Origin of the sequence: Algoriphagus aurantiacus, assembly GCF_035156405.1 — a bacterium.
Classification (GTDB): domain Bacteria; phylum Bacteroidota; class Bacteroidia; order Cytophagales; family Cyclobacteriaceae; genus Algoriphagus; species Algoriphagus aurantiacus.
This window is the reverse complement of sequence record NZ_JAXRUT010000032.1, coordinates 1-57,671: the sequence shown is the minus strand read 5'-3', so window position 1 is coordinate 57,671 and position 57,671 is coordinate 1. Positions and strand designations below refer to the sequence as shown.

Below are 57,671 nucleotides of genomic sequence, written 5' to 3'. Positions count from 1 at the left end.
CATAGGCAAAGGTACGATGATCGGTATCGATGGAGGGATGGTGGTTTCAAATTTCCAAGTGAAACCGGATCAGGTGGAAGATCTACCTGCTATTCCCGCACCGGATCTCACCGAGTACGATGCCAATTATACCAGGCAATGGAGGGCAACCAATCCAATCGACTTCGCACAGGGCAATGAGCCTCTTGCCTCCAATTTGCCTAAAAGTGAAGAATTCACTGAGATACTTTTGGCTGAAAATGCAGGACTAATCAATCTCACCAGAAAATTTGGAGCTAATGAATCCCGCAAACTACTCTTTCTAAAAGCCACAATCAGAAGCCAGGAAGCATCAAACCCAAGTATGCAGCTTGGATTCAGTGATGAGGTTTGGGTATTTGTGAATGGACAGTTAGCATTTCTGGACAAGAACCTGTACCTCCAGCCAGCCATGCGAAAGTACCCGGAGGGTAGGATTTCCATTCAGAACGCTAAATTCTCCCTGCCCCTCAAGCAAGGCGAAAATGAGCTCATCATCGCAGTGGCCAATGACTTCTATGGTTGGGGTGTTATTGCAAGATTGGAAACAATGGTTGGTTTGGAATTCCTGAAATAAAAAGGTGAAAGACTCAAAAACCGGCAGTTTGAAGTCTATGGCTTTGCGCTGCCGGTGATTGAGTACTTGCCACACCTAGGCATATTTGCACTTTGACCAATTGGTTGGGAATCGGCACAAGCCTGAGCGTAGGTTCAAACTTTGAAAGCAAGATGGTTTTAAACAATGGCACCTTCTCCCAGTGTCTGTGTTAGAGGGGTAGTAATTATAGCTAGGTATCCTTATTCACCTTACTGGTAATCAAGTGGATAAATTTATGGATTGCTTTTTCGCACTGTGATTTAAAAACAGGAATTGATATTTTTTTTTGACCGCTGTCGGTCAATTCTGTCCGTAAATTCCAGTCTTAAATTTTAAAAACTTCCCTTTCCAGCAAATTGGTGTAGTTTTTCTTTTCGGTATAGATCTGGGTGTATAAAAACGTTTGGTTCTTATCCCGAAAACTCCTTTTGATAAACACTATGTTTCAAAACTATCTCACCTCCCTCTGGAGACATGTTTCCAAAAACAAGGTTTTTACTTTTATCAATATCGCAGGGCTCGCCATCGGGATGTTGGCTTGCATTCTGATTACTCAATTTGTAATGCATGAATTGAGCTATGATAATTTTCTCGATAAAAAGGACAGAATTTTCAGGATACAACAAGACCGATATGACAAAGGGGAACTCTCTACCCAATGGGCTGCCGGGGCTGCAGGTATTGGGCCTGACTTAAAGGCAAATTTTCCAGAGGTTAAAGCTTATACCCGGCTGACCAACAGGGGAGCTACGCTTTCTACTGGAGATACTTTCTTCAAAGAAGAGAACTTGTATTTCGCATCGGAAGACTTCTTTACTATTTTTTCAATAAAACTTGTCGAAGGAGTTGATTCCCTTGTTTTAAATGAACCTAATAAGATGGTTCTTTCTCAATCCATGGCCAAAAAGTATTTTGGAAATGAGGATCCCATAGGCAAAACATTGAAGGCAAACGGAAACTTGGAATTTGAAGTTTCTGGAGTTTTTGAAGATCTCCCGGTAAATACCCATATGAAAATTGATGTGTTGGGTTCATTTATCACGTTGGAGAAACTGTCAAATGATCCTTTTTTGACTTGGGATTGGGATGGTTTTTTGACTTATATCCTTTTGGAGGAAAATACTGACGCAGAATCATTGGAAGCCAAATTCCCGGATTTTGTCCAGACCACACATGGTGAAGACTTGAAAAAATATAATGCTGGAATTGAATTTCACCTCCAGCCTGTAGCAGACATTCATTTGGATTCAGATTACATTATGGAATTTAAACCAAATGGGAACAGGCAGTCGGTAAATTTTTTGTCTATCGTAGCACTATTGATTATGATCATCGCCTGGATCAATTACATCAATCTTTCTACGGCAAAATCTATCGAGCGCGCCCGTGAAGTTGGCATTCGCAAGGTGATGGGAGGTTATCGAGCCCAGCTTATTCAGCAGTTCTTAACAGAATCACTGTTTTTGAATTTCATAGCAGTAATTATTGCTGCAGGCTTAGCCATTTTACTGACACCTTGGTTTAGCAGCCTAACAGGAAGGGAACTCGGTTATCAGCTATTTTTGCAACCCGCTTTTTGGTTGATTTTGCTTGGCTTGATTGGTTTGGGCGCATTGATGTCAGGATTGTATCCGGCATTTGTCCTTTCATCTTTCCGGCCGGTGGAAGTTTTGAAAGGAAAATTCAAAAATTCAGACTCTGGGGTTTGGTTGAGAAAAGGCATGGTGGTCACTCAATTCATTGCTTCCATTACCCTGATGGTAGGGACTTTTACAGTCTATCAGCAGCTGAGTTTTATGCAGAATCAAGACTTGGGTGTCAATATTGATCAAACAGTGGTCCTTCGGGCTCCAAGTGTAACTGACTCGACCTATAGACAAAAGTATCAGGTTTTCAAGCAGAGTATTTCAAGAAACACAGGAGTGATTTCTGTGACAGCCTCAACTTCAGTTCCAGGCAGTCAACCTGGCTGGAATGCAGGCGGGATCCGAAGATTGAGCCAAGGTGAGGATGAACAAAACCAATATCGGGTCATCATGACCGATGGCTCCTTCAACAAAAGTTTTGGGCTGGAGATGCTTTTCGGACGTGAATTTTCGGATGATGTCGCCAATGAGCACAAGAATGTTCTCTTAAATGAAACTGCCACACGACTGATGGGTTTTACCTCACCTGAAGAGGCTATAAACGATGAGATTTTCTTCTGGGGAGACACATTCAACATTGTGGGAGTAATGAAAGACTATCATCAGGAATCTCTCAAGAAATCATTTGACGCTTTGATCTTTCGCTATAATGAAGCACCAAATGGGTATTACTCGGTCAAAGTTAATACCGGGGAATTCAAAGAACTGATGACAACTCTTGAATCAGATTGGCAGGAAGTTTTTCCAGGCAATCCTTTTGAATACTTCTTTCTGGATGAGCACTTTGATCAGCAATATAAGTCTGATCAGCAATTTGGGACCATCTTCAGTATTTTCTCAGCACTGGCAATTTTTATTGCCAGCTTGGGCTTGTTTGGTTTGTCTTCACTTACAGCCATACAGCGCACAAAAGAGATTGGAATCCGCAAGGTAATGGGTGCCTCATTGGTTGGTTTGTTGCGGTTGATTACCAGAGATTTTATCATTCTGATCTTCATAGCTATTCTGTTTTCAGTCCCTCTTTCTATTTGGATTATGAATTCCTGGCTTCAGGATTTTGCCACCCGAATTCCCTTATCGTGGTGGATTTTTGCTATTCCGAGCTTTACTGTTTTGATTATCACCTTGGTAACTGTCAGTGTCCATACCATCAAGGTTGCAATGATCAATCCGGTCAAATCACTGACTTATGAATGAGCCCTGCAACTTACTTCTCCCGATTAAAACACTGTCAAAAGAACGCAGAAATAATACAAACTCTTGTGTAATATTCTGATACTGCTTCTTTAGTGGATTTAACTTTCAATTATAATTGCCCCAAGTTGCTTGCAATATGTCTGATTGGGGAGTGTCGGCCGTTTATACGGATCTGCTTAATAGTCCTGCTTGACCGAATCTTAAAAATATGACGTCAAACTAGTGGTAAGTATCTCTAAAAAGGAATAGCACTAGAATAGGGCATTGCTGAATTGTGGTGAATTGATATATTTTTTTGAATATAATTTGCGCAACCAAATAATTGCATATATATTCGCAATCATTTGGTAGCAAAATAAGGGAGGATGAAATTGAGCCTTCCTGAGGCAGACAGGCATGACTCAAGAGGCACACAGTGGGATGATTACATGCGAGATTCCCTAACCTGTCCCGACTAATCGGGAGCCTGTCCCGACTAATCGGGAGCCTTCCCCGACTATGCGGGGTGACCTTTTAAAAAAAATATAAACACATGAAAACAAGACGGGATGTATTTCAAGCTATTGCTGACCCGACAAGACGGGCAATCATAATGCTGTTGACTGTTGGTGCTATGACACCTAATACCATTGCCGAGCATTTTAATTCAAGCAGGCAAGCAGTCTCAAAGCATCTTCAAATTCTTACGGAATGTGAAATCGTAAAGCAGGAGCAACAAGGCAGAGAAATCCATTATCACATAAATGCCGACAAAATGAAAGAAGTTGAAAAATGGTTACAGCAGTTCAAGCAACTACTTGCCAAGCGATTTGACCAACTCGACAATGTATTGGACCAACTTAAACTAAATAGAAAATGAACAAAGCAATTTTATTCAACTTCCTTGTTGACAAGGAAAACAATCAGATTAAGGTAGAACGGTCTTTCAATGCGCCTGTTGACTTGGTCTGGGCAGCGTGGACTGAAGCCGATATTCTTGACCAATGGTGGGCTCCCAAACCTTGGATCGCAAGAACAAAATCAATGGACTTCAGAGAAGGCGGACATTGGGTGTATGCAATGGTAAGCCCCGAAAATGAAGAGCATTGGGGAAGAGTGGATTACATCAAAATATTGCCGGAAAAATACTTTTCTGCCTATGATGGATTTTGTGATGCAGATGGAATCCCGAATACGGCACTTCCGCGTAACAAATGGGAGAATAATTTCACAGAACATGGTAATGAGACTTTCGTAAATATCCTGCTCTCCTTTGATACCTTGGAAGACCTTGAAAAAATCATTGCAATGGGTTTCAAAGAAGGTTTTACTGCAGGACTTGAAAACCTAGACCACTATATAGCATCCCAGTTCTATCTGAGAAAACAAAACAAACCTAATAATAGGGCTCGGGTTTCATTCTACCTAAACTTCCCAGGCAATACTGAAGAAGCATTCCTTTTCTATAAATCGGTATTTAAAACTGATTTCACCAATGGCATCCAACGATTTGGCGAAATTCCAGCTGACCCAAATCAACCGCCACTTGCGGAGGAAGTTAAAGAGATGGTTTTGCATGTCGAACTTCCTATCCTTGGCGGACATATTTTAATGGGAACTGACGCACCTAAGGAATTTGGAATGACTGTCAATTACGGAAATAATATGCATATCAACCTTGAGCCCGAATCACAGGAAGAGACTCAACGCCTCTTTGATGAACTTTCAGTCGATGGAAAAATTGAAATGCCTTTGCAGGACATGTTTTGGGGTGCATACTATGGAAGTTTTACAGACAAGTATGGGATCAATTGGATGGTGAATTTTCAAAATAAATAGGGACAATGAAGCTACTTAATCTTTCCAGATTTTCGGCAATAGGATTTGTGTTGATCCTGCTTATGTTTCATTTGATCAATACTGATATCGATCCTTCCTGGCAACCGATCAGCGAATACGCCCTTGGAAGAATGGGCTGGTTAATGAATATTGCTTTCTTCCTATTTGGGTTGTCTTTTCTTTCCTTGGGCCTTTTCTTTCTAAAAAAGGAAAAGGCCGTGGTTTTTAAAATTGCCGGAGTCTTTCTGTTTCTCGCTGCTATAGGCAATATTCTTGCGGCGTTATTCGACACAGATCCGGTGGATACGCTACCCCATGAAATGACTACAAGTGGTAGCATACACGCGGGGGCAGCAGGTTTGTTAGGATTTATGATACTTGCTGCCATACTAGTTTGTTTTCAAGTTTATAGACAAGAAATCCTTAAACCAATTCGTTTCAAGATTTTATCTATTACCCTTACCGTAGTACTTCTTGAAATTGTAATGGTGACAGCATTGGGGATCTATTTGGGAGAAACCAACGGGATGTTAACCTCTGAAACACCAATTGGTGGAATTGGCAGATTAGTTATACTGTCTTGTGCCGTGTGGGTAATTGTGACATCTTCCTCACTTCAAAATCTAAAGGGCATTCACCCCATTCTGGGTCCAGAATGAATATATGGGTACTAGGTTGTAGTTTTTCTTCCCTTCTCCCGATACATTTGATAGGGACTAAAATAATTTGCCACGGCGAATCATTTCTACACGCGTTGTCCTACCTTACTATAACTTAGAATTTGTAATTCCGCATTTTGGAATTATCTTAATTCCATAAGAGAAGCCTATCATTCCGTCAGAGCTGGACTTGCGGAAAATCAGGAGATTATTACACCTGGATTAACCCACCAAATTAAAAAAGTAAACTTACAGCAACCTAGCGGTAGGATCTGGCTGGGATATACAAACTATGAAAAAATTGTAGAAATTGAATAAACCCCTTAAGTTAATTATGGTGTAAAGCGGGGAGGCTTTTATTATCTAATAAAGATAAATCTCCCCAGCCCCCTTTGAAAAAGGCAGTTCCCATTATCTTAACTATTTAACTGTTATTATTGATTTTGGGGAACAATTTTTACTAATTAAATGATTGGCTATTTTAAGTACTACCTTGTTTTAACTATGGATTTTAATTGAAGAAGTAGCCCGCGGAAATTTGAAAAACACTATTATTTACTTTGATTGAACTTGCATTATCAGAATTAATGTTTCCTCCAAAATAATATCGCAATCCAAAGTTTAATCCCATTGGCAACTTATAACCCAGTCCCAGATTCACACCTATATCCACGGATTTTGTGATATCCTTAAGATCTTCCAACTGTCCTTCATCTTCTCTTTCTGCTGTTAACAGAAACCCTACTTGCGGCCCGGCTTCCACACTCAAGGACTCCCAAACATAGTATTTGGCCAAAATAGGCAGTGTTACATAGCTCAGCTTAATAATATCATCACTGTCATACTTGGATTTGCCCCCTTGTGAAGAGTACAGTAATTCTGGCTGCACGGAAAGCTTTTCCAATATTGGTATTTCTACCATCCCCCCAAAATGAAAGGATGTTTTTACCTTGTCACTCTCAAAATCCCCAAAAAGAGATGTCAAATTAATGCCCGCCTTTGCCCCAATATGGAAATCCTGTGCATTAACAGTGGCGGCACCGAGCGATAACAATACGATAGACACTATGATTTTTTTCATGATCTTAATTTTTAAGTGTTATTATTTTTAAAGTTGCTTATGACTAATCGGGAAAAACCAAAGTTTTATATTGCAACTGAGCTATCATTTTGTTCTAGGGGGCACACCATCACTTTTACCTCAACTACTCAAAGAACTAATTTCTAGTTTGCCCCGTCAGGTTTATTTATCTGTACCATTGATGGTGCGCTGGTAATTCCCCCATCACCTACCAGTCTGTGGGTAACCTGTACCCAATCCTCATTCCCAAATTTGTAGCACCAATTATAGTTGATCCCACTACCTGTATTGTTGAAGTCTGTAGTTTCTCTTGCACTTTCGTCACCGTCCGACCACTTAATGTCAATTAAAATTTTATTGATTTTAGTACCACTTGATGCTTCGAAACCGATTGTAAATTCAAATCGGGTTGCCAAGCAGCAACTATTTATATTGCAGGTATTTATTTCATCGAAAGTTGCCGTTGACGGTTTTACAGTAATAAAAGGTTGGGATTCGTCCATACTGCATCCTGATAATGTCATGAAATATAATACCATCACTAAACTACTTCGGATGGACAAGCCTTTTTGAGAAATTCTCTTCATGATTAGTGACATGACTTTATTCTTTTAATAGGTTTCATTCTATTGAAAATATACCAGCATCTGCACCATTTCTTCTGCATCGGGTACATGTCCACCGCCGAAGGTGGTGCCGTTAATATGGTATAGGATCGGAATTACCAGGGCCACTTCATCGGTAAGAATACAAGAACTATGCGTCAGCGTCGCCTCAATCTTGCCGTTGGCATCTGCCACCAGTGCATTTCCTGAACCATCGGAGGGACCTATCGGTGGGTTGGTCATGTTTACGAAGTCATTGGCAAAATCAATGCTTTCACCTACTTTTCTTGTTTTATTAAGATATGCCAGCCAAAAAGTATACGTCCCATTGGGTATCATTCCTTCCAACGAAATTTTAATGGTTGACGAATTGCGATTACAGTTCACCAAAAGGTTTCCATTGGCCATTTGAAATTCAGATAGGCTTACGTGATGGCCATCTGGAGCCTTGATTATATTCAATTGACCGAAAGGTTCATCAAAAATATTCTTTGCATAGAGGGGTTCATCTGGGGCAGTAGGTGTATTACCATTTACATCAACAATCTCTTCCAGTAATTGCACATTACCAAAGTTCAAATGAGCTTCCACAGGTTGTGGTTGCACTATAAAATCAGCTGTAGTGATTTGATTGGCTTGCACGCTCACAGTAGTAGGAGGGGTACCCATCAATTTTGTGGACAGGGGGAGTTCTATGTCAATGTCATAGTTTCCAACATCCTCTGTGATAATCATGTATGTCCCATCAGGATTTGTGGCAATGGATTTCGTTTCTGACCCTTTTGTTATGGTTATTACTGTGTTCGGGTAGGGATTTCCGTTTTCATCTTTTACAGTACCACTCACAGTTGGTACTGTGGGATCCGGATCATTATCACTGTTGCTACAACCGGTCAATGCCGGGATAAATAAGCATATTGCCAACAAGAACATCAAAGTGCATATTCCCTTTATAGGTCTATCGATTCTGATTTCTTCAATACCCCTAATTCCTTTTGTTGTTTTCATGATGCTTGTTTTTAATTGATTTATGTATGATGGGAGACATAAATGGACAATCCAAAACTAGGTTCATGATACTCGTTTCACTAATAGCAGGGTTCCATATGCTGATAGAATAGTTCCAGGGTCAAAATTTAAATCCCTATGATAGAATGTTCATATTAAAGACGATTGGAATGGATGGCATGAAAAAGGAATCACAAGCTGGTTTTGGACTTATGTATTAAGGAACTAAGGAGTGAAAGAGAAATTAAAAAAATCGACTTATCTAGCGTCTTAATTCACCATTTTATTCCATCTCTACCAATCAAGGATTAATATGTGGAAGGTGCCACCCCATATAATTCTTTAAAACATTTGGCAAAATAGGAGAGATTATTAAAGCCTACCATATAAGCAATTTGAGTTACACTGTCCGATTTTTGCAACAACAGTTGGGCCGCTCTTTTTAATCGAAAATTACGTAACAGTTCGCCGGGAGCTTCATTCGTCAATGCCTTAAGTTTTCGGTGCAGTTGGGTCTTGCTCATTGCCAGGGCGTCCTGCATATGTGGCACACCAAATTCAGGATCAGAGAAATTGGTTTCGAGAAGTTCCAGAACCTGCTCCAAAAACTTTTGGTCAATAGAGGTGGCCGTAACCTTTCTCGGATCTAACTGAATCTCTTTGTTTCCATAAAGTTCTCTTAATTTCTGTCGCTGTTCGATAAGATTTCTGGAGCGGACAAGAAGTTCCTTACCGTCAAATGGTTTGGTTAGATAGTCATCTGCCCCTGTTTCCAAACCTTCGATTTTATTTTCTATTCCCGCCTTTGCCGTTAACATGATTACAGGGATATGGCTCGTATGAACATCGGTTTTTAATTCTCTACAAAGTTCGATTCCATCCATTTTCGGCATCATCAAATCGGTGATGATAAGATCTGGGGAATCTGCCTTTGCCTTTTGTAATCCTGCTTCACCATTTATGGCTTCATTCACTTTATAAAATTTAACTAAGTGTTCCTTGATAAAGTGCAGCATATCAGCATTGTCCTCAACCAACAGAACGGTAGGCAGGTTTCTTTTGTCTGAAGTTGATAGGGCAAATGGTCTTTTGACCAGGGATTTTTCCATTTGTGGAACATCATCTATTGGATGCTTCTGTCGGGTCTTGATTTCTTGAATGGGCAATTGTACGGTAAACAAAGTGCCCAGATCCACTTCGCTAGAGACGGTAATGGTACCGTCCATAAGTTCCACCAAGTCTTTGGACAGTGAAAGTCCAATCCCTGAACCCTCTTTCTCCCTTGTATCACCACTTTCAGCTTGGTAAAAGCGGTCAAAGATATAAGGCAACTTCTCAATCGCAATGCCCTTTCCGGCATCGGAAACCTTAATTAGTAGAGCACCTTCATTATAATCGGCAATGAATGAAATTTTGGAGCCATCTCTACTAAATTTAAAGGCATTACCCAAAAGGTTGTACACAATGTTTTCCAGTTTATCACGATCAAAAGAGGCCCAAAGCACGGTGGGTAGAATCTCTACCCTATAATCCATGTTTCTCTGGGCTGCGTGGGAATTAAAAGAGGATGAAGCGGTTCTTAGGCATTTATATACATCTCCTTCAGTAGGTGCCAACTTTAAACTGCCCTCGTCAATTTTTGACAGATCAAGCAACTGATTAACCATGTTAAGGAGACGATTGGCATTTCGTCGAATCATTTTGACGGTTTCCATACTCAATTTTTCAGTAAAATTCTGCTCCAACTGCTCAATGGGACCTTTTATCAAAGTAAGCGGTGTACGGAACTCATGGGAGATATTTGCAAAAAAACGGGATTTGGCCTTGTCGAATTCCTGCAATTTTAAGGCTTGTATTTTTAACTGGTTGGCTTGGTGTTGTACCTCGGATGTCCTCACGGCAATTAGCCTTTCCAAGGCCTCATTGTGTGCTTTTAATTGGCGGGAACGAAGTTTTAAAATGGCCCAAAGAAATCCCGAAAAAAGTAAGAGGTATATTAAATAAGCCCACCATGAGCGGTACCAAGGGGGTAATATGGTAAAATCAAAAGTATCATAATCGCCTATTTCTCCATAATTATCACGGCTCCTGACCATGAATTGATAGTCTCCCTCGTGAACATTTGTATACTCTTTTTTTGTTTCATTACTCCACTCAGACCATTTTTCATCGAAGCCCCTTAAGAAATATTGATATTTGTTTGCGGATGGACCATCAAAAGTGGGTGTGGCAAATTGAAAACGTAGCCCATCATGTGAATACGCCAGTTTTGGCGCATTTGTCCGGGAAGGTTCGCCTCCAAAAAGAATTGAATCTTGGGCAGTAACAACTTTCCGAACATAAGCTTTATGAACTGGATTACTACTTGACTCCTTGCCTAAATTATATCTTACTAATTCTTCCTTACCCAACCATAGCACATTGTTATTATCCCAAAATGCCTCATTGTTACTTTTAAATCGCCAGTCCTGTAATTTCTCCAAGGAGTATTTACCTGTTTTCATATCCCTGAAGGCTGAGAATCTTGACGGTACCCCTTCAGACGGAAACGATTTTAATAAGATATAGGCACCATTATCCTGGGACGCTAGTGGATATAGTGGAATGGAATCGAGCCCAAATTTTTTACCAAATTCCAAGGTTTGTAAAAATTTGTTTTCTTTAAAGTCAAATTTAAGTAATGGAGACTCCTTTTCGGTATTTGCGGTAACCCACAGCTCTCCGTCAATAGTGAATACTTTGTTCCACCCCTCTGAAAGATGATGCTCTGGGCCGTAGCGTTGGATTACTGAATCTTTCAATGCATTTTCTGCAAAATCAGAAAATTCGATTTTTATGACCCCATTCACCCTTGTTCCTAACCAAACTGAGCCGTTTCCTGTTTCGGTTATGGAAATGGACTCTTCCTTTATCTTCTCAATTTCACCTTCATTTTGCCATTCTCCTTCTGAAAAAAATAATGTCGATAGCCCATCTTTGTGCCCTATGAAAATTCTGTTGGGAACTTTTTGGGATTGGAAGGCCGCTACTCCTTTTAAGTTGTTTAGCTTCTTAATAGCACCATTAGTGATTTGGATGGTGCCGTCATCGGTAAGAACTATCAAGGATTCCCCAACAGAAAGTAGAGCTGTGCATCCACTGTTGATTTCCTTGATCCGCTTAAATTGATACCCTCCCTGTTCAGGGGAATTGTGTTGTTCGTAAAGGCCACCGTAGGTTGCTACATAAAGTTTGCCATTATGTCTAGTAATCGCATCGACCGTGCCTTCAAGACCTGTTTTTTCGTCAAAGAAAGTATAAGGACTTAAGTATTCTAAATAAGAAATCCCTGTTTGTAGCGCCAGCCACAACCCGTTGCGATTATCCAGACATATCCCGTAAACCTCATCGTTTAATAGACCGTTTTTCTTAGTTATGATTCTTGACCTTTTGCCGTTCCCATCCATAATAATCAAACCTCCACTTAGGGTTGTGAAGGCAAAAGAAGAATCTGGTAAAGCAAGGCCGTTGTATAGCCGATTGGTTATTAGATAATCATCAATATCATTTTGAAACTTAGCTATCGAAGTTCCATTATAAAGAAAAAGGCCGGCATCCCTTGTGCCCAACAATATCGTGTTATTCTTAAATGGCAATGCTGCATATAAACGTAAATCTTTAAATATATGTCCTTGAGGAATTAACTGAAGTGTCCCATCCTTTAATAGAAACAGGCCTTTGTCGTACACCCTGAAAAACACATCCTGTCCTACTTGGAATCCAGTATGAATTTTTCCTACCTCTGGAACAACTTCGAATTTGTTTTGCTTCCATAAATAGATATTGTTCCCCCCCCTGAAAATGATGCCATCCTTGGTATGAAACACGTTCCATACGTTCGCAGTCAAGGGATGCGAAGGTGGAATCTTATTTTTTAGTGACTTAAATTGAAGAAATCCCAGTGAATCGGGTTCCAAGTATCCTAGTTCCCTATCGGCCCCAATCCATTTAACATTATCTTCATCGACCGTTACCGCCCTTACCGCATTAAGATCGTCTAGCGGTATGAGCCTCCATGTTTCACCGTCATATTCTAATATTCCATTGCCATTGCCCGCATAAATAAAACCATTTTTGTCCTGAGTGATGGCCCAATTTTGAAAATGGGCCTGATACTCTTCTGGTGAGAAATTTTTGATAGGATAATTGCCCAGTTCAGGGCTATTATCTACCCTTACTTGTGACATCAAAAAGGAAGGAAAAAGTAACATTGGGAGGAGAACCAATCTTTTCATCTCTTAGGCTTTTGTCAAAACAAGATACTTGATTTTCAAGTATTTATATTAGCAACAAGTAAATAGGACAGCTGCAAACATACAAGCACAGGGGTTCCACATAATAACAGGAGGATTCCAAATACCATATCTAGAAAAAATACATTAAAAAAAGGTGTTTCATAGATGAAAACAACCTGTCAATAATACCGGGAACTTGTCTGAAAATTTAAATGTCTTTTTCCCAAAATCGTCATTAACCTATGAAAAATTAACCCAATACCCATCAGAACCAAGTTACTAGAATAGACCTGCTTAACCTGAATAAACCATTTGGATGGATAAATGGGTTATGGTTAAAGGAGAGAAACAAGAAGCAAGCCCCCTACATTATATGCAGAGTTCAGGGATCAATCCCAAAAGAGCACAACTTTTTGTTGGGACTTATGCTTTTATTTGGCATTAAACTGAATACCTAAAAACAAAAAAAAAGACACTGAAAATCAGTTGATTAACAGTGTCTTTGATACAACCTATTTCTAGGTTCGTCGGGGTGGCAGGATTCGAACCTAAGCTTGTAATTTACTGAAATACAGTGTTTTAACTGTTGTGTTTTTCTTTAGGTCACCGAATAAGGCAAAATTATTTTTAAGTAACGTAACTAATTAATAGTTAGCAAGTTAATACTATTTCTTGTGTTTTTTAGAAGTAAATTCCAAAATAGTTGAAATCAGCCTCTCTTTAGAAGCTCTATAAAACAACAGATTTCAGTTAAATAACTTTCCACTCTTCTCATTCAGTTGTATTTCGTCTCCTTATTAAGATTGGGGTTCCGGTTTTATTTGATGTCTCATCAGCTGGAGCTGGCGATACAGAAGTCGAACCATTTTGAGGAGGATTTAGAGCTTTTGGCTAGGTTGTTTAAATCTGTTTAGGACATAATTTTACACTGGTGTAGTAAGAAGTTCTTGTGTGTAATAAGTTTGAGGGATTTATGTCGATATCATAATAAAGCGAGACTCCAAGGTGATTTTTTTAATTTAACGTGAGATCGGGTTAAGCACAAAGGGATAGTTGGACGGATGGTAATTCAAATTCGATGTTGAGGGAAGGTTTTTAGGGAAAAAGCAGTATGCCGTAAGAGCTCCCAGAATATTGATAAGGAAGTTGTTGACTGACCGGTGACGGGTATATTCGAGTTTGCACATGTTTTTAAGTTCGTCGTTGACACATTCAATAATGGCTCTTTTTCGGAGCAGGATTCGGTCGTTGGGTGTGATATTCTGGTTTTTCATGTTCTTTCTGGGCTTGGCAACCAGCTGGACTCTGTTGCCGAAAAGCAAGTCAGTTGCGGTCATCCACGTTTCCCTTGGTGAGATAAAATGACAGGATTTCCCATTTATCGTTGATGATCAGAGGTAATTTGAACCCGAAGAACCAACCCAGGGAACATTGTCCCCGTTCGGCAATTCCCTTAAAAGTCTTATGCTGGTGTATCCTCCGGTTGTGGCAGGATCTCAACGGGGTGGAATCTATGAAGCTGATGCCGGTTGCATTGCCCAGGCCTTTGAGTTTTAGAAAAAGCATGAGCGGGATAGCCACGCGGCCCTGAAGCTCGACAAAGCGGTTATAGGAAACCAACCCCGGGAAAAGATCTTTCATGTGGGCTGAGACGTAGTGATTGTAATAACTTTTGAAGTTTGAAAACTGCCCATTATGGAAGAGTACAAGAATACTCATGATTTCGGAATCAGAAAGGGAGGCAGCTCTGTTTCTTGGTTTATTAGTTGATGATTCGAGGAGGTGTTTTTGGATTTCTGATTCAAAATCAATGCAAAAATCATCGATGGAAACGAAAAATTCGGTAATTTTATCCTTAAGCATAACGGGTTGGTTTTGGTGTTAAAGTATTGAATGTTAACAGTTTAGCATACTCAAAAGCACCCGTTTTTCCTATTGAAATTCTTTGAAAATTATCCCGAACTCACGTTAATTTATTGAATTATCAGAGATTAACTTCAAACTTACCATATTACAAACAACTTGATTCCAAGGACAAAGGCATTATTTGCTTGCGAATAATAGCCAAGTATTATGGCTAGAGATATCCCTGAAAGAAATTAGAGGCCTATCTGAGATTACATGATTTTGCTACAACCTGCTTAAGGGAGTGTTGGGCGAAAGCAATTTGGTTTATGACTATGACCAGAATGCCATTTCTTAAGAGTTTATTTCTTAATACTGTCATCCGAGTAAGTTTTTGAAGTTCTAAAATAGTGGGTTTTCTGNATGACCAGAATGCCATTTCTTAAGAGTTTATTTCTTAATACTGTCATCCGAGTAAGTTTTTGAAGTTCTAAAATAGTGGGTTTTCTGGTGTTTAGGGTGATTTTTCCTTTTCCTCAAAACACCCCCCCCCTGCTCACTTTCGAAAATATCCAATTGTACTATTTCCAGATTTTGTTCTGCTTCTGTCAGACAGTCCGTTTTTAGTATGGTCTGGAAGCATAGATAGGATATCAGGTTCGCTCTAGCCATGGACACCAAGGTGGTAAACTGCTCTACTTCTTTAATCCGTTTGTGGATCACGCTGAATATCAGATTGGCAATCAGCACCATCCATACTTGGGTTTTGATTCCTTCCCGGCTGTCCGAGAAAAAATAGCCCAGCTTGAAGTTCAGCTTGATTTTTTTTAAAGAACCGTTCGATCTCCCAGTGGTTTTTATAGAGTAGCACAATGGTATGCGAGTGGGTATCAAACAGATTGCTCAGAAATCGGAATACTTTTCCTGTCAACGGGTCTTTGTAAGTGATTAATCTCGCCTTTAGTGGTGCTGATTCAGTTTTTAGCTCAACTAACAGATCCAAAATAGTGCCTCCGGCCAGAAAGTCATGGATGTCTTTACGGATTTCACCTACCACTTCATAGCTGGCATTTTCGTTTAACCGGGTCACGAAAAAGGCATCGCACCCAACCCATTTTTATATACTCCATAATTGACGTACCCCTTATCGAAGAAATAGATTTCTCCTTTTTGGGGTTTCAGCTGTCCGAGGAAATCTTTATCGTTGCTGCTGGCTGGCGTAAGCCACACAAGTTCAGAGACCATGTTGTCCAGAGGGAGGACCACATGAACTTTGAGTCCGCCTTTTTTCTTGCCGTTCATGGGATTCCTTCCCGCCCCTTTAAATACATCCGTCCACAGGGTTACGGTGCTGGAGTCAAACAGTTTTACCCGGTCAGGGGAAACTTCCCCGTTGATGGGCAGACTGAGGTAGCTGTCCGAAATCTCCGCTCTGTAATAAGCCAGAAGCAGGTAATACATATAACCGAAAACCTCATTGGGGCGCTTACAGTTGGCATCCGAAAGCGTACTGCTAGCAGGAGTCTGTCGATGCCCAGATAGTTGAGCTTCTGTCCCAAAACCAGACGACAGTTGCAGAGGCTGTTCAGCGACTGTGCTTTGTACACTATGCCGTAAACCATAAAGACAAGCTGTTTATAGGTGGATATGGTCTTATTAATATCGGTCGGACTGAAATGTTTCCGAAGCTTATCTACAAGCTCTTGCGGAATGAAAGAAAGTAGCTGGCTGATTATCGGATGTCCGGATAGTGTTGTACGTTGCACCGGGTTGCTTATAGTGAGGTAACCGCAACATCCCGTTTAAAGCGGAATTAACCAAATCGGTGATTCCGCTTTTTCCGTTTTATACTATTCCAAGAAAAGTGTTTTAGAACAGTATTTTTACACGGATGACAGTAGTTTTTTTTATTTTTTTTATTTTTTACAAAAAAAAAGTTAGTTTTGAAGACAACTAAAAACCTATATTATATGAAAAATTTGAAAAGAGTAACTTTAGTTTTAGCTTTTGGACTAATCTCAAGTCTTGGGTTTAGTTACGAAATGTTTCCAGACATAGATGGATGTTACACATCATATTCTCCTGGTGGTCCTGATATTTACGTTTGTGACGGCAGAACCTATGTTTATAGTACTGAAACGGATTTTGGAGGCTGCGCTGGTCCGAATACAGGCTGTGAAGGTTCATATCCGAACTAATTTGTTCAAAAATCAAACACTGAATGGAGATAGAAATTTTTCTATCTCCATTTCTAATAAATTAAATTTGGAAATGAGAATTTCATTACTTTTACATGTATTTCTTTGTATAATATTTTATTCATGCACTTCATTAACGGATAAAGAAAAAGGTTCTCAAAATGAAAATTATCTCAAAGAATCTATTACAATTCTGCTTGATTCTGTATCCACCTATCAATTTAATTGGATTCAGGTCGAAACAGATAACAATAATAAAGAATTTCTTATCAACTTAAATAAAATATACAATAGTTTGGATTTCTATGATCTTGAAAGTAAGAAATTATTTAAAAGAATAGAAATTGGTAAAATGAGCCTAGGCAACAAATTTTTTGCTCATAGTTTTTTTTATCACAATAAAGATTCTATTTTTATTTTTCCGCAGTTTAGTTTTAATGGAACGTTGGTGATTAACGATATTGGGGAAAAAATTGATGAAAGATTTAAAATTGATGATTTTTTAGAAAAAAACAATGAAAGTCCATATATTTTAAATCATATTACAACACCATCAAACCCAAGTGTTTACAGAAATGGTAACATATACTTTTCAACAATTCAAATGAATGTTGATATATATAATCCATTAACAATTGACGTTATTCCAAACTATAAATGGGATTTAGAATCCAATTTGATAACTCCAATTTTAAATGTAAAATACCCGAATGAATATCTCGAAAAAATTGCTACATCACATCATTCTTTTACCCTTAAAACTGTCAAAGGAGATTCATTAATTTACAGTTACCCTCTTTTAGATACTGTATATATATATAATTTTAATCATGAATTAATAAGTAAGAAATACTGTGGAAGTCCAAATTTCAAGGGGTTTATTGAAGTTCCAGCTGGAAACCCTTTTAATGAGCAGTTTAAATTTGTGATTTCACAAAACTCTTACGCCAGATTGTTATACGACAAGTATAGAGAAGTTTATTATAGGTTTTTTATTATTGGAAGAAATCTTTCCGAAGAAGATCGATCGACTAAAGATAATAGTAAAAATAAATTTTCGGTTTTAGTATACGATAGTGATTTTAATTTAATAAATCAAGTTGAATTCCCGGAAAAAAAATATTTCCATTACTCAGCATTCGTGGGAGTAAAAGGATTATATATTCCCTTAACAAACAAAGATTATGAAGGACTATCAGATGAATATATCAAATACGATATCTTTGCGTTTTAAGTGGCTTTGTTGTTGCTTTTTTTTTATTTATTCTTGTTCATCTGTTAAAGATGATCAGTCTATTTCTCAGTATGTTGAGCAATTTTCTCTTGAAAATAAAAGGGATATTTTATTTATTGACTTAGACGCTTGTTCAAATTGCTTTTTGTCTTCTGTCGAGTATGCAAAAGACTTTAATTTAAATAATGATTTGAACATAATTGTTTCTACCAAAAGCAAAGTTAAATTTAAATTGTTCAAAAATTCATTTTCTTTATCAACTTCAATTTTTCATGATTCAACCAACAATTCAGTAAATTATAATATACTAAACTCTTCAATTTTGAAATCTTATGAAGATAAATGGATAATTATAAATTGAATTTCCATATTAGAATTTTCTTTGCTTTAATAGGTTTTATAGTTTTTTCATGTAATAGATCTAAAGACTTACCTAAAGAGTTTTTATTTGATCAAAACTTAGTTTTTACCGAAAAGGATGATTTTAATGAAATTTCTTTTCCGAAATTTTATACATATAATTCTAATTTGATTATTTTCAAGCCTGGCGATTCAAGAATTTTGGTTTTCAACCATCTAGGTGAATTAGTATTTGAAAAATCATATACTAGCTTTTCCACTTCCAATGGTCTGAGGACAAGAAAAAACATCTGTTTATTCTCTTTTCAAAATAAGGATATTTTATATCTCTTTTTTAATCATGAAATTCTGGAGTTTAGTTTATCTGATTTCTCAGAGACTAAAAGTTGTTTATTGCCTCCGGCGTTTTTCATGCATAATACTAAGATTTCTTTTTTAGAAAACGAAGAGTTATTGATAGGGCATAATGATTTGCAAGAAAATGCTTTTAAAATTTATAATTTTAATTTTCGTAGATGTGAACAATTTATTCAAGACTCTGTGAAATCTCTGGATTTAATTGATAAATACTTTCTTTTAACTAAAAACGATAGCTATGCGATTTTAGATGCAAGAACAGGGGAGCTTAAATTTAATAACATCATAGGTTCAGAGAATTTTAGCATAAAATTGGAATTAAAAAATGTTTTTTCCAAGGATTCATTAGATGTGCAATCACAAAGTATGGAAATTAGGGATTACCCAAGTAATAAAATTGATAGAATATTTCTTAATGATCAACAAATTTATGTTGTTTTTAAAATTTTTAATAATGTTGATAGGAGTAGTCTATTCAAATTTAGATATTTTGTTTCAGCTTTTGATTTTTCAGGGTCTTTGCTTAACTCTGGATTTATTGATCCTAGTATTGTAGGATTTGATCAAAACAATAGACCCTTTAAATTTCACGATTTCTCAGGAAAAAAGAAATTCAAATTTTATAATATAAACCAAGTTTTCTAACCTTTTTTCCCATACAGAGATACGATCTATTTAAAAGAATACAGAAATTGTTATTCTGTGAATTGTATTTTGATTTCCCTTTTTTTTATGATTATCCGCTACTTTGCTAGTAGCGGGTGAATTCCAGCAATTATCAGTCGATCTAAGAGTCTTTTATCAAAATATTTGCGGTTGAGCATTTAGCAATACTCTTCAATATAGTTTTGGAGCTTTCTTTCCGAGATTATTCTATACTTTCTAATTTAGCTTTTTAGGTTTCTGATTGCAATATTGACCATTTCAGGTTGAACTTACCCTCTTTGGTAGATGACAATTCGGTTACATGTACATCCACGAAATCTTCATACATAGTGTAATTGGTGCTGTCATCGGTCTGAAGAACAGCATCTTTGTTGATAAAATCCTTGATCAGTTTCTCTGCTGTTTAAGACTTTAAATCTTTGATTTTCTTCATCTTAAAGTATCGCTAGGTTTTGATCAATTCTTTTGTTTTAAAGTCTTCCAGACCCGTTGATTCAGCCATCACGGCCACTATAGCCTTCTGCTGGTTACCCCCTCCTCGGTTCAGATCTTTTTTTTTCCTGCCGGGGTTGCCTTCGTTATACAGGCCTCATCTTATTCTATCATGTCTTCCAGCTTATATTCATTATCTCTTTTGCCAATATTAACACGGATCTTGTGGCATTAATCGAACACGCTTTGGTAACAACTGAACCCCATCAATTACCTTTCTTGTATCTGGGAAAAACTATTTCTTATAAGCTTTCAATTATTGAATCCGTAAACGGATATACAACTCCCTGTAATGGGGTGGTTTTAATTCTTATTATTTCGGTACAAAGATAGGCGCTCCGGTCGGGGCGAGCAGCAGACCTCTATATAACCGTCTCTTCAGCCTGTTTCCATTAAGCAACTTTTTCAAGTTCTTTTTTAGAGAGCTTACTTTTCTCTGTAGTGTATTGAGTCTTCTTTCCTGGCTGTTCCTACTCATTTTCATTAGAATTGATTCGTCATATTCTACTTGGTTGGCTACCATTGTGTATACGATTGTAGCTAATTTGTTTCCAGTAGCTATTGCTGCGGCTTTTCCTCCGTTTTTAGCTCGTTGAATTCTATAGTATTCTCCCAGTGGCCCCTTGCTTTTCCAAAGACAGCTCCCGCATTTTCTAAATATGTGTCCAGCTGTGTTTTTTTTTTCATTAAAAGGCTGCTCAATTGTTTACCATCTGATTTTTTGTTGTTGGGGACAAGGTTTAGCCATGAAAGAAACCTTTTCCGGCTAGGCCATTTAATGAAATCACTTCCTATTTCTCCTAAAATATTCATGCCGCTTAAGCTGTCGATTCCATCAATTTTAGTAATGTCGACTCCGAATTGACTTAGTAAATAGTAGTCTAAATTGAATTTTGGGGTATTCTTGTTTTTGTCTTTTTTAGGGTTTTAGAATTGCTGCTATTATTAATTTCAACAATTGTGTCTCTTTCCTTTAAGGCCTTTTCTATTTGGGTATCACATTGGTGAATCTGCATTTGTATGAAAAGATATGAATCCACAGCCTGTTGGAGAGTAAAGATATTCTTCACGCCATGTACCTTCTAAGGATTTTATAATAGTTGAGAATTAATTCCGCGTTTCCTAAGGTGCAAATTAAAGTTGACCATTTTCTTAGGGAAATGGAAGGAGATCTATATACAATTGACATGAAGGTCACATCTACCAATCCCGAAGTACAAAAGAACCTTGACGATGCATATAATAGGTGGATGTACTTTCCTGGATTTTCCCGTCCAGAAATTCTACGAGACTTCGATTTTGGACTTAAAAAAGCAAGTCAATTATAAATTATAGCTATGACAGATCCATCAAACGCATTGCGCTCATTTCAAAAAGAGCTATTAAAAATTCCAATTCAGCTGGGTACTATTTATCGAGAGTTGTACGTTCACATGGATCAGCCTGAAGAGAAGATTAGGCTCACTTATGTGAGATTGAAAAATGGAACTATAACTTCATTTGTTAACTTTGTACAGCATACTCCGATAGAAAGCACGCCATGTTTTCAGATTGGCTTTGCAGTCCCTGAGAAATCTCGTAACCGTAGTCTCGCAACCGAAACTGTTCGTATGGCATTATCGGAAATGGAGCATGGATTCAAACAAACGCCACTCGCTACTTTTTTTGTAGAAGCTATAGTTGGTGTAGAAAATACACCCTCACAGCGAGTTGCAGCGCGGTGTAGTCGGTAACTGACAATGCACCAAAAATGGTAAATAGGAATGCGCCAAAAATGGGAACAAGAGTGCACCAGTTTGTAAATATAGTTTAGCTATTTCTGTTGTTCAAAGAAAGTTTGCCTGTTTTTCATTCTATAACTTTTCCCAGATAAATTTATAATATCACAACGAAAGAGGAGTCTGTCCAAAAGTGCAGTAGCCAATACCTCATCATCGAGCATTTTAGCCCATTCAGTAGGCATTTTATTGGTAGTAATGATAAAGGAGGTCTGTTCGTAAACTTGGTTTACAAAGTTGAAAAGCGCTACGGCAACACTTTTCTCCACTGGAAAGAGCATAATATCATCCAAAATGATTAAGTCGGCTTTTAGTAACCTTTTGTACTCGGCTGTTGCGGTTCGAGTCATGTCTTTGAGCTTGAGCATACTTGTCAAGTCCTCCATGGTTTTAAAGTAGGTTTTGTACCCCTTTTCCACCGCATCGACGGCTAACCCTGCGGCCAAAAACGTTTTCCCTGTTCCAGATGGCCCAAGTAACATCAGGTTAAACCCCTGATCGAGCCAGTTCAATTCCCGCAGCTGGTTTATTCTGGTCAGTGTTAATCCATTTTCGGCCTGTTTGTCGTAAGCGCCCAAGTCATTTTTAAGAGGCAAGCGAGCGGCTTTTCTGCGTCTTTCGATTTCATTTTTCAATCGCTGAGCCGCTTCCTGTTTTAACAGGTCAAGAAAAAAGTCCCGGTATCCGGAGCTTTGTTTTTCCGAAGCGGCGACAATATCGGGAAGGCAAGAGGCCATTCCGGTGATTTTAAACTGCCTGCAAAAGGCATTGATTTGTTCATTCTTTTCCATGTTGGATAGGTTATGCCCTAGACCTTCGGATGTTCTACTTGTCCAGAGCGGTTCATAATCAGGTGTTATTATCTTTGCTTATCAATTCTTCATAGTCCTGGATGTTACTGGTCTGGGGCTGAATCCGGGCACTTTCAGGTAGTTTACCACTGAGTGGATTTAGGATTCTGATGTTGACTTCTTCCTTCGGCTTAGGTTGCTGAAGATCCAAGATTTCCTTAAAATCAGATGCGTTGGTTATTGCATTTTCAAGGCAATAGGAAAGGGTGAGTTCCACTTGATCAGAAGCTATCCCCTGGATTGCTTTTTCAATCATCTCCAACTGATCCCGGAGGTAACGGGGTTTTTCCACTTTGATTAACTCAAACCACTGAAGGGCTTTTTGCTGCTGAGAAAACAGGGCGGCAACTCTGGTCATCCTCAGGGCAATCGATCCTTCCTTGTCCCTTTTGTGATCTGTATTTTACACTTTCTGACCGGTTAACCCCACCGGGATCCGGTGTCGACAAATCTCTGTATTCTCCCCTGGCAAGCCGATAACCAATTCGGTACCTGCCACCCTAAGCTCTACCTGACTTCCCTTCCCTTGGTAGGTGCCTAGTGGCAAGGAGTAGAAGTTTCCTTTGTAAGAGATGGAATTATCTTTTCGGGCCGCATAGTGATCCCTAGTGGAAGCTTGAGTAGTGCTGGCCGTATAGGGGGTCAGATAAGATTGTTCAATAAGATGCTCAGCATAGGGCTCTTTTTTGGTTACCGCATGCGGTAAACTATTGGCCGTACGGCCCAACCAGCCCATTGCTTCATCATTGAGTGTATCTAGGTTATGGAAGGTTCGGTTATAGAGAAAATTCCTTTTCACATAGCCCACCACATTTTCCACTTTGCCTTTACTCTCCGGATCTGATTTTCGACAAAAAAACAGACTAAAGGACTGTTCTCGCATGTAGGACCTAAACGTGTCGGTGAGGATAAAATCTCCTCCGTTTTCACTCACCAGAAACACCTTATCCTGATCATACACGATTTCAAGGGGAATGCCCCTTAAGTAAGCAAAGGCTCTTTCGTGACCTTGAACTGCTGAATCAGAAGTGAATGGCCGGTCGATAAACCAGACGAATTTGAAGCGAGAGCGGGACAGAACCATGATGAAGAAAAAAACCTTGGCCCGATGGCCTAGTGAGTTTCTCATGGTATACTCTCCAAAATCCACCTGTGCTTGTTTTCCATAAGGAAGTTCTTCCACCATCTGATAGTCACGAGGTATCTTCAGGAGTGGAAGGTTATGCTTCCGCCGGATCCAGGAAACAAAATTGAATACTGTTTTAGGGGAGACTTTGGGAAAACAGTCAAAATGCTCTTTTAACCAGTCATGCATCTGGGCTGATGGGGTATCCCTAAACTTTTCCAGCCGCATTTTGACAAAATTCTCATAGGGCAGGAGTACCTTATTGCGTTGGGATTGCTGCTCTAGGAGCTGCTCATACCCCTGTTCAGTAAGCGAAAGGTATTTACTGACCGTACGACGGTTAATAACCAGTTCATCGCTGATCTGGCGCATGGAATACCCTTCCCTGCTTAGGCGGTGAATTTCAAAATAAACCATAAATTTGTTCAAGTACACATTCATAAAATGCTAGTTTTCGTAGACTAGCAAATTAGTCCAAATCCCTGAGAGGCATGCCTCTCAGGGATTACTTTTGGTGCACTCTTGTTGTCATTAGTGGTGTATTCTTAGTTACCGAAAGTGGTGCATTGTTATTTACCGATCACACGCGGACAATATCATCAAATCCAGTTACTATTATGGACGAATTATCAGGATTGCCCGCTCTTCAATATATTCGTAAAATTAGCTCAAAAGAATTTTGCCCTTAAAGTATCAATTGGCATGAAATTCTTCAATTTTCTTTGTTGTTTTTGAGAATTGAATTGAAATTTTCTTCTTGCACTTTTAATGTAACTCAAAAATCCACGTCCTTTGGGCGTGGTCATGTTCTTGTGGGGCTTTGCCCGAAAGGCATATGTGGTTGAGAAAAATTTGTGGTGCTTAGCAAAAATCGGGGTTAAAGCCACATCCTTTGGTTGTGGATAGTCCGATTTTAACAAATTTTTTACTTCTTCTGGAGTTAATAAAGGCCTTGTTTCAACCCAGTGTTTTTTTCCAAGTACTTCTTCATCATTTTGTTTTAGATTTTCAAAATAGCTTTTATAATCTGAAGGAACAACAGAATATGCAGGGGCCTCCTGATACTATCGAGGTAAGTTTCAGGCTAGATGACGGCTCAAAGTGTTTTGAACGTGTATTGGTTGACCCTTCTAATTATCCTATCCCTGCACCGGCTGGCCCAGCCAGAAACCGGATAGGAACAATGGCTACAGTGTAACCCTGGATAAAAAAGGCGCAGTGGAAACGGCGATACTGGTATTCCCTAATCCTGCAAACCAGACCATGACCATAAATTATAACTACGGACAGGCAAACGATGGCCGCCGCAGAATAACGGTGCATGATATAATGGGCCGCAAGATCGCAGAAGCGCCAGAAAGCAGTTATAATGCCAGCCACAGCCTGAACCTAGCTAATTGGGCACAGGGTATATATGTGGTGAGGATGGAAGAAAATGGCAGAATGGTGCATACGGTGCAGGTAACGGTTACCCATAAAAGAACAAATCCTTTTGCCTGCTGGCCTGACTGTTAAAGGTGAATAGGAAAAGGAATAGGAATGAAAAGCCTTGCCTGTGCGTGGAGCACGGGCAGGGATTTTTCAATTAACTTTAATGATTAACGCTAAAATATATACTATGGAAAATAAGATACATCTAAGAGGATTGCTGTTATTATTATTTGCCTTTTCAGCGAATTATTGTGCCATGGCCCAACAATACAACTGGTTGAAAGGAGGAGGAAGTACCAGTCACTTAAATAACGGTAAATACAAAGGCGAATGGGTAATCCAACTGTGTACAGATGATAATCAGAACCTGTATTGTCTATCGGTTGTAGGACAATCAATATAAAAGCGGATACTTTCAGCCAAACCGCATTCAATGCAACTGGGGGTGATCCTTGGAATATGTTATTCACAAGCTATGACTGTTATGGCGACATGCTTTTTGCTAAATTAATTGAGGCGAAAAGCCGTAGTGAAGGTACTGGTATTGCATATAATAATGGTGGTAATTATATATCGTGTATCATGGTAGGTAATAATAAACGTTTAGGCTAAGACAGTATTTTGGCTAGACAAATAACTTCAGACTGTTTATTAAAATACGACACGAGAAGTTCATTAAAATAGGTGCAATTTGTTGGTTCCGATAACGCGTCAACAGGTGCTGGTACATTTTCTTCAGGTGCAATGCCGGTTGATGGACAGGGTAGTATTCATTTATTTGAAACGTTAAGGACAGGTGTAGAAATAACGCCATCAATCACCAGCCAATGGGGTACATATGATATTAAATACAGTCCAAGTGGGGTTTTGTTATCAGTTAACAAACTACAATCTATAGACAGCGGATATTATATTCGCAGTGCAGAAATAGATAAAACAACTAACAAAAGCTATGTGATATTTGAATATGGTGGAGCTTCTTCCTCACATTCATATACAATATTGGCCGACTATAACCCATACGGCACACAGGTATGGAAGGATTCTGTTAATAAAGATGCGGCGTTCGGGCGATTGCATGTTGCTAATGATGGGGTATATTTCACCGGAGGTGCACAGGGCATCAATAACCCTTTTACCTTAAGAAATTTATCTGTCCATAAAACACTTTCATCAACCGGCTTGATGAGTGTAGTCGGAAAAGTTGATAAAAACACAGGTAACCCTCACTGGATTTATCATGTGGATGGTTCCAATGCCATTAATACTTTAAGCCGCTTAACTGTTTTACCTGATAATACAATTGCTGTTTCCGGTTACATCGGAGGCACGCAAGTATATAACAAAGATACACTGATTGTTACACCTAATGAGGGACATAACCCTACCTTATTTGTGATTGATGCTTCAGGTGTGTTAATAGACTGGAATGAAATGCACGGTACAGGATTTCATGACCAGGGACTTGAAATAACCTCTGACAAGGTGGGCAATGTGTACATTGGCGGCAAACTGTAAAGCGATATGAAGGCAGGCAATACGCCCGAATATACCAGCAATGGGGGCAATTCGGATTTCTTCGTGACCAAGTTCGGGTAGGACTGCAATCGCACCAGTTTCGTTTCCCCCGCTGCTGATTTACCTATGTGGTGGATTCGGCCAACAAGCAAATACAGTTCACATTCACCGGGGCTTCTACGCATGACAGCCTGTACTGGCAGTTATGTGATGGAGAGACAGATAAACAAAATATGTTTACTCATATTTATAGTGATACGGGTACCTAAACTGTTTGTGTAAAAGTGCATGTGTCCAGTGGTCGCAAAAAAGTATGTAAGCAGGTACGTATCCCCGGCCCGCTATCGGGGATGGATATTGCAGGTATGCCCAATATAAAAATCTACCCTAATCCTGCCAATGACGTGTTGTTTGTGAACGGCCTGGTAACTGACACGAAAATTGAATTGCTGGATATGGTAGGCAGGAAAGTATATAGCGGCGTTTCAAACAATGAAAGGGAAAACATTAATATCAGCAACCTATCAACAGGTAATTATATTATTCAACTTACCAGCAATGACGGACAGAGAATGACAGGGAAGGTGGTGAAGCGATAAAATATATGGTTTGTTGTTCTACCCATGATAGTCCCGCCTATATAGGCTGGATCTTTAAACATTTTTTTAACAGTATGCCCCAATTTTTTTTTATAGTTTTGAAATGTAGCTAAAGTGTTTTCATGGTGATAGGGTTTATAGGGGCTGGCCTGTTCTCGGGCCGGCTTTTTCATTCCGTTAATAGGTGCTGATGAAATTGTTTATTGGGGAAATTGCCCGTAATACGTTCAACTACTTCATAAAAAATAGCATTATCTTTAAAATACGCATAGTGGCAAAGGAGGGGTTACTCAAAAGAAACACCCGTAATTCTTGGGGGGGGTATTGCCAACCAACCAAATCCAACACTGGAGTCGTCACCAGATAAGTTTTTCTCGAATTTTTATAAAGGGAATATACATTTCCGTGCCTGTCAAAATTTAAAAAATCAGGTGGCAAAACTTTTTCAGCTATACGTCCATCTTTATTTACGGTGAGCAAATGCTTGAAATAGTTCCCCTCCGGATCATCTCTGAATATTCCAAATAGCTGAAAATGATAGCCTTCTATGATCTGGTAATCTAAAACAATATCCTCTCTGTATTTGACCCTCTCACGATCTGAAAGGGAAAAATACTCTTTCTTGAACTCAATTTTATTGTATAATCTGTTTTTAGAAGGTGATAGAATAACTGAGTCTATTACGTTAGAACCTAAACCGAAAAAATGAACTATCGGCTTATATTTATGTGACAAATAGATCTTTTCTCCATCGCTACTAACCTTGGCTACGGTAGAAGTTCCTTTATGATAAAAGATCCTTTCCGATTCACCTGTTTCCAGATTAACACGTGAAACAACCTCTTCTTTAATATAATTTGGATGATTTATCTCCCCATAATAATATAAGCTCTTGTCGTAAACTTCCAAAATGTTTTCAAAGATGTAATTGCCAAGTGCTTTTATTTCAATGCTATCATGCACAAATTCAGGGATTTTTAATGTGTGCAAAAAGTGTGGCATCCTTAGATATAGAAGTTCTCCATCGCGAGTAAAAGGGATACTCACACGGTTATACCTAAAAACCATTCCGCCTATAGAGTCGGGTGCTACTGCTGCAAAGCTAGACGTAAATTGTCCTGTACTGTCTACAAAAAATAGATCTCCTTTGGAACTATTGGAGAAAAACCTATAATCCTCTCCTTCCTTATACCTAATAATACTATGTCTGAATGCAGCTTTAGATTTCTCCATAACTTGTGTCACCTCCACTGTATCTATCCTAAATTCAACCACCATAGGGGAAAGCTGCTGCCCCACCTTTTCTTGTTGGCAAGAAAGTAACACTAAAAAAACAACTATAAAAACACTAATTTTCGTTAACTGCATATACATCAAATGAAATCCTATCTTCGCTCAATTCCGGATTATAAGGATTGGCTCGAGAAATATAAAGCCCCTTTTTTCCGACAAATGCAAGGTATGGGTGATGGATACCCCCCGGAAACTTTACTTCTTCAAGCACTTTAAATTCTTCGTTTAGGATGATTACACTAAAATCATTTTTGTATACGGAAGTATGATCTAGATATTCTCCTGGTGATATTTCTCTGGGCAACGTGGCAATTCTATAATAGAGACCTCTGAATTCATCATATAACAATTGAACATATTTTACATTTTTAGCTAGAATTAAGTTTTGTTCTTCTGATGTAAGTGGCTCGTTACCAAAATCATACAGTGTAGCAAATTTACTTTTGGCAATTTCACGCCTTAACACAACCCCTTCTAAGTCTCTAATAATCAGTGAGTCTAAGGCAGACCAGGATGTCACAATTTGCTTATCAATATTTTTCACATTAGATTGAAATGCCAAATCGATTGGCCAATATCGACCTATATAACTTTCAGGATAAGTTATGTTATCCATCCAGTATAGTGAGTCATTTTCCAAATCCACCTTAAAGTTAGGATGATAAGATGTAAAAAAATCCAAATTCCCTGCCGAACTACCTAGAGTCAAATTAGTAAATAAAAGGCTCTTGCCGTCATAAATAGTCTTCATAGATGGTAGAGAAGCCTGATTTACTACCTTGTCAAAAACCTTATCAATCTTCTGTTTGACTCTTAAATGGTGATATAGTTCTCCTTTATGATTGAAAAGAATGATACTTGACATCATCATTGAGGGAAATACAAAAATCGAATCAGGTGAGTAAAACAACAACCCTTGAGGCTTGTTAATAAAACCTGGTCCCTCCCTCGGAATAGGAAATCGCTTTTTAACTGTACTATCTTCCAAAGAATAGACATCCACGGAAGAATTAACCGAATTAACCACATAAAGAAACTCCTCCCCATCTACACTTCCATAATCAAAATAATAAAACTCAAAACTGGAAATGGAGTCGATTTCGAAAGCTCGGTTCTCTATCAACTTAAAATATGGAGACCCAAATTCCTCATTCCAATCCAAGGAATCCGAATGTTTACAAGAAACCAAGAAGACTAATAAGCCAACTGATAAAAAACGCATAAAAAAGAATTTGGAATAAAGTGGATGGCTAGCGCCATCCACTAATCAAGATCATCAAATCGTATAAACGTAATCACAATCAGAAGCAGAACCCGCGCAAGCTCCGGGAGTTCCAGTTTCACTTGAAAAAACATAAAAGGTTGTTGTTCCATCTATGTCATCACAAACTGTTACTCTAGCGCCACTAGATTCATAGAAGGTATCGCACATATATCCCATACTTAAATTCATGTTAAAAAACAAGACCATTACAGTCATGCCTGCGACTGTTGCTACTTTTTTGATAAGGGTTTGCATTAGCTTAAAATTTATAGAGTTTAGAAAATAATTAACTCCTAATTATATAGATATTTATGCAGATAAACAAACAATGCTACTTTTAGTTATAAAAAAGTGTTAAGCCTTCTGCTTTGGATGCCAAAAATGATCGGATTGTCATTGAAAACTTGAACCGTTTTATGAAAGGGAAAACGGTTTTTATTATTGCCCACCGGCCCATTACGGTAAAAAATGCAGACTAGATTATTGTTATGGATTAAGGAGAAATTAAAGAAACTGGAACTCATGAAGAATTGATCTTAGAATCAGGAGTGTATTACAATCTGGTGAAAAATCAATTGGAACTAGAAAAAATCAGAGAAAACTAGATATGCTCGAAAATACCCGTCCTATTGACAATTTACAGCTCAGATCGGAGGAGGTCCAAGAGATTATAACTACTCCTCCTGCGTGGCTGATCCGATGGGGGATTACACTGGTATTTTTGATTACCTGTGGATTGATTTTTTTGTCGTTTTTTATTAAATATCCGGATTTTATTATGTCCAGAGTTTTGGTCACTACCGTAGCACCAACCGAAAATATGATAGCCAGAATTTCAGGGCAGATCGATAAGATTTGGGTGAATAATGGTGAAGTAGTAAGTGTGGGACAACCAATTGCCAGCATAAAAAGTACTTCTGATGTCAACAGTGTATTATTATTGAAAAAACTGCTAGATGAGACTCCCTTTGGCGAAAAAAATGGTTTTTTATTTCCCTTAGACTCTCTCTCGGACGTCGTCTTGGGAGAGATAGAAGTAGCATTTGTTGAATTTGAACGAAGCTACCTGGAATTCAGACTACTTGAAAGACTTCAGCCATCTCAGGTTCAGCTCGAAGGGAACAAGCAGTCCATCCAGGAAATCCATGAACGACTCACTCGCCAATTGGCTCAAAAGGAAATTCTCGAGAGGAAGGTTAGCTTGGTAGAGAAGGATTTCAAACGAAACAAAACCCTCTATGAAGGTGGGGTAATTGCAGCCAAAGACTTTCGAGAGCAGGGAAATGGAATACCTTCAGATACAGGAACAGGTCAATGGAATGGCTATTACAATTTCCCAACTTCAAGAAGCTTTGGTTAATGCAGGACAAACGCTAAAAAGTACACAGGTGTCCAAAGAGCAAGATGAATCCCGTGCATTAATTAATCTGATTCAGTCCTATCATGGCTTAAAGCGTGCTATTGCAGCAAGGATTAGTGTGATAGAGGTTGTTTTTTTAAGTTTCATGAGATGTCGTGAAGTCAGAGTGCTTCTATAAATAGGAAGGATTGATAGGAGGAAATAGTGAAATTCGAATGCGAGTGACAGGGGCTAATTGCTTCATAGCGCCAGATTTATGGCTAAGAAGAATTTTGCACAGACAGCATTTCCAGGATCACAGGGTTTTTGAATCCAACAGGTAAAGTAGGATCATATGGTCTTCCTTGAATCATAAAATGCTCTTTGGAAATTACTTCCCGCATTTTTTAATATAAGGATGATCATCTTGTATTTTGCTTCAGTACAAATTGAGAAGTGCGTACATGATAAACAGGTTAAACCTTACATGGATATGAATAAGGTTGATCTATGGCGTTTGGCCACGTTCTTTTAGAAAAGCCTGTCGCAGGGCTTTTAACTAAGTAAAATAATGGTGGGGGAAGACGATTAAAAAGGCAGGAAAATTTGCGTCTAACGCAAACGAGGCTTTCTTGTAATTCTGCTCAATTGCTAAACAGATTGCCGATAATCCGGAAAAACTACCCAGTACAGATTGAGATTTGAAATAATAACGGAAGGACCGGAATACCGGTCTTTCAGGAGCAGTACTATTCGTAAGTGCATCACCGATTTTCAGGGTTGAACTTTGCTGAATAATAAGCTCAGCATAGGATATTTCACTGGTTGATTGAATTGAGAGATCCAACTTCACAGGTTTATTCCCCGCCCAAAAGGCTACCGAAGCAACTAGAACAAGAAATAAAAATAAAATTCCTGGGACTTTCATATGAGCTATCTGGGCTCAAAGCTAGATAAAAAAAGTAGAACAATAAACAAATGATTTTAAGGGATTCAATTTTCCATTTCTGACAGTCCTTGAATGGGTGGGTGGACTGACGGCAACAGGCTGGATAACATCAACCGTAACATCGAGTTTTGCCTAGCTATTTGGATTTTCTCTGAATTAAGGAAAATCAAGACGAACCGGACAAACCGCCCCTTTTGCACCGGTCTGGTCTTTCATTCCGACAGGGGGGTACAATATGCGTAATGAATTCAGTCAGGAGCTGGATCCGAAATAGGTCACCCAGAGCATGAGCCGAAAAGGGAACTATTGGGACAATGCTGTGGCGGAAAGGTTTTTTAAAATCCTCAAATCGGAAACAGAATACCGTAACTATGAAACCCTAAAGCATGCAAAACAGGAGATCTTCGAATTCATTGAAATCTGGTACAACAGTGCATATATCTGAAATCCGTTAGCTGGACAATTCCATAGTTTAGCGAAATTACCTCTAGATAAAGCTGGGTATTAAGGGTGTCTTTCTGGCTGAATTTGATAGATTAGTATATGATCCGGCGTTGGTGCATTTGGTGAATAAGTAGGGGTGATAATGAGATGTTATTAAGATTAAAATTCATACCCCAACCTTCTGACTTCAGTGTGACCTTTTCATCTCTCACCGCCACACATTTGAGCTTCATCAAAAACGATTATCGTTATGAATCAGGAAGCTCAGAATCACAGTTTTTCACGAAATGTTCCCCCTACTCTGGAGCAGGTACAAGCTTACTTTAACTCACTTCATGTTCCTGCTGCTGAAGCCGAGGTTTTCTATTTCTATTACCAGGGAATGGACTGGTGCAATGAATCGGGTACCGCGATCCGTGATTGGGTTATGGCAGCAGATGATTGGGTTTGGAACCTGGAAAACTGACTCTTTTTAACCAGTAATTAATTTCCTCAATATCCAATAGAACACGCGTCTGATGGTAGAAGATGGCATTGCGGTTTGCAATGAGCAAGATGTAGGATTGTCTGACGCCAATCCGATCTTGCCCACCGCTTCCGGAGTTGCAGGTGGGGATAAAATTTCTCCGAAGTCGAATTTTAGAATGGGTTAGCCATGAAAAAAAGAACAGTCAACTATCCGGTACGAAAGACGATCAGATTTACCCAAGATGAAGGGGCGAAGCTAGAAAGTTTATTAAAAAGTAGTTCCTATTGTCAGACTACAAGTGAACTGGTTAGGGACATTCTTTTTAAAAGAAAGCTAACTGTTGATATAAGAAATGAGTCAGTAGATCAACTCCGGTTTGAGTTGGGTCTAGTGCGCAGTGAACTCAATAAAATAGGTGTAAATATCAACCAGATTACCCACTATTTCCATATGCAGGCAGGGACTAAAGAACGGCTTTTATTCGTAAGGGAAATGCTTCCGCATTTGGAACGAACCAAGGAGAAAATGAATCTACTTCATGGTATGATTGAACGACTTGAGGTTCTTAAATAATTGGTAGCAAAGATCATTACCGGTAAGACTGTTGGAGGGGCTGTCCGATACAATGAACAGAAGGTAAGTAATGGTAAAGCCCGACTGCTAGAGATGAAAGGATTTGCTCTCAGAAATCTTTCAGTAGGAGGCAAGATTCAGGTATTTAAAGAACTACAGAAGTTGAATAAGAGAACAAAAACCAACACAGTTCACATCTCGCTTAACTTTTCTCCAAAGGACCAACTTGGAGGTGACAAGCTTAGAAAAATTGTGAGTGATTATATGAAGGGCATTGGCTTTGGACAGCAACCTTATTTGCTTTATCAGCACTTAGATGCTGCCCATCCCCATGTGCATATTGTTACTGCCAATATTGATAATAGGGGCAAACGGATTGAGACCCATAACCTCGGGAAAATCCTTTCGGAAAAAACCCGGAAGGAAATAGAAAAGCATTATGGTTTAATAAAGGCGGAGGACCAAAAGAAACAAATAATAAACCTGATTCAGCCTTTGGAGAAAGCAGCGTATGGAAAGTCAGAAACAAAGGCAGCCATTTCCAATATTGTGAGGGAGGTTACCCGCACCTATAGGTTTACCTCTATTCCTGAACTGAATGCGGTGCTGGGGCAATTCAATGTTTGCGCTTACGGTGGGGAAAAGGAAAGTGAAATGTACCGGAATAAAGGGTTGATCTATTCAGTCTTGGACTCTGTTGGAAATAGGATTGGGGTACCTATTAAAGCCAGTGCTATTTATTCTAAGCCCACATTAACCAACCTGGAAAAATGTTTTGTCCGTAACCAAGAAGACCGCAAAACTTTTAGAAACGATCTTCGGGAATCTATTTTGGAATCTATTGACCAATGCAATTCTCCGGATGAACTATCAGACAGACTAAGAAGTAAAGGCATCCGTCCAGTATTCAGGATTAATGAGGAGGGCAGATTGTATGGGGTCACCTATGTTGATAATGTCAGCCGTAGTGTGTTCAACGGTTCATCGTTGGATAAGGCACTTTCTGCAAATGCCCTCGCAATTCGTTTTTCTAGCAAATCGCTCAAATCTTCCATTCCTGACCATTCTGGAAATTACACCCCTGAAGTGGCAAAGATTAATCTACCTGACAGTAGTCTCATGATTAATACCTACCAGGCGGAGGATCCAATCCCTTATGAATTGAGGCAAAAGAAAAAGAAGAAACGAAGGAAGCTCAACCTATAAAGTAATCCTATGCAGACTGGGGAAAATATGGAGGGACTCAGGAAGATCATTGACCTGACCCGGAAAATAAGCATTGGGTTGCTATGTCTCCATTTCTATTATTACTGTTATCATTCATTTGAACAGTGGGGTTTGACACATGACATTACAGAGCGGTTATTGGTCAATCTCAGAAATACCGGGTTGTTTAATGAATTCTATATTTCCAAAGTATTTGCTTTAGGGTTGCTACTGATTTCCTTGATAGGGTCCCGGGGCAAGAAGGATGACAAACTCAAATTGACCCAGGTTCTTTGGCCATTGGTCATTGGATTTATTGCTTACGGGACCAGCAATTTTACTTTTTTACTGTATTTGCCGGAGGATATCCTAAGTATCATCTATATGATTGTCACCGGCCTGGGATATGCACTTATAATCATGGGTGGATCCTTGTTAAGCAGACTGTTGAAGAACCGGACGAATCAAGAGGTCTTTAATTATCTTAATGAGACCTTTCCTCAGGAAGAACGGTATCTGGACAATGAATACTCGGTCAATCTCCCTGCACAGTATAGACTTAAAAGCAAGATTCGTAACTCATGGATTAATATCATCAATCCCTTTAGGGCATTGCTGGTGGCAGGTACACCAGGCTCTGGAAAAAGTTACTTTGTGATCCGGCATGTGATCACCCAGCACATCCGTAAGGGTTTTTCCATGTTTGTCTATGATTTTAAGTACGATGATCTTTCCCGGATTGCATACAACACCCTGCAAAACAATTCCTCATCGTATAAAATAACCCCTGAGTTTTATACGATTAATTTTGATAGGCTTTCCCATACCCATCGCTGTAACCCGTTGGAACCGGATAGTATGCTGGATATTACCGATGCATCTGAGTCTGCACGTACCATTATGTTGGGACTGAACCGGGAGTGGATACGAAAGCAAGGGGATTTCTTTGTAGAAAGCCCGATCAACTTCCTGACTGCGATTATCTGGTTTTTGAAGAAACACAGACATGGGAGGTTCTGTACCCTTCCACATGTCATAGAGCTAATGCAGATGGATTATGAGAAACTATTTACAGTTTTGCGTACTGAATCAGAGATTGAAGTGCTTATCAACCCGTTTGTTTCTGCACTGGTCAAGAAGGCATTTGACCAATTGGAAGGACAGGTGGCTAGTGCCAAGATTACCATGGCACGATTGTCTTCCCCTCAGCTTTATTATGTGCTTTCGGAGAGCGAGTTTACGCTTGATCTTAATAATCCTGAGGCACCCAAAATCATATGCATGGGGAATAATCCCCAAAAACAACAGGTCTATGGAGCTGTTCTGTCTTTGTATATCTCCCGAATTGTCAAATTGGTCAACCAGAAAGGCAAGCTGAAATCCAGTCTGGTTTTCGACGAGTTTCCTACGATCTATTTCAATGGGATCGACAATCTGATCGCAACAGCACGATCTAATAAAGTTGCGACTTGTCTTGGTGTACAGGATTACAGTCAGCTTAGAAAGGATTATGGACGGGAACAGGCAGATGTCATTATGAATATGGTAGGAAACGTTATCAGTGGTCAGGTTTTAGGGGATACGGCAAAGCAACTTTCAGAAAGGTTTGGAAGGATTATCCAAAACCGCGAGAGTATATCCATCAACAGTTCGGAAACGTCAATATCAAAATCGACCCAATTGGATCAGGCCGTTCCCCCTTCTACCATCTCATCCCTTTCTTCCGGTGAATTTGTGGGGGTGGTAGCTGATACCCCAGATCAGATGATAGCGTTGAAAGCTTTTCATGCAGAGATCATTAATGATCATAAAGCGCTGATGCGGGAGGAAGAAAGATATAGACCAATCCCTAAAGTACGGGAAATCACCCAAGAGGAGGTGGAGGAAAACTATAGGAGTATCAAGCGTGAAGTGGAGGAGGTTATCAGAATGGAAATGGAAAGGGTGTTTGACACACCTGAGTTAGGGCATTTGATTATCAGGGGGTAATTCATGTTTCACTGGCTTGGGAAAAATGTGTGCTGCTCATAAACATGGATCTATGGTCTGAACAATCTCAAAATAGAGGCACGCAATGATTATCTGATTTGTGAGCATTCCCGCTGAGTTTTCCAGTTCAGATTCGCTGATCTACTGGCGGGTTAGTTTAGGGTTGTTTTTCTGAGAGGACTTTCTAACGTACCTGACAGGCGGATCTCGAAGGCCGGGGCGGTTGGACATGACATGGCTCAACTGCTTAAGCAGAAAGTTTTTATCTGTCATGGTTCCCACCCTCCAAAGGGTGCCTTGGAGTTCTTCAACCGTGATTCAGTTCTTCAAAGAGGTCAGTGTACTTTTTGTCAATAATATTCAGATGCCGTTCCTTCTTATTCTCCAATTCTCCTTACATATCCCAATGAAATGGCAGTTGAAGTCAGGGACGATGAATGAACTGCTCGGTAATGTTCCCCTTCAAATTCAATATCCGAAAAATCTCTTTTGACTAGATTTTTATTCATAGAGATAAACGCTTTAAAATTTAAAGAAAGGGATGAAACCTCATTTAGCATATATTGAAAACCAATTTTAGGATTAATCTGCATAAAAACACGATTTTCAAATGTTTGCGTACCGCTGAAAGTCAATTCATATAAAGGGACGGTAACGATATTTCCATCCGCATCTTTAATATTTTTTGTAAAGATCTGAAAAGTCTTATCCTGATTGTATTCTATATCATTTAATGGCGTGTAACCTAAGCTTAAGCCGATTTCCGGTACCAGGGATACTCTAGTATTAGGGATTTTTAAATAATACCCAACTGTAGGAGAAACATTAAAATAATAAATTGGTTCAAGGCCGTAACTGATCCTTGAAAATTGAAATCTATTGCCAAACCGTTTCACACCAACCTCTACACCATAGACCATGTTCTGGTGAGTTTTTTTGAAAGCTTTAAGGCTAATATCCCATCCACTCCTATATTCTGTTCTAAGGCCATCAAAATCCCCTGAATAATTCCACTGGATATTAGGCCGTCCAAAACTGACTTCTAAGTAGCTTTGGCTGAAAGAGCTTTGATAATATGAGAATAACAATATCCCTAGAGAGAATAGTTTTTTGGTCATTATTTCGTATAGATTTCTTGTTTAATCCCCACAACCGATCTAAGCATATACATTTTAAAGAATTTTACCTAAATCTAAAGGTCACAATACTTTTTCTGATAATTAAAGACGTAAGTTATATCAACTAACGGGATATTGAAAAAAATCTTTCATTTAACTAAAAAAAAAGTAAAATTTATTTATCTAAAACTAATTTTTCATTTAAATTCAAACGAATTTTTACTTAAATAACTTAAAAAATGAAACACATTAAGCTTTTAAAATTCCAGATCGTTATGGCTGGGATTATCGTTTATTCTTTAACAAGTTGTCAGGACACTTCCGAACTCAATCCCATTGATGAAATGAAAACCGAACAAATTCAGCCGGATTTGTCTAGCGGAATCTTGCATTTTAAGGATAAGGAGGAATTTTCTGATTATTTGGCATCTTCAGATAAATCATCTGACCTGAATTTTTATAGTCTAGCCATGGCTTTAGGAGAATTCAATACGTCTAAAAATTTAAGAACTAACGAGTCCAAAGAATTCATTGAGGAATTTGAAGGTTCAGCACTTTTAGAAATTTTGAATGAAGATGGGATGGTAATTATTGATTCAAGTCTATATTTTTTGGATTTTGGAAATAAGGTAATTGCAGTAACTCAAGATTTTAGTTTAAAGGATAATTTATTGGATGGAAAATTCGAAGATGAAAATATTAAATTGTTCAGTTTTGAAGATGAAGTTCTTGAATTAGTGGAAATTGGAAGCTCATCAACTGTTAATTCGAGAACGCTTTTATTCTGTAGTGACAGAAAAGCATCTGGTAAAATGGAAAAGATAGATTATGAATATTTGGATGCAGGTTCCCAAACAGCACATAGGGTTGAAACGAAACATGGGTATCAAAAAGCAGGGATTTATTTTTCACTTTTGACCCAAATAAAACACATGAGTAAACCTAACGGAAGTGCCCTCCCTTGGAGTGCTTCAAATACGTATCTTCATCTTGAAAGATATACAAAATTCAAAAGAAGATGTGGAAGCACCCATGAAGGTAATACTCCAATTACAGAATCTTGGGAAAGTAAAATCAACTTTAGGCCTCATGAAGGGACAAAAGGATTAGCGCGTTATAGGATAAGATCAACCTATACATTCCTAGAAAAAAGCGAATTAGGAACAGGCGATTTAATTGATATTATCCTTCCTGAGATAAATGATGGCTATTGATAATCCTTTATGATTTTCATCAATTGCAGGATTCCTTGAGCATCCCCTATGCCTAATCTAGGAAATGAAATCAGCCAGAAGTGCTTTCATACAGACAGTAGTGGTACTGGAGAAACAGCAAATTTTCCCCGAGTACCTGAATTTGAATCGGAAGGTCTTAAGTAAGACCCATTTCCCAGAAAAGTATACCTACTAAGCTGAAGTAGTCTGTTTAAGGTTATTCAATCGGGGCGTTAGTGAAAATTAACTGAATACCATATTGTAGATGCGGTATGGCCCCAGTTTTAACGATTTCCTAAGATGTTTGTGCAACTGGGTAAAGGCCTCTAAGTAAATTTTATTCGCTAGAATTATTGGAATATTATTTTAAGAGGCTGCCTCAAAACTAACATAAAAAGTTAGGAACAGCCATTTTATACAACAGAGGCCGATTTTTCATTTTCGGCCTCTGATTTTTTTACCACCGCTCGTTTTCCCTGTTGTGTGCTGATTTTTTTCGATGGAGTGTGTAGGTATCCTTTGTCTTGTTTTGGACTGGAAATGGAGCAAGGTGAGGTAACTTTCCATTTTGTTCAGGTTATGAGCATTCGCTCGGAGTCCTATTTCAATTTCTATCTTGTCTTTTCTACGGAGCATAAAGGGTGTTCTTCCCAAATGTCCTTGAGGTGTCCACATTCAGGCTCGACATCTTTCAACTAGTAATCAGGTGACTATTACTAATCCTGCATGATGTGAATCCCTGGATTTTAAAGGGAATGTCTGGACGTCTAGCTCCTCCCGAGGTACGACAATCCTGATGCGTAAAAACAATCCGGTCAGTGGAGATGGCTTCTTTTAATCCAGTTTTTGACAGAAAATCCAACATTCACAAGTGCAGGGTCCAGTTGAAGATCGCATTTGAGATCGGCTCCTTCAGGAAGATCAAGAAGGGAGTCAAAGAGATAATCCCTTTGGATAAATTGAAAGATAAGGGGGGTTCAATTCCAATCCCCTGCGGAGGATTTACATTTCAATCCCTAACTCTTGTGTGGCAGTGTGGAAAAAGAGTGGATACTACTGAGCTATACTAAGCATTGCTACAGCAGCTTTAATAGTTAGAAAGTGCCTATTGTAGCTTTTTTTAGGGGGAGTGTTGGTTATGGGCTGAAGTTTTGCCCATGAACTCTTCCAAAGTTAGTCCCGGGTTTCGATGTGCCCATGAGCTTCCTGCATAAAGCCGTTTGCTCAGCTGCGCTATTTATATCCTTTTTCTCAACTGGATTTCAAAAAATAGGCGTATGAGACTTACAATAGTACATATTTAAAAATTTTCTTTTAATTGCGTTTACGGAAAAAAATACAGTTGCAATTTTGAGAATAAGTTTTTAATTCCTAGTTTACAGCTAAAACAAAGCGAAATGTTTGATTGAAGTATCACCTTTCATTAGGCTAATTGACCAGTTGGGAAACATAATTACGAAGTGACAGTGGATAACTTTAATTCTTGAAATAATCATAAATGTAAATTGGAATAATAATAAATAAAAAATTGTAGTTATAATAAATTTTGATTGCAGAGTTTGACTATTATTTCTAAGTTTTATATGATTTTCTGGTAACGGAGTTTGAATTTTTATTTCCCGATGTATCAAAGTTTGTAGATCGATGCTATTTATAGGTATTGTTTACGTTTTTATATATCATTGAGATTGTTATGCGTGCTATTTTAAAACTAAGTAATTTTCTTTCTTGCAATGTTTTCTACAATACGAGAATTAGGTTTTTTGGCTGGTGCTTAGGCTCTTTTCTACTGATTTCTTTATTTAGTTGTAGCAATATTGAAACCCCAAAGCAAAAATGCCGCATTTCTGGAGTTACAGGGCCATTAGATAGTGTTGTTGGTACTTGGAGAATGGTCAGTATGAGAGTTCTTAATACAAAGGATAATGAAGCCGAGGATTTTGATTATTCATGTGAGAATGTAAGTTTTGATTTTATGGGAAATGGTGAAGTTGAGATCGCCAGTGATGTAGAGGATTTGATATATAGTCCGGGTTTATACGACTATGAACTTATTCGAACTCCGTCCGATGGTGCTTTACAAGAATACGAACTTAGAATAGGAGCAAGTTCATGGCCTTGTTTGATAGAGAGTGATCGGATGACTTTGGATAGTTCTCCTCTTGATGGTGCAATAATGTACTTTTTTAGAATAAATTGATAACTAAAATATTAACTATGAAATCAACTTTTTATTTTTATTGGCTTTATGTCTTTTGAAGTTTTAGGCCAAGAAAATCTTCTTTTCAATCGAATTCAAGCTGCCAAGGATAAGGATATTAAGTTTGAAAATATTGGGGATTTTTTTATTTCCACTACTGAATTAAATCAAGATTTGATTTTACAATTTAAGAATCAAGAAGATGTTGATTTCATAAAAATTAAAGATAAAGAACGAAGCAGTTTTGGAGATGCTATTGAAATGACATTGCCTTTAAAATCTGAATGTCTAATACTACAATTATTGAGGGTATCTGATTCTTTTTATGACTACAAGGTTAAATTGAGTGATGGGCGCGAAATGAATTCAAATAATAAAATTGAGCATTTTCGGGGGGTAGTAGAAGGTCAGCCTAATAGTATTGTAGCGTTAAGTGTTTTTAATAATGAGGTGTTGGGGATTGTCTCTACAACTCATGGTAATTTTAATATTTCATATGACAAGAATAGTGATACACATCTATATTATAATGAGAAGAATCTGAACAACCAGTTAAATTTCAAATGTGGGAATTCAGAAGATGCTGCAAGTTTTTCCAGGTATAGTCCTGAAGTTTTATCTCAAGTCTCCAAAATTGCAATAAACTCTGCGGAAAAATGTGTAAGACTCTATTTGGAGACTGAGTATGATGTTTTACAAGCAAGAGGAAATGTTGCTTCGGTAGAACTTTTCGTTTCTTCCATATTTAACCAAGTAGCAACACTTTATGAAAATGAAAATATTGGAGTTTCCATTTCTGATATTTTTGTTTGGACTTCCGCTGATCCATATACAGGTAACAACACAACTTCTTTACTTACTCAGTTTCAAAGCGCAAGAACTAGTTTTGATGGTGATTTAGGACAGTTACTGACCTTCAGGGATGTCGGAGGTGGTAGAGCGGCAGAAATCAATGGATTGTGTAACTCTTTGGTTTCGAAGAAACTATCAGTATCAGGTATTAATAATACTTTTTCAAACGTACCTGCATATAGTTGGACAGTAGCAGTTGTTACACATGAATTTGGTCATTTGCTTGGGTCGAGGCATACTCATGCTTGTGTTTGGAATGGAAATAATACAGCTATTGATGGATGTGTTTCTCCTGAGAATTTAGCATGTTCTAGGCCAGGTGTTCCATCAGCAGGTGGTACAATTATGAGTTATTGCCATTTTGATGACGTAGGGATTAACTTTAGTTTAGGATTTGGCCCTCAACCTGGTAACGTTATTAGAAATAGTGTTGCTAATGCAACTTGTTTATGTGATTGCGTAAATTCATCAATTTCTGGTCCCAATATTCTTTGTTCCTCAACTAATTTTAATCTTTTAAACCCTCCAACTGGAAACTCGATCTTGTGGTCTGTTTCCCCCTCAAATATGTTTACTGGAAGTACTTCAGGAAATGGAAGTACTGCTAATTTAAATCCTAATTCTGCTAGCCGGGGTTTAGCCATTTTAACCTTCACAGTAGTAACATCTTGTGGAAATGTTGAAATTAAAAAGCCAATGTGGGTAGGAAAAGCTAGTGTTCAAATTTTGGGGCCTTATGAATTTCAGTTTAATACCGTTCAAAACTTTAGTACTGAAGGGACATACCCCTATGCTATACAATATCCCCTGATGGGGATTAGCAATTATCAGTGGTCCGTTTTTCCTTCTGGATATGAATGGATTGGAGGAAATGGATCTTCTGGTATTTCTCTTAGTATAAGTAATCCGGATGAATACTCCCTTGGTTTAAGTGTAACTAACCCTTGCGGAGTTATAGGCAGTGAAATCGCTATAAGTGTTTATGACCTCTGGTCAATGTTCCTCATTTATCCAAATCCTGCCTCGGGCATCCTGAATATATCAAAAAAGGCAACAATTTCTTCTAAACAAATTGAAACAACTCCATTTGAGATTAGTCTTCATGACAGTAGAGGGCAACAAATAATAGCCCCAAGACCTGTACATGAGCAAGTCGAAATAGACGTCAGCAATCTGGAAAATGGATTCTACTTTATCCATATTCTATATAAAGGGAAAACAATAAAAAAACAGATTAAGGTTGAACGATAAGAATCTGTCAAAACCCAAAGTTTTAAAATCCTTATGGAGTCATTGATTTTTAAGATTAAATTGGATTTATTAGAGGCTTTTAAAGTGATTGCGCTAGGATCGTGATCATCAGCTCAGGCAGAACAGCGTCATTGTGTTGTATGAAAAGCTGTTTATGCCTCTGTAATTTATATGAAAATTGCATTTTAAGCCATCAAACACGGGATTCTTAAAATTCTCTTTTCAGAATTCGACAAGCTGACTTGATTTATTTCCTATTACTTGCTACAAAAGTTTCATTGTTCCAGTTAAGAAATTGACCACTGGCTTTGAAAAAAAATTATGATTCAAGTTTTTAAGTTCAAACAACTGAAATCTAGTACCTACAGATTCAAAATTACGACAACTTTATAGATCAGGATGTCAAAATTCCTGAATCGTTCTTTCCTAATGGAACCAGTTTAAAATTAGAAATTGCAATGGTATTCATGAATATTTTATAGGAAAATTGCAGGTATATCACTGATAATTAAGTGTATATGTGTGAATTTGAATATGAATATAACTTTAAGTATGCCCGTAATCATCCGAGTGGTAATCTACTACCATCAGAACAGGATAAACAATTGACACAGCGGCAATCTTGCGGGTACTATCTGAATATCCCGGTGCTCAATCATTTGATCCTGATTGTTGATGGAAATTGTTGCTTTGCCGATGAAGGGGATATAAAGATGTTTTCTATCAATCCAAGAAGAAGTAGAAGATTAATATTCGATTTACGGATAAAACCAGAGAGAATTCTGAGGGACGACGGATGTTTAATTCTAGTAAATAATATTAGTATAATACAATTTAATGGGTTTTTTTTCTATTAAAATTCAGTTTTTGTGAATAATATTTATAGTTTAGAAAAAATCAAGTTCCATTCCTGATATTACAAAATAATGTTATTTGAAATATTAGTAATGCAGATGTTAAATTTGTAGCAGAATAACGAGGAAATCTTTTTTTCAGGCCAAATAATAAATCTATAAATGTTACTTTTACAAGATTTGATACATTCTTAATATTTAGTTTTATATTTTTTTTTAGCACTTTTTACAAAGCAATATTTGGTTTAAGCACTCTTTTTATCTTATATAATATTTTTTATTCTTAAATCATAGCTTAGAATATTGCAAATTTAGTTAATCGCAAGGGGTTCAATATCATTTATTTGCGGTATATGCTTAAAAATTATATTTTAGTCCAATTATTATTTCATTTAACTAAAACTACTAAAATCATGATTTGTTTAAAAAAAAGTTATTTAGGAGTGTTATTGTTTTCTTTCCTAATTATTACCTCATGCTCTTTAGATCCAAACTCGGGATCGGATGATGTGAACTCTATGAATTTGGAAAATGCTTATTTTGTAGAAGATGGTATTTTGAGTTTTACAACTAGGGAGGCTTATGAAGAAACATTGAATCTTTTAAGCAAAATGAAACCAGAAGAACTGGATTCTTGGCAAAAAGAACTAGATCCTGAATTCATTTCCTCTAGATCAGCTTTTAACCTTTTAGATGAAAATTCGGAACTTAACTTGCCAACCAAACTAATGGGCAATTTTCACGGTGGTTATTACACCGTCGTAAAAGAAAAATCCGGCGAACTTGAAATTGTAAGAACTATTGATTCAAACGCTCTTGCTACTGTAGCGAATGAAAATGGCATACTAAAGATTGGGAGTAAGTTCTATTCAATTAGCTATGATAGATTGTTTGAGTTTGAAAATAGCGAGATCCTTAAAAGTTTAACTTTTGAAGCAATCAACAATAATGATATTGGAAATTCAGTTAGAGTTTTTAATATATCCCGGTCTGTATCTCAAGTGGGTGAAGAAACTGCTGCTAAAGTAGGAACGTGTAATGATGAATATCGAAACAATTGGAGATTTCGTGCGGAATTATGGGTAACCAATACCGGTCCAATATATTCTGGAACAGGTGCTAGAGCTAAACATCAAAAGAAAGTTTTAGGAGCATGGTTTGCAAAATCTGCTGATATCATTACTTTGGATGTGGATGGTTGGTTTTCTCAAACTGGACCTGGACCTGGAACTGTGACAGAAAACATCGACTTCACCACAACAAGGTATGACGATGCGAATATTGATTATGCCTGGAATGAGTGTTTTAATGTCGCATGTAGCTTTGATGCTTCAGCAACGGTTAAAGTTGAGGGCGTTGAGAGAGACCGTCCAGGATCCTGTACTATCTTATAACTTTAAAACTTAATATTTCTAAATTCCCTGATCACTTTTTGTGTTTCAGGGAATTTGTTTTTTAGTTTAGAAAATGGGAAAGTACACAAACTTTTTATCTGTTCTTATATTTGCAATGCTTACAGGATCAGGCTATTGCCAATCGGTTAAAATCTTTGGAACTGTACGGGAAGCTTCTTCGGGGGAAACTATTTCTGGGGCTTTTATTTCCGATGAAATCTCCAAGGCTAACACCACCACCACCAATGCCAATGGGCATTTTAGCCTTTCTGTAAGGCAAGGCCAAGGAACAAAACTTACTTTTTCCAGAGTGGGCTATTTCCCGAAATCAATTGAAATCTTTCCTTCCAGTGATTCACTGATGATGGTCGAATTGGATATCCAGGAGCTTGAGGAATTTGTAGTCACCAGTTCCACTACGGATATGGAGACCAGTACCACCTTCTCTATTCCAGTGGCCAAATTGTCAAAAATCCCAACCGTATTGGGAGAACCTGATCTGTTTAAATCTTTAGCGCTTTTGCCGGGGGTTTCCACAGGAATAGAAGGAAGTTCGGGTTTGTTCGTACGGGGTGGTACTCCAGATCAAAATTTGATACTGTTGGATGACGTGCCGATTTATAATCCCAATCATCTATTTGGTTTCTTTTCAGTTTTTCACCCGGAAATGGTAAAAAGTATTTCCTTGATAAAAAGCGGATTTCCTGCAAAATATGGAGGCAGACTTTCTTCTGTTATTGATGTGAGAATGAAGGATGGGGACAAATCTGAATTTAAGGGTGAAGCTAGTCTTGGACTGATCAATTCAAGAGTTTCAATTGAAGGACCTATAGGAAGTAAGTCTTCAACTTCCTATCATCTGGGAGGAAGAATATCCTATATCGGTGCCTTCATGAAACCCATATTCAAGCTTGTCCAAAGTGAGGAAATAGTCAGTTATGTGATGCACGACTGGAATGGTAAACTGCATCATATTATCAATGATAAAAACGAACTGTTTCTCAGCTATTACTTTGGCCGGGATAATTATGAAGGTAAGGAGGGGACAAAAATCCACTATGAAACTTACGGATTAGACTGGGGTAACCAAACGCTCAATCTCCGTTATAAAAAAACGATATCACCGGCTTTGTTTGCCAATTTTTCCGCTTGGTCTACCGAATATAAACATGAGATTAAGAACCAGACAGCCTATACAGTTGATGGAGATAATCTTGATAAGGACTTCTTTAGCTCTACTTCCGGTCTTAGGGATTATAGCGCCAAAGCAGAATTTGAATGGAACCCCTTACCGTCCCATGACATAAGTTTTGGAGGACAGATAGACAGACACCGTTATCTGCCTGGATCTATTAGTTCTTCCTTTTTGGAGAAAACACCGCCAACATATTTAAGAGCTTGGGAAACTGCCCTGTTTGTGGAAGATAGTTTTTCGCTATGGAGATGGATGAGATTCTCAGCAGGAATGAGAGCTACTCAATTTAGAATTGAAGACCAGGACTTTTCAAGTTTTGAGCCAAGGCTATCTACGGTTATTGAAATAGGAGAATCGACTGATTTAAGGGCTTCTTATACCAAGATGCGCCAGTACATCCATATGCTGGCAAGCAACGGCGTGGGGTTGCCCAATGATATTTGGATCCCTGCAAGTGAGTTTAGCCCTCCCCAGAACTCCCGTCAATGGACGTTGGGAATGACGCGGAAACTAACCAATTCATCTTTTATGCTGAAAATGAGTTTGGAAGGGTATTACAAGCAAAGCACCAATCTAATAGAGCCTGTACCCGGAACAAATTTTATGGATATCAGGGAGAGCAATTGGGAAGGATTTATTTATAATAGTGGAGAGGGAAGATCCCGGGGAATTGAACTTCTTGTGGAGGCAGAGAATCAACTTTTCAACGGGTGGATTTCGTACACGCTGTCTTCCGCAGATCGTAAATTTACATCCCTTAATAGCGGAGAGTGGTATCCATCGCGTTATGACAGGCGACACAATTTCTCTTTTGTGGGGAATTTTAAGTTGAGGAAAGGATGGGAATTAAATGCAAATTGGGTGTATTCCAGTGGTCAGCCGGTCACCCTTCCAGTGGCTGTTATCCAGAACACTGAAGGCGATTTTGTGCCTGTTTATTCTACCCGAAACTCTAATCGTATGCCAGCTTACCATCGTCTGGATTTTGGGGCAATTAGAAACTGGACTAACAGAAAAGGGAAAGAAAGAAGCATCAGCTTTGGACTTTATAATGTTTACAACAGAGTCAATCCTTTGTTCATAAACTATGATATTCCCTTGCAAAGCAGCTTTGTAGGCACGCAGGGAATTAAGATTGAAAAGAAGGGGGGCATTCCTATCCTTCCCTATTTTAACTATTCAATTAAATTTTGAGGTATAAGAAATGGAGACCAGCAAGATAGTTAGTCGATCCTTAGCAACAATTGCTTTTACAGCAATTACCGTGGTATTGGTATCCTGTATGGAGGATTACCAATTGGAATATGAAGGGGATCAATTGGTAGTGAATTCCATACTTGAAAATGGAGAGCGGATTTCTGTCAACCTTTCCCATTCCCAAAATCCTTCAGGTACAATAGTAAGCTCGGTTGATGTCTTAGGAGCTAATGTTTTGCTCTTCAAAAATGGTGAATATATCGAGAGTCTTGAGGAAGTGGGGGACGGAGGATATTTATCCGGTTTGGAGCCTGATTCAGTGGATTACTATCATTTTGAGATTCAGGCTGAAGGATATCCTGAAATAAAAACCACACCGGAGAAATTGCCTTCACCTTTCCCTCTTGTATCCTATGGTTTTGAGGTTGTAGAAGTTGCTGATTCACGACCCAACTATCTGATGGATCTGGTTTTAGAAGATCCATTAGACTCTGAGGATTACTATGAAATCAATACCTACGGATACCACCCATCCACGGGAGAAGTTTGGATTAATTCTGAAATAAACGGAGATGCAGGAATAGGGAATGTCCCTTGCGTTTGGTATAGTGATACAGGGTCTGCGATGATACATGACGAATGTTTTGATGGGCAGGATTTTCGTGTACGTCTTGAGTTTAGACAGAGCGGGTACGCAAGAATTGGAGGTGATTTTAATTATGTAGAATTTGATAGCTTTAGGATTTCCCTTAGAAAAGTGTCTTCCAGTTACTACCAGTATAGACTTACCTCTGTGGTTCCTACGGGATTTGAAAACGCCTTCTTTGAGCCAAAAATCTTATACAGCAATGTTGTAGGCGGCTATGGAATTGCTGCTGCCTATAATCAAACAGACGTGATCTTTAATCCCTGATTCAGGCATTACCAGTTTACTAAGGCTTTCAAAAATCGTAACCTATCTTAATTCCCAGGTTATACATTACTCCTGAAGTATTTCCAGAATTGTTGTTTAAATAGACCGCATACCCAAGCCCTAAATTGAATTCATAGTTTAAATTTTCTGAGAAATTTCTTCTCAACCCCCAGGTTGGTATTATCCCAATACTGTTACCCACAGGAATATTATCATGGTTAAAGACACTGAACCAGTCTGGAAGGTATTTGAAGTCTATGCTTATAAAATTGGCAGAATTATTTGTGGTGACTTTGCCATCATTTCCCCGTTTCTTCAAATTGTAATAATACTTAGGCTGAAGCGAGAGCTCCGGAAAAAGAACCAGCCCGGTATTGGGATATGCCTCTCCTCCAAATAGTCCAGGAAAAAGAGCAAATTGGCTTCTTAATACAAAGACATCTGCCAATCTTGCTTCGTTGTATATATTTGCTCCTAAAAATCCAATCTGGATTCCGGTTATACTTTTCTCTACTGTGTGACTTTGTGCGCTTATTTTGAAAATTATTAATACGAAGGATAAAACTAATATGGTTCTTTTCATTTTTAAAACGAGGTAGTTTTTTAGTGAATTAATATTATTTTAAAGAACGAATAAAAAAACTAAAAAATCAATTCCAATATTAGGGACTATACCTAAAGAGGAGTTTGCCCACTCCTTCTTCCGCCAATTTGGCCTGATCCTGTCACACGAGGCAAGAGACTACGGCATAAAGCCAACGCTCTTGCCTTTGCTTGTTTATTCCGTTTCCTCTTGCACTTAGTGATAGCCTCAGGCTGGTGTAGCTTCATAAGTATTTGTCAAACCAAAACACAAAAGACTATGAAGACGCAAGCAAAAACATCTGGCAAGAGAAAAGGGAGAAAAGACTTTGGAAGTGAAGGTTACAGCTCGCAAAGAGCTAAAGGCTCATCGGATATCTACCAGAAGTTTACTGATCTGATCATTGAGAAACTGGAGCAGGGGGTGATTCCCTGGAGACAGCCTTGGCATGAGATGGGAATGCCATCCAATTACTTGACAAGGAAACCTTACAAAGGGATAAACCTTTGGCTTTTACTATCCTGTGGGCATCAGTTTCCCTACTGCCTGACTTTCAAACAGGCCAATGGTTTGGGCGGTAAAGTAAAGAAAGGAGCAAAGGCACTTCCGATCTGCTATTGGAACTTTGCCTTTCGGGACAAGAAAACGGGAAAGGTGATTCCAGAAGATAGAATAGGAGAATATGATCTGAAACTGGTTAGTAAATCCGGCTTTCTCAAAGAGTTTAAAGTTTTTCCCATAGAACAGATTGAGGGGATAGAATGGGAGTTTCCCGAAATCAGCAAAGCAGAGCCGTTACCTGATAATGAACAATACCGGAAGATCTATGAGGAAATGCTCCGGGCTCCTGAGTTGATTCATTCCGGTTCCTCAGCCTACTATAGGGCAGATCTGGATCAAATTACGATGCCGGAGAGAAAGCTTTTTGCATCCGATGAGGAATATTTCGGGGTACTGTACCATGAAATGATTCATTCGACAGGCCACCCTTCACGATTGAATAGAATTGGGGTTTCAGATCCCCAGCAGTTTGCGTCTGAGAATTACAGTAAGGAGGAACTTATAGGTGAGATGGGAGCAGGATACCTGAACAACCTTACAGGAATATTGGACCAAAACCTGCTTGAGAACTCAGCAGCGTATATTCAAAACTGGCTAAATGAATTGCGAAACGACAAGCATTTACTGATCGAAGCAGCAAGCAAAGCCCAGAAAGCTGTGGATTATATCCTAATGGAACCTCCGTTTTAGAAAAAAGGGGATCGATCCCCTTTTTTGGTCTTGAAAATTACTTTAACAAAGCTGAAAATAAGCAGATTGGTAAGGGTTTTGATTTGGTTGAAAAGAGGTTTTAAGATTGGAATTGTATAACATATGGAAACTAACCGGATTGAAAATACTCATTTCAATAAATTGATCGGAAAATGGCGGACAGAGGGTGTTATTTTGGAAACCGATAGCACTCCTGAAATGGAAATATCCGGAATGGATACCTATGAATTCATACTTGACGGATTTTACATTCTTCATAAAGCAGACGTGCTAATGAATAAGGAAAGAAATCAAACGTATGAAATTATAGCATTGGACAATGCTGATGGGAGAGTGTCACTGACCCATTACAACAATCAAGGTTTATCAGGAAAAATGACCGGATCACTTTTGGATAATGAATTATTGATCCATGGGGAAGAACTTAGGTTTACGGGTCAATTTTCAACTGACGAAAATCAAATTGAAGGAACTTGGGAAAAATTGGTCAACCATAAAGACTGGGTAAAATACTTACATATGCATTTCTTCAGAATTGAATAAGGTAGCTGATAGTATTATACTATTGGCTTAAGGACAATCCGGTAGATCATCCAGTAAATTATGCAGGTATCCATGTCCTGTTGCCGTAAGGGATTTTTCAATATCACCCGTGATTCGTACATCCAGTTCTTTGAAATGCTCCACGATATAAAATTCATACAGTCCGGATTGAATGCCGGCAATAGCATCACGGACTGAAATAGTCCATTTCTCACCGGTTCCATTCACTCCACCTATGTGGGTAATATCATGGTTAAAAGTTGCTTTGCTATTTTTTTTTGAACAGAGAATCCGTAATCGTTTCATTTTGTATGACTGACGTCTGTAAAGTGTGAGATGACAACTAGTTTAATTGGTGAGGTAAGGATTTATTATAGGCTTAAATATCTGTTCTTCCAAGCCAAAATTACTCCACGTGCTTAGAGAACTGATTGGGGGTATTATCACCATTCCACTTCAGGTTTTCAGGTCTTCCAGCTTTCTGTTGATCTCGGCTATTCCCAGTCCGATCTGCTGTAGTGTCAACGTTTCTGTCGGCAATTCCTTGGACAGCGTGGCTTCAAACTTCCAGAGTTCCCGGACTTCTTCCGCTTTCACTGAATAGGTGGAATAGAGCTGGTTCAATGACCTCAGGGAGAAGCTTATTTCCTCTTCACTGAAGGTGACCATCTTAAAACTGATCCCTTCACTTTCAGTGACCACCACACAGGCTGTTTCCTTGGTGAGTTTCCAGTCCATCAGGAATGAACCGATTACAAATGCGCCGTCAGGAATGGGAAGCATACTGTCTCCCTCTGTCTGGAACATACGGTACTTCTTGTCCTTTGGGAAGGTGGGAAGATTAAAAACAGGTAGTGTACTGATAAATTCCGGATCCCCATAACCTTCCAGATACCCAGCTTTTGCTTTTATCGGCACCATTTCAATATTGTCTTCGTTGGAGGAATTCACCGTGGTGGCGAGTACCCGCATTTTTGATCCGCCCAGAAATATATCATTTCCTGCTTCCAGATCACGGATCTTTAATTCACTGAGCTTGGAGAGATCCACCCTACACACTGGGAAAGTTCAGTGCAATATTTAACTTTAGAAAATAAAATCCCCCACGCCTGATAGCGTGGCGTTAGCAACAATTATGAAAAAACTACAATTATTAGCTACAATAATTCTTTTAACATTTGGAGTTAACAGCTACGCTCAAAGCACTAATTGTTTAAAAGATTCAACTGAAAGAACCCGTATTATACAGGAAGATATTCCTAATAGTTACACCTGTTTTATGGAAATGACAAGAGGTGTAAGTAAAAGGTATGGAACTGGTTTTTTAATACACCCAAGAGTTATTCTTACAGCAGGACATAATCTAGCTTATTATCCAACGGGTAAAGTGAAAAAAGTAAAAATGTACTTTGGTTCTATTGATTCGCTTAATTATGAAATAAAAGAAGAGGTTAAATTGAAAAGAGGGAGAAATAAATTCTATAAAAGCAATTATTTTATATTCGGAAATATTAAACGTGATTTTTCAATAATTATCCTTCCAGATTCATCTGTTTATAAAAAAGTTAAAGGACATTTTAATATTGCACCTTTAACAACACTCAGCACGGAATCTATTACTATAACAGGTTCTCCTGGTGATAAGGATTTATTTGAGATTTGGACGGAGACTACAAACAATTTTTTCATCTCAGAAAATGCTCTTAAATACGATTTTTACACTGAGGTTCGTAATAGTGGTTCTCCAATATGGTATCAAAAAGAAGCAAACACTTACAATATTGCAGGTATCCACTCTAGAAGTTATGGTACTTGCAGTGCTTCGGTTTTTATTACACCAGAAGTCTACAATAAAATAAAAAAATGGTGTAGTAAAGCAGGAATTAATCTTTAAAATAAATAAATATGAAAACCTTCTATTATTCAATTCTAATCGTTCTAACTCTAACATTTTTAACATCTTGTAATACAGCTAAAGTAGCTTGTACAGACGTTGATAAATTTCAGAGTCGAGCAGGTATTTTAAATGTTCCTAATTTTACTCAAGGAGACATCTTTATGATTGACACCTTGAAAAAAAGAGGAGATTACCTAATGCATCTTGATATTTTAGAAACCGAGCTTTCAGTTTCACCCAAAATTGACTCAACAGAGATTTTAACAAATACATCATTTGAAATTGCATTTGAAGGAGCCATAGAGAAGGCATCACAAAGTGTCAAAGCAGATGCTTCCAATAAAATCAAAAATAATACAACATTTTTTATGACAAATCACTTTCGTAAAAATGTTAAAGCGCCAACTTCAAAAATGAATACTACCGAGGTGGTGGATGAATTAGCTACTATTTCTAATTCAAACTCAAACATTGTTTTTGGGATGGTAACAGGAATTGTTTACGCAGATGATTTTGAATTTAGAGTTAAAAAAAGTGTCCAAGCAGGTGGAAAAGCAAATGTCATTAAAACAGGGAAGTTCAAAATAGATGTAAACTATGAATGTGAAGGTAGTGTTGTTGTTGATGCTAAAAACGGAGGAATATTCTTTAAAGTAACTGTTTTTGAATACGACAAAATCCAAATGAAACTTATTGCACGAACAGGGTTTGACCTTTCAAAGTATGAACTAGTAGGAGCAAAATAAAAGTTGCTAACAATGTATATAAAAAATAGGCGAAACAGTAATAAAATCAAGGATTTTGGCTCTTATCAAAGTTTGTGCTAAACTGAAAGTTTAGTGCTTCGAAATCGCCTACTTTTCATATACTAACTGTTAGCGTGCATTGTGAAAGAACCGACAACCCAAAATCATCAAACATAAAAACTAAAATAAAAAATGACAGAAAGTAAAAAGGACAGCTTCAAATTAATAGGAATAAAACTTGACCATAAAACAACAAATGAAAATAATCAATCGAGTACTGATTGTGGTAACTTATGGCAGAAATTTGAAAAAGAAAAAATATTTGACCTCATTCCGAATAAGCTAAGTAATGAAATTTATGCTGTCTACTTCGACTATGAAAAAGACGAAACAAAACCTTTTTCATATTTCATAGGTTGCAAAGTTCACAAAAATGCTGACGTTCCTGAAAATTTGACCTCATTGGAAATTCCTTCTCAAAATTATGTAAAGTTTGTTGCAAAAGGTATAATGACAGGATGTATTACAAGGAAGTGGGAACAAATATGGAAATCAAACACAGACCGTAAGTTTGGTTTTGATTTTGAAGTTTATGACGAAAGAAGCCAAGATTGGAATGATGCCGAATTAGATATTTTTATCTCAATTAACTGAAATGAACAAAGTAGAGATTTTTGAAAACAAAAGAGCCACAGATTACAATCAGTTTGTAGAAACTTGGATACCAAACTATCACTATTTTTTAGACTTATTACCTAAACTTTTAAACGAAACAAACGGAAAAGATTTATTGGTAGTGGGTTGCGGGACGGGAAACGAGATAGAACGGTTTGTTCAAGCACCCAAACATTGGACTATAACAGGTATTGACCCATCTCCTGAAATGATTAAGCAAGCGAATGACAAACTTCATAAATGCGACAATGTAACACTAATTGAAGGTTTAGCATCTGACCTTGAAATTGAAAAGAAGTATAATGTTGCAACGCTTTTGTTGGTTTTGCATTTTCTTGACGACAACGGAAACAAACTAAACTTACTGAAAGACATCGCCAACAGATTGGTTTCGGGTGCGACATTTGTTATGCTTGACATAACAGGGGACAAAAACCAAATCAAACAAAATTTAAAAGTTCTTAGACTAATTTTACCAGATGGTTTGGACGAAGAACAAATAAACTATCGTTTGAACAGAATAGAAAACGAACTTTTTGCTGTTTCAGAAGAGCGACTATCGGAATTGTTGCAAGAAGCAGGATTTGAACCACCACTTCGATTTTTCCAATCGTCAATTTATATGGGTTGGCTGACAAAGAAAAAAATGAGTGAAACAAACGACAAAAAACAACGACCCGCTAACATTGTATAAGCGAAATACGGGCTAAAGTGCTAAATTTAAACGAATTGAATATTAACAAACATATCGTCAAACTGAAAGTGAAATGCTTCTAAACCCGCACTACGCTTATACTTGGCCGTTAGCGGTCATTGTAAATGACACTACGAGAAGTAAAATGATGGAACTAAAAAATCTAATAAATAGTATTACGCCTATTGACGACACCGCTCAATCAGATTTATGGAATGCTTTTAAAACAAAAACTTTTAAGAAAGGAGATTTTGTATTGAAACCCAACAAATCAAGCGAGCATTTCTATTTCATGAAATCAGGATTAGTTAAATCATATTTTCGAAATGATGAAAAGGAGTTTATTATGACGTTTTTTAAGGAGAATATGATTTTTACTGAGTTTAGTAGTTATCTAACTCAAAAACCATCAAAATATATGCTCGTTGCTTTAGAAGATACTGATATACTTCAAATTCATAAAGATGACATTATTAAACTTTGTAAAAAACATCATTGTATTGAAACGCTTTTTAGTAAACTGTTTTCCTTTGGAACTTTAGGAATGATGAAAAGAATTAGTGAAATGCTTGAAGAAAATGCCACAGAACGTTATAATATATTCGTTAAAGAAAATCATGGTTTACTTCAAAGAATAAGCCTAGGTGATACTGCAAACTATTTAGGAATCACTCAAGTTTCACTTAGTAGAATTAGAAGCGGAAAATGATTTTTTATCATTTGTAAAAAAACAACAACTTTCTTCTTGGTTAATTTGTGCCATTAATTTAATACTAAATATTATGGCAAAGATAGAAGAGAAACAAGCATCAACATTTTCAAGCAATTCAAAGGGGCGACTAATTGCATACTGGATTGTAACTGGATTAATTTCATTGGTTTTCCTTAATGGAGGAATTAATGATTTTCTTAAGCAAGAACCATATTATGGCTTATTAATAAAAATGGGGTATCCCGGATACTTTTCTGTAATACTTGGTATTTGGAAAACCATTGGAGTTATAGCACTTCTAATTCCCGGATTTAAGTTACTAAAAGAATGGACATATGCAGGATATTTCTTCTTGCTTTCGGGGGCTATTATTTCTCATCTACAAATTGGAGATAATATTATATTCCAAATTATCATTTTGATATTACTTATTTTATCTTGGTATCTGCGACCAGAAAACCGAAGACTTTAATCATTGAAATCTTAATGCATTAATAAAATATAGCTTTACGACTATCAGAAAATGGCACTCCCGACAAAAAGCAACGCACCGCTAACACGGGTTTGGCAAAAGTGGCGCTTCAATACTCCGCAGACACATTTGTGGTTAATCAAACATTGGTTCTACGTATTATTTGTGTTGAAAATCGCCACCTTCGCCAAGCTCATAACCGTTAGCGGTCATTTTACAGAACGATATTACCGACAAAAACAAATAATTTGACTAACTGAAACAGTAAAACAGAATAATATGCAAACGAAACATCAAACAAAGTATCAGACAACAATTAAAGCACCCTTAGAAAAAGTTTGGGACGCTTTAATTAATCCCGAAATGGTAAGGCAATATTTTTTTGGCTCAAATCAAGAAACAACTTGGGAAGTAGGTAGCCCTCTTCTTTGGACAGGTGAATACGAAGGACAGACTTATGTAGATAAAGGTGTTGTTTTGGAGTTTGTTCCTAATAAAAAAGTTTCTTACAGCTACTTAAGTAGTTGGAGCGGTTTGGAAGACAACCCCGAGAATTACCTTATGGTTACTTACGAAGTAAAACCAACGGATAGCGGTACAGAACTAACTATTATTCAATCCAATTATGACGAAGAGAAGGCAAAACACTCTTCCGAAAATTGGGCAGTTGTTATAAATGGAATGAAAAAACTCATTGAATAAAATTATATTTAATAGACAATTTTACTCTAATATCGTTCAATAAACCGACTTAAAACAACGACCCGCTAACATCACCTATACGCAAGCAGGGATTTCGTGCTTCGTAGGACAGGAAAGTGCTAAATTTAAAGTTCAGTTCTTCGTAGGAAATTCAGTGGTAAAAATCCCTGCCTGCGTATAGCTGCAAACCGTCAGACTGTCTAAAAACCCCTTCAAAATTTCACTAAAAATACCCACTATCCCGATGGGACTTATGGGGTGATTTTTGTATCTTTTTATATGAAATTTATCCAAGGAACTGA

Annotated in this window: 56 protein-coding genes and 3 pseudogenes (1 of these 59 running past the window's edge); 36 read left to right on the top strand and 23 right to left on the bottom strand. The window is 38.0% G+C overall.

Annotated elements, in window-relative coordinates; all coding sequences use genetic code 11:
- The 5 genes from SYJ56_RS22755 to SYJ56_RS22735 all read left to right on the top strand — a co-directional run.
- Nucleotides 1–595, top strand: the 3' portion of a protein-coding gene (locus SYJ56_RS22755; RefSeq protein ID WP_323838260.1) for a hypothetical protein. It extends 521 nt beyond the left edge of the window; 595 of the gene's 1,116 nt are visible here — the last part of the coding sequence; its start codon lies off the left edge, out of view; its stop codon occupies nt 593–595.
- 461 nt (nt 596–1,056) lie between these two features.
- Nucleotides 1,057–3,459 (top strand): ABC transporter permease, encoded by a 2,403-nt coding sequence (locus SYJ56_RS22750; protein WP_323838258.1) that lies wholly within the window; start codon nt 1,057–1,059, stop codon nt 3,457–3,459.
- 532 nt (nt 3,460–3,991) lie between these two features.
- Nucleotides 3,992–4,318 (top strand): ArsR/SmtB family transcription factor, encoded by a 327-nt coding sequence (locus SYJ56_RS22745; protein WP_323838256.1) that lies wholly within the window; start codon nt 3,992–3,994, stop codon nt 4,316–4,318.
- Nucleotides 4,315–5,277, top strand: a complete 963-nt coding sequence (locus SYJ56_RS22740; protein ID WP_323838254.1) for an SRPBCC domain-containing protein — start codon at nt 4,315–4,317, stop codon at nt 5,275–5,277. Before SYJ56_RS22745 ends, SYJ56_RS22740 begins: the two co-directional genes overlap by 4 nt.
- Nucleotides 5,278–5,282: 5 nt before the next feature.
- Nucleotides 5,283–5,936 (top strand): DUF998 domain-containing protein, encoded by a 654-nt coding sequence (locus SYJ56_RS22735; protein ID WP_323838252.1) that lies wholly within the window; start codon nt 5,283–5,285, stop codon nt 5,934–5,936.
- Nucleotides 5,937–6,447: 511 nt separating this feature from the next.
- On the opposite strand, the gene SYJ56_RS22730 is transcribed toward SYJ56_RS22735, so the two are convergent.
- The 8 genes and pseudogenes from SYJ56_RS22730 to SYJ56_RS26015 form a co-directional block, all read right to left on the bottom strand.
- On the bottom strand, nt 6,448–7,017 hold the full coding sequence (locus tag SYJ56_RS22730) for a porin family protein (RefSeq protein ID WP_323838250.1): 570 nt from the start codon (nt 7,015–7,017) through the stop codon (nt 6,448–6,450).
- A gap of 143 nt (nt 7,018–7,160) precedes the next feature.
- Nucleotides 7,161–7,604 carry a hypothetical protein gene (locus SYJ56_RS22725; protein WP_323838248.1) on the bottom strand — a complete coding sequence of 148 codons (444 nt, stop codon included), beginning with the start codon at nt 7,602–7,604 and terminating at the stop codon, nt 7,161–7,163.
- A gap of 39 nt (nt 7,605–7,643) precedes the next feature.
- Nucleotides 7,644–8,630: a carboxypeptidase-like regulatory domain-containing protein gene (locus SYJ56_RS22720; RefSeq protein ID WP_323838246.1), complete on the bottom strand. Its 987-nt coding sequence runs from the start codon at nt 8,628–8,630 to the stop codon at nt 7,644–7,646.
- Between the two features lie 308 nt (nt 8,631–8,938).
- Nucleotides 8,939–12,904 (bottom strand): hybrid sensor histidine kinase/response regulator transcription factor, encoded by a 3,966-nt coding sequence (locus SYJ56_RS22715; protein ID WP_323838243.1) that lies wholly within the window; start codon nt 12,902–12,904, stop codon nt 8,939–8,941.
- Nucleotides 12,905–13,923: 1,019 nt separating this feature from the next.
- Nucleotides 13,924–14,767: pseudogene (locus tag SYJ56_RS26090) on the bottom strand (transposase).
- A gap of 685 nt (nt 14,768–15,452) precedes the next feature.
- Nucleotides 15,453–15,839: a hypothetical protein gene (locus tag SYJ56_RS22700; protein WP_323838235.1), complete on the bottom strand. Its 387-nt coding sequence runs from the start codon at nt 15,837–15,839 to the stop codon at nt 15,453–15,455.
- The gene (locus SYJ56_RS22695) at nt 15,836–16,210 is read right to left on the bottom strand and encodes a transposase (protein WP_323838232.1); all 375 of its coding nucleotides are present in this window, start codon (nt 16,208–16,210) and stop codon (nt 15,836–15,838) included. Before SYJ56_RS22695 ends, SYJ56_RS22700 begins: the two co-directional genes overlap by 4 nt.
- The gene (locus tag SYJ56_RS26015; RefSeq protein WP_416377832.1) at nt 16,117–16,515 is read right to left on the bottom strand and encodes a DUF4372 domain-containing protein; all 399 of its coding nucleotides are present in this window, start codon (nt 16,513–16,515) and stop codon (nt 16,117–16,119) included. Before SYJ56_RS26015 ends, SYJ56_RS22695 begins: the two co-directional genes overlap by 94 nt.
- A gap of 355 nt (nt 16,516–16,870) precedes the next feature.
- Here SYJ56_RS26015 and SYJ56_RS22690 point away from each other — a divergent pair, with 355 nt between their 5' ends.
- Both SYJ56_RS22690 and SYJ56_RS22685 read left to right on the top strand, forming a co-directional pair.
- Nucleotides 16,871–18,181, top strand: coding sequence for a DUF4221 family protein (locus SYJ56_RS22690; protein ID WP_323838229.1), 1,311 nt, complete (start codon nt 16,871–16,873; stop codon nt 18,179–18,181).
- 342 nt (nt 18,182–18,523) lie between these two features.
- Entirely contained in the window at nt 18,524–19,543 is a 1,020-nt protein-coding gene (locus SYJ56_RS22685; protein WP_323838227.1) for a hypothetical protein, read from the top strand.
- A 98-nt stretch (nt 19,544–19,641) separates the two neighbouring features.
- On the opposite strand, the pseudogene SYJ56_RS22680 reads toward SYJ56_RS22685, so the two are convergent.
- From SYJ56_RS22680 to SYJ56_RS26010, 3 genes and pseudogenes are all read right to left on the bottom strand, one after another.
- Nucleotides 19,642–20,263: pseudogene (locus SYJ56_RS22680) on the bottom strand (IS1595 family transposase); the annotation flags it as partial.
- Between the two features lie 351 nt (nt 20,264–20,614).
- Nucleotides 20,615–20,743 carry a hypothetical protein gene (locus tag SYJ56_RS22675; RefSeq protein ID WP_323838225.1) on the bottom strand — a complete coding sequence of 43 codons (129 nt, stop codon included), beginning with the start codon at nt 20,741–20,743 and terminating at the stop codon, nt 20,615–20,617.
- A 21-nt stretch (nt 20,744–20,764) separates the two neighbouring features.
- A pseudogene (locus SYJ56_RS26010) lies at nt 20,765–20,896 on the bottom strand (transposase); the annotation flags it as partial.
- A 320-nt stretch (nt 20,897–21,216) separates the two neighbouring features.
- Between SYJ56_RS26010 and SYJ56_RS22670 the strand changes: the two are divergent.
- A complete protein-coding gene (locus tag SYJ56_RS22670) occupies nt 21,217–21,384 on the top strand; it encodes a hypothetical protein (protein WP_323838224.1) in 168 nt (55 codons plus the stop codon).
- A 9-nt stretch (nt 21,385–21,393) separates the two neighbouring features.
- Nucleotides 21,394–21,789: a GNAT family N-acetyltransferase gene (locus SYJ56_RS22665; protein ID WP_323838222.1), complete on the top strand. Its 396-nt coding sequence runs from the start codon at nt 21,394–21,396 to the stop codon at nt 21,787–21,789.
- Nucleotides 21,790–21,869: 80 nt separating this feature from the next.
- Here the strand turns inward: SYJ56_RS22665 and istB are convergent, their stop codons facing one another.
- Genes istB through istA form a run of 3 tightly spaced genes read right to left on the bottom strand, consistent with a single transcriptional unit; the run spans nt 21,870 to nt 24,252 of the window.
- Nucleotides 21,870–22,625 carry an IS21-like element helper ATPase IstB gene (istB, locus tag SYJ56_RS22660; RefSeq protein WP_323838220.1) on the bottom strand — a complete coding sequence of 252 codons (756 nt, stop codon included), beginning with the start codon at nt 22,623–22,625 and terminating at the stop codon, nt 21,870–21,872.
- 58 nt (nt 22,626–22,683) lie between these two features.
- Nucleotides 22,684–23,043, bottom strand: a complete 360-nt coding sequence (locus SYJ56_RS22655; RefSeq protein ID WP_323838218.1) for a hypothetical protein — start codon at nt 23,041–23,043, stop codon at nt 22,684–22,686.
- Nucleotides 23,044–23,088: 45 nt separating this feature from the next.
- A complete protein-coding gene (istA, locus tag SYJ56_RS22650; protein ID WP_323838216.1) occupies nt 23,089–24,252 on the bottom strand; it encodes an IS21 family transposase in 1,164 nt (387 codons plus the stop codon).
- A gap of 777 nt (nt 24,253–25,029) precedes the next feature.
- On the opposite strand from istA, the gene SYJ56_RS22645 reads away from it, so the two are divergent.
- The 5 genes from SYJ56_RS22645 (at nt 25,030) to SYJ56_RS22630 (ending at nt 27,359) form a co-directional block, all read left to right on the top strand.
- Nucleotides 25,030–25,326 carry a T9SS type A sorting domain-containing protein gene (locus SYJ56_RS22645; RefSeq protein WP_323838214.1) on the top strand — a complete coding sequence of 99 codons (297 nt, stop codon included), beginning with the start codon at nt 25,030–25,032 and terminating at the stop codon, nt 25,324–25,326.
- Between the two features lie 103 nt (nt 25,327–25,429).
- The gene (locus SYJ56_RS22640; protein WP_323838212.1) at nt 25,430–25,645 is read left to right on the top strand and encodes a hypothetical protein; all 216 of its coding nucleotides are present in this window, start codon (nt 25,430–25,432) and stop codon (nt 25,643–25,645) included.
- 281 nt (nt 25,646–25,926) lie between these two features.
- Entirely contained in the window at nt 25,927–26,760 is an 834-nt protein-coding gene (locus SYJ56_RS22635) for a hypothetical protein (RefSeq protein ID WP_323838210.1), read from the top strand.
- Nucleotides 26,761–26,888: 128 nt separating this feature from the next.
- Entirely contained in the window at nt 26,889–27,029 is a 141-nt protein-coding gene (locus SYJ56_RS26005) for a PKD domain-containing protein (protein ID WP_416377831.1), read from the top strand.
- Nucleotides 27,030–27,125: 96 nt separating this feature from the next.
- The gene (locus tag SYJ56_RS22630; protein WP_323838208.1) at nt 27,126–27,359 is read left to right on the top strand and encodes a T9SS type A sorting domain-containing protein; all 234 of its coding nucleotides are present in this window, start codon (nt 27,126–27,128) and stop codon (nt 27,357–27,359) included.
- Between the two features lie 231 nt (nt 27,360–27,590).
- On the opposite strand, the gene SYJ56_RS22625 is transcribed toward SYJ56_RS22630, so the two are convergent.
- The 3 genes from SYJ56_RS22625 to SYJ56_RS22615 all read right to left on the bottom strand — a co-directional run bounded on the left by SYJ56_RS22625 (nt 27,591) and on the right by SYJ56_RS22615 (nt 30,171).
- Complete coding sequence (locus tag SYJ56_RS22625; RefSeq protein ID WP_323838206.1) at nt 27,591–28,592, bottom strand: hypothetical protein; 1,002 nt, start codon at nt 28,590–28,592, stop codon at nt 27,591–27,593.
- Between the two features lie 115 nt (nt 28,593–28,707).
- Complete coding sequence (locus SYJ56_RS22620; RefSeq protein ID WP_323838204.1) at nt 28,708–29,874, bottom strand: DUF4221 family protein; 1,167 nt, start codon at nt 29,872–29,874, stop codon at nt 28,708–28,710.
- 54 nt (nt 29,875–29,928) lie between these two features.
- Entirely contained in the window at nt 29,929–30,171 is a 243-nt protein-coding gene (locus tag SYJ56_RS22615) for a hypothetical protein (RefSeq protein ID WP_323838203.1), read from the bottom strand.
- 352 nt (nt 30,172–30,523) lie between these two features.
- Between SYJ56_RS22615 and SYJ56_RS22610 the strand changes: the two genes are divergently transcribed.
- Nucleotides 30,524–31,276 carry an HlyD family secretion protein gene (locus SYJ56_RS22610; RefSeq protein ID WP_323838201.1) on the top strand — a complete coding sequence of 251 codons (753 nt, stop codon included), beginning with the start codon at nt 30,524–30,526 and terminating at the stop codon, nt 31,274–31,276.
- Between the two features lie 260 nt (nt 31,277–31,536).
- On the opposite strand, the gene SYJ56_RS22605 is transcribed toward SYJ56_RS22610, so the two are convergent.
- Together SYJ56_RS22605 and SYJ56_RS22600 are read right to left on the bottom strand one after the other, a co-directional pair.
- Nucleotides 31,537–31,659 (bottom strand): hypothetical protein, encoded by a 123-nt coding sequence (locus SYJ56_RS22605; RefSeq protein ID WP_323838199.1) that lies wholly within the window; start codon nt 31,657–31,659, stop codon nt 31,537–31,539.
- 155 nt (nt 31,660–31,814) lie between these two features.
- Entirely contained in the window at nt 31,815–32,183 is a 369-nt protein-coding gene (locus tag SYJ56_RS22600) for a hypothetical protein (RefSeq protein ID WP_323838197.1), read from the bottom strand.
- A 307-nt stretch (nt 32,184–32,490) separates the two neighbouring features.
- On the opposite strand from SYJ56_RS22600, the gene SYJ56_RS22595 reads away from it, so the two are divergent.
- The 5 genes from SYJ56_RS22595 (at nt 32,491) to mobC (ending at nt 36,885) form a co-directional block, all read left to right on the top strand.
- Nucleotides 32,491–32,649 carry an IS3 family transposase gene (locus tag SYJ56_RS22595; RefSeq protein WP_416377830.1) on the top strand — a complete coding sequence of 53 codons (159 nt, stop codon included), beginning with the start codon at nt 32,491–32,493 and terminating at the stop codon, nt 32,647–32,649.
- Between the two features lie 249 nt (nt 32,650–32,898).
- Nucleotides 32,899–33,114, top strand: coding sequence for a hypothetical protein (locus SYJ56_RS22590; protein WP_323838195.1), 216 nt, complete (start codon nt 32,899–32,901; stop codon nt 33,112–33,114).
- Between the two features lie 189 nt (nt 33,115–33,303).
- Nucleotides 33,304–33,690 (top strand): plasmid mobilization protein, encoded by a 387-nt coding sequence (locus SYJ56_RS22585; RefSeq protein ID WP_323838193.1) that lies wholly within the window; start codon nt 33,304–33,306, stop codon nt 33,688–33,690.
- Complete coding sequence (locus SYJ56_RS22580) at nt 33,691–34,896, top strand: relaxase/mobilization nuclease domain-containing protein (RefSeq protein WP_323838191.1); 1,206 nt, start codon at nt 33,691–33,693, stop codon at nt 34,894–34,896.
- A gap of 9 nt (nt 34,897–34,905) precedes the next feature.
- Nucleotides 34,906–36,885 (top strand): conjugal transfer protein MobC, encoded by a 1,980-nt coding sequence (gene mobC, locus SYJ56_RS22575; RefSeq protein WP_323838189.1) that lies wholly within the window; start codon nt 34,906–34,908, stop codon nt 36,883–36,885.
- Between the two features lie 377 nt (nt 36,886–37,262).
- On the opposite strand, the gene SYJ56_RS22570 is transcribed toward mobC, so the two are convergent.
- The gene (locus SYJ56_RS22570; RefSeq protein WP_323838187.1) at nt 37,263–38,003 is read right to left on the bottom strand and encodes a hypothetical protein; all 741 of its coding nucleotides are present in this window, start codon (nt 38,001–38,003) and stop codon (nt 37,263–37,265) included.
- 239 nt (nt 38,004–38,242) lie between these two features.
- On the opposite strand from SYJ56_RS22570, the gene SYJ56_RS22565 reads away from it, so the two are divergent.
- The 7 genes from SYJ56_RS22565 (at nt 38,243) to SYJ56_RS22535 (ending at nt 49,073) form a co-directional block, all read left to right on the top strand.
- The gene (locus SYJ56_RS22565) at nt 38,243–39,217 is read left to right on the top strand and encodes a hypothetical protein (RefSeq protein WP_323838185.1); all 975 of its coding nucleotides are present in this window, start codon (nt 38,243–38,245) and stop codon (nt 39,215–39,217) included.
- A 1,900-nt stretch (nt 39,218–41,117) separates the two neighbouring features.
- Nucleotides 41,118–41,417, top strand: coding sequence for a hypothetical protein (locus SYJ56_RS22560; RefSeq protein WP_323838184.1), 300 nt, complete (start codon nt 41,118–41,120; stop codon nt 41,415–41,417).
- A gap of 48 nt (nt 41,418–41,465) precedes the next feature.
- On the top strand, nt 41,466–43,520 hold the full coding sequence (locus SYJ56_RS22555) for a zinc-dependent metalloprotease (RefSeq protein WP_323838183.1): 2,055 nt from the start codon (nt 41,466–41,468) through the stop codon (nt 43,518–43,520).
- 518 nt (nt 43,521–44,038) lie between these two features.
- The gene (locus SYJ56_RS22550) at nt 44,039–44,377 is read left to right on the top strand and encodes a JAB domain-containing protein (RefSeq protein WP_323838181.1); all 339 of its coding nucleotides are present in this window, start codon (nt 44,039–44,041) and stop codon (nt 44,375–44,377) included.
- A 410-nt stretch (nt 44,378–44,787) separates the two neighbouring features.
- Nucleotides 44,788–45,768, top strand: coding sequence for a hypothetical protein (locus SYJ56_RS22545; protein ID WP_323838179.1), 981 nt, complete (start codon nt 44,788–44,790; stop codon nt 45,766–45,768).
- A 73-nt stretch (nt 45,769–45,841) separates the two neighbouring features.
- Nucleotides 45,842–48,157 (top strand): TonB-dependent receptor, encoded by a 2,316-nt coding sequence (locus SYJ56_RS22540; RefSeq protein ID WP_323838178.1) that lies wholly within the window; start codon nt 45,842–45,844, stop codon nt 48,155–48,157.
- 10 nt (nt 48,158–48,167) lie between these two features.
- Nucleotides 48,168–49,073: a DUF4249 domain-containing protein gene (locus SYJ56_RS22535; protein WP_323838176.1), complete on the top strand. Its 906-nt coding sequence runs from the start codon at nt 48,168–48,170 to the stop codon at nt 49,071–49,073.
- A 28-nt stretch (nt 49,074–49,101) separates the two neighbouring features.
- Here SYJ56_RS22535 and SYJ56_RS22530 read toward each other — a convergent pair whose 3' ends face one another.
- Nucleotides 49,102–49,656: a hypothetical protein gene (locus SYJ56_RS22530; RefSeq protein ID WP_323838174.1), complete on the bottom strand. Its 555-nt coding sequence runs from the start codon at nt 49,654–49,656 to the stop codon at nt 49,102–49,104.
- A gap of 279 nt (nt 49,657–49,935) precedes the next feature.
- Between SYJ56_RS22530 and SYJ56_RS22525 the strand changes: the two genes are divergently transcribed.
- A complete protein-coding gene (locus SYJ56_RS22525) occupies nt 49,936–50,907 on the top strand; it encodes an ArdC family protein (RefSeq protein WP_323838172.1) in 972 nt (323 codons plus the stop codon).
- A gap of 123 nt (nt 50,908–51,030) precedes the next feature.
- Nucleotides 51,031–51,471 (top strand): DUF1579 family protein, encoded by a 441-nt coding sequence (locus SYJ56_RS22520; protein ID WP_323838170.1) that lies wholly within the window; start codon nt 51,031–51,033, stop codon nt 51,469–51,471.
- A gap of 27 nt (nt 51,472–51,498) precedes the next feature.
- Here the strand turns inward: SYJ56_RS22520 and SYJ56_RS22515 are convergent, their stop codons facing one another.
- Nucleotides 51,499–51,777, bottom strand: coding sequence for a DUF3892 domain-containing protein (locus tag SYJ56_RS22515; protein ID WP_323838168.1), 279 nt, complete (start codon nt 51,775–51,777; stop codon nt 51,499–51,501).
- Nucleotides 51,778–51,927: 150 nt separating this feature from the next.
- Nucleotides 51,928–52,521, bottom strand: coding sequence for a S24 family peptidase (locus SYJ56_RS22510; protein WP_323838166.1), 594 nt, complete (start codon nt 52,519–52,521; stop codon nt 51,928–51,930).
- An 85-nt stretch (nt 52,522–52,606) separates the two neighbouring features.
- On the opposite strand from SYJ56_RS22510, the gene SYJ56_RS22505 reads away from it, so the two are divergent.
- The 7 genes from SYJ56_RS22505 to SYJ56_RS22475 all read left to right on the top strand — a co-directional run bounded on the left by SYJ56_RS22505 (nt 52,607) and on the right by SYJ56_RS22475 (nt 57,369).
- The gene (locus tag SYJ56_RS22505) at nt 52,607–53,365 is read left to right on the top strand and encodes a trypsin-like serine protease (protein ID WP_323838164.1); all 759 of its coding nucleotides are present in this window, start codon (nt 52,607–52,609) and stop codon (nt 53,363–53,365) included.
- Nucleotides 53,366–53,376: 11 nt separating this feature from the next.
- Nucleotides 53,377–54,114 carry a hypothetical protein gene (locus SYJ56_RS22500; protein ID WP_323838163.1) on the top strand — a complete coding sequence of 246 codons (738 nt, stop codon included), beginning with the start codon at nt 53,377–53,379 and terminating at the stop codon, nt 54,112–54,114.
- A gap of 192 nt (nt 54,115–54,306) precedes the next feature.
- Nucleotides 54,307–54,768 carry a GyrI-like domain-containing protein gene (locus tag SYJ56_RS22495; RefSeq protein WP_323838161.1) on the top strand — a complete coding sequence of 154 codons (462 nt, stop codon included), beginning with the start codon at nt 54,307–54,309 and terminating at the stop codon, nt 54,766–54,768.
- A 1-nt stretch (nt 54,769) separates the two neighbouring features.
- Nucleotides 54,770–55,483 carry a class I SAM-dependent methyltransferase gene (locus SYJ56_RS22490; protein WP_323838159.1) on the top strand — a complete coding sequence of 238 codons (714 nt, stop codon included), beginning with the start codon at nt 54,770–54,772 and terminating at the stop codon, nt 55,481–55,483.
- 73 nt (nt 55,484–55,556) lie between these two features.
- On the top strand, nt 55,557–56,192 hold the full coding sequence (locus SYJ56_RS22485; protein ID WP_323838158.1) for a Crp/Fnr family transcriptional regulator: 636 nt from the start codon (nt 55,557–55,559) through the stop codon (nt 56,190–56,192).
- Nucleotides 56,193–56,265: 73 nt separating this feature from the next.
- On the top strand, nt 56,266–56,667 hold the full coding sequence (locus SYJ56_RS22480) for a DoxX family protein (RefSeq protein ID WP_323838157.1): 402 nt from the start codon (nt 56,266–56,268) through the stop codon (nt 56,665–56,667).
- Nucleotides 56,668–56,946: 279 nt separating this feature from the next.
- Nucleotides 56,947–57,369 (top strand): SRPBCC domain-containing protein, encoded by a 423-nt coding sequence (locus SYJ56_RS22475; RefSeq protein ID WP_323838156.1) that lies wholly within the window; start codon nt 56,947–56,949, stop codon nt 57,367–57,369.
- Nucleotides 57,370–57,671: the final 302 nt, after the last annotated feature.

What these genes read in the sequence shown, in the direction of transcription:
- SYJ56_RS22750 (WP_323838258.1), top strand. Translation starts at nt 1,057, where the DNA reads ATGTTTCAAAACTATCTCACCTCCCTCTGGAGACATGTTTCCAAAAAC.
- SYJ56_RS22745 (WP_323838256.1), top strand. Translation starts at nt 3,992, where the DNA reads ATGAAAACAAGACGGGATGTATTTCAAGCTATTGCTGACCCGACAAGA.
- SYJ56_RS22740 (WP_323838254.1), top strand. Translation starts at nt 4,315, where the DNA reads ATGAACAAAGCAATTTTATTCAACTTCCTTGTTGACAAGGAAAACAAT.
- SYJ56_RS22735 (WP_323838252.1), top strand. Translation starts at nt 5,283, where the DNA reads ATGAAGCTACTTAATCTTTCCAGATTTTCGGCAATAGGATTTGTGTTG.
- SYJ56_RS22730 (WP_323838250.1), bottom strand. Translation starts at nt 7,017, where the DNA reads ATGAAAAAAATCATAGTGTCTATCGTATTGTTATCGCTCGGTGCCGCC.
- SYJ56_RS22725 (WP_323838248.1), bottom strand. Translation starts at nt 7,604, where the DNA reads ATGAAGAGAATTTCTCAAAAAGGCTTGTCCATCCGAAGTAGTTTAGTG.
- SYJ56_RS22720 (WP_323838246.1), bottom strand. Translation starts at nt 8,630, where the DNA reads ATGAAAACAACAAAAGGAATTAGGGGTATTGAAGAAATCAGAATCGAT.
- SYJ56_RS22715 (WP_323838243.1), bottom strand. Translation starts at nt 12,904, where the DNA reads ATGAAAAGATTGGTTCTCCTCCCAATGTTACTTTTTCCTTCCTTTTTG.
- SYJ56_RS22695 (WP_323838232.1), bottom strand. Translation starts at nt 16,210, where the DNA reads ATGTATTACCTGCTTCTGGCTTATTACAGAGCGGAGATTTCGGACAGC.
- SYJ56_RS22690 (WP_323838229.1), top strand. Translation starts at nt 16,871, where the DNA reads ATGTTTATAGTACTGAAACGGATTTTGGAGGCTGCGCTGGTCCGAATA.
- SYJ56_RS22685 (WP_323838227.1), top strand. Translation starts at nt 18,524, where the DNA reads ATGGATAATTATAAATTGAATTTCCATATTAGAATTTTCTTTGCTTTA.
- SYJ56_RS22675 (WP_323838225.1), bottom strand. Translation starts at nt 20,743, where the DNA reads ATGAAAAAAAAAACACAGCTGGACACATATTTAGAAAATGCGGGAGCT.
- SYJ56_RS22670 (WP_323838224.1), top strand. Translation starts at nt 21,217, where the DNA reads ATGGAAGGAGATCTATATACAATTGACATGAAGGTCACATCTACCAAT.
- SYJ56_RS22665 (WP_323838222.1), top strand. Translation starts at nt 21,394, where the DNA reads ATGACAGATCCATCAAACGCATTGCGCTCATTTCAAAAAGAGCTATTA.
- istB (WP_323838220.1), bottom strand. Translation starts at nt 22,625, where the DNA reads ATGGAAAAGAATGAACAAATCAATGCCTTTTGCAGGCAGTTTAAAATC.
- SYJ56_RS22655 (WP_323838218.1), bottom strand. Translation starts at nt 23,043, where the DNA reads ATGACCAGAGTTGCCGCCCTGTTTTCTCAGCAGCAAAAAGCCCTTCAG.
- istA (WP_323838216.1), bottom strand. Translation starts at nt 24,252, where the DNA reads ATGAATGTGTACTTGAACAAATTTATGGTTTATTTTGAAATTCACCGC.
- SYJ56_RS22640 (WP_323838212.1), top strand. Translation starts at nt 25,430, where the DNA reads ATGGAAAATAAGATACATCTAAGAGGATTGCTGTTATTATTATTTGCC.
- SYJ56_RS22630 (WP_323838208.1), top strand. Translation starts at nt 27,126, where the DNA reads ATGCCCAATATAAAAATCTACCCTAATCCTGCCAATGACGTGTTGTTT.
- SYJ56_RS22625 (WP_323838206.1), bottom strand. Translation starts at nt 28,592, where the DNA reads ATGGAGAAATCTAAAGCTGCATTCAGACATAGTATTATTAGGTATAAG.
- SYJ56_RS22620 (WP_323838204.1), bottom strand. Translation starts at nt 29,874, where the DNA reads ATGCGTTTTTTATCAGTTGGCTTATTAGTCTTCTTGGTTTCTTGTAAA.
- SYJ56_RS22615 (WP_323838203.1), bottom strand. Translation starts at nt 30,171, where the DNA reads ATGCAAACCCTTATCAAAAAAGTAGCAACAGTCGCAGGCATGACTGTA.
- SYJ56_RS22610 (WP_323838201.1), top strand. Translation starts at nt 30,524, where the DNA reads ATGCTCGAAAATACCCGTCCTATTGACAATTTACAGCTCAGATCGGAG.
- SYJ56_RS22605 (WP_323838199.1), bottom strand. Translation starts at nt 31,659, where the DNA reads ATGCGGGAAGTAATTTCCAAAGAGCATTTTATGATTCAAGGAAGACCA.
- SYJ56_RS22600 (WP_323838197.1), bottom strand. Translation starts at nt 32,183, where the DNA reads ATGAAAGTCCCAGGAATTTTATTTTTATTTCTTGTTCTAGTTGCTTCG.
- SYJ56_RS22595 (WP_416377830.1), top strand. Translation starts at nt 32,491, where the DNA reads ATGAGCCGAAAAGGGAACTATTGGGACAATGCTGTGGCGGAAAGGTTT.
- SYJ56_RS22590 (WP_323838195.1), top strand. Translation starts at nt 32,899, where the DNA reads ATGAATCAGGAAGCTCAGAATCACAGTTTTTCACGAAATGTTCCCCCT.
- SYJ56_RS22585 (WP_323838193.1), top strand. Translation starts at nt 33,304, where the DNA reads ATGAAAAAAAGAACAGTCAACTATCCGGTACGAAAGACGATCAGATTT.
- mobC (WP_323838189.1), top strand. Translation starts at nt 34,906, where the DNA reads ATGCAGACTGGGGAAAATATGGAGGGACTCAGGAAGATCATTGACCTG.
- SYJ56_RS22570 (WP_323838187.1), bottom strand. Translation starts at nt 38,003, where the DNA reads ATGACCAAAAAACTATTCTCTCTAGGGATATTGTTATTCTCATATTAT.
- SYJ56_RS22565 (WP_323838185.1), top strand. Translation starts at nt 38,243, where the DNA reads ATGAAACACATTAAGCTTTTAAAATTCCAGATCGTTATGGCTGGGATT.
- SYJ56_RS22560 (WP_323838184.1), top strand. Translation starts at nt 41,118, where the DNA reads ATGAGAGTTCTTAATACAAAGGATAATGAAGCCGAGGATTTTGATTAT.
- SYJ56_RS22555 (WP_323838183.1), top strand. Translation starts at nt 41,466, where the DNA reads ATGTCTTTTGAAGTTTTAGGCCAAGAAAATCTTCTTTTCAATCGAATT.
- SYJ56_RS22550 (WP_323838181.1), top strand. Translation starts at nt 44,039, where the DNA reads ATGTGTGAATTTGAATATGAATATAACTTTAAGTATGCCCGTAATCAT.
- SYJ56_RS22545 (WP_323838179.1), top strand. Translation starts at nt 44,788, where the DNA reads ATGATTTGTTTAAAAAAAAGTTATTTAGGAGTGTTATTGTTTTCTTTC.
- SYJ56_RS22540 (WP_323838178.1), top strand. Translation starts at nt 45,842, where the DNA reads ATGGGAAAGTACACAAACTTTTTATCTGTTCTTATATTTGCAATGCTT.
- SYJ56_RS22535 (WP_323838176.1), top strand. Translation starts at nt 48,168, where the DNA reads ATGGAGACCAGCAAGATAGTTAGTCGATCCTTAGCAACAATTGCTTTT.
- SYJ56_RS22530 (WP_323838174.1), bottom strand. Translation starts at nt 49,656, where the DNA reads ATGAAAAGAACCATATTAGTTTTATCCTTCGTATTAATAATTTTCAAA.
- SYJ56_RS22525 (WP_323838172.1), top strand. Translation starts at nt 49,936, where the DNA reads ATGAAGACGCAAGCAAAAACATCTGGCAAGAGAAAAGGGAGAAAAGAC.
- SYJ56_RS22520 (WP_323838170.1), top strand. Translation starts at nt 51,031, where the DNA reads ATGGAAACTAACCGGATTGAAAATACTCATTTCAATAAATTGATCGGA.
- SYJ56_RS22515 (WP_323838168.1), bottom strand. Translation starts at nt 51,777, where the DNA reads ATGAAACGATTACGGATTCTCTGTTCAAAAAAAAATAGCAAAGCAACT.
- SYJ56_RS22505 (WP_323838164.1), top strand. Translation starts at nt 52,607, where the DNA reads ATGAAAAAACTACAATTATTAGCTACAATAATTCTTTTAACATTTGGA.
- SYJ56_RS22500 (WP_323838163.1), top strand. Translation starts at nt 53,377, where the DNA reads ATGAAAACCTTCTATTATTCAATTCTAATCGTTCTAACTCTAACATTT.
- SYJ56_RS22495 (WP_323838161.1), top strand. Translation starts at nt 54,307, where the DNA reads ATGACAGAAAGTAAAAAGGACAGCTTCAAATTAATAGGAATAAAACTT.
- SYJ56_RS22490 (WP_323838159.1), top strand. Translation starts at nt 54,770, where the DNA reads ATGAACAAAGTAGAGATTTTTGAAAACAAAAGAGCCACAGATTACAAT.
- SYJ56_RS22485 (WP_323838158.1), top strand. Translation starts at nt 55,557, where the DNA reads ATGCTTCTAAACCCGCACTACGCTTATACTTGGCCGTTAGCGGTCATT.
- SYJ56_RS22480 (WP_323838157.1), top strand. Translation starts at nt 56,266, where the DNA reads ATGGCAAAGATAGAAGAGAAACAAGCATCAACATTTTCAAGCAATTCA.
- SYJ56_RS22475 (WP_323838156.1), top strand. Translation starts at nt 56,947, where the DNA reads ATGCAAACGAAACATCAAACAAAGTATCAGACAACAATTAAAGCACCC.